51 protein-coding genes, 6 pseudogenes and 2 riboswitches (2 of these 59 cut by a window edge) are annotated in these 56,972 nt (G+C 70.6%); of the genes and pseudogenes, 29 read left to right on the forward strand and 28 right to left on the reverse strand.

From position 1 onward, the window contains the following. Together CP967_RS00235 and dpgC are read left to right on the forward strand one after the other, a co-directional pair. Nucleotides 1–17: the 3' portion of a lysine transporter LysE gene (locus CP967_RS00235; RefSeq protein ID WP_150485960.1), read on the forward strand. Its footprint begins 325 nt before the window's first position; 17 of the gene's 342 nt are visible here — the last part of the coding sequence; its start codon lies beyond the left edge, outside the window; its stop codon occupies nt 15–17. 544 nt (nt 18–561) lie between these two features. Beyond that, on the forward strand, nt 562–1,884 hold the full coding sequence (gene dpgC, locus CP967_RS00240) for a (3,5-dihydroxyphenyl)acetyl-CoA 1,2-dioxygenase DpgC (RefSeq protein WP_244338949.1): 1,323 nt from the start codon (nt 562–564) through the stop codon (nt 1,882–1,884). A gap of 29 nt (nt 1,885–1,913) precedes the next feature. Here dpgC and CP967_RS00245 read toward each other — a convergent pair whose 3' ends face one another. The 3 genes from CP967_RS00245 to CP967_RS00255 all read right to left on the reverse strand — a co-directional run bounded on the left by CP967_RS00245 (nt 1,914) and on the right by CP967_RS00255 (nt 4,817). Further along, entirely contained in the window at nt 1,914–3,167 is a 1,254-nt protein-coding gene (locus tag CP967_RS00245; protein WP_167535297.1) for a carboxylate-amine ligase, read from the reverse strand. 316 nt (nt 3,168–3,483) lie between these two features. Beyond that, on the reverse strand, nt 3,484–4,332 hold the full coding sequence (locus CP967_RS00250; RefSeq protein ID WP_150485962.1) for a cytochrome c oxidase assembly protein: 849 nt from the start codon (nt 4,330–4,332) through the stop codon (nt 3,484–3,486). After that, nucleotides 4,329–4,817, reverse strand: a complete 489-nt coding sequence (locus CP967_RS00255) for a DUF2243 domain-containing protein (protein ID WP_229888421.1) — start codon at nt 4,815–4,817, stop codon at nt 4,329–4,331. Before CP967_RS00255 ends, CP967_RS00250 begins: the two co-directional genes overlap by 4 nt. A gap of 560 nt (nt 4,818–5,377) precedes the next feature. On the opposite strand from CP967_RS00255, the gene CP967_RS00260 reads away from it, so the two are divergent. Next, nucleotides 5,378–7,027, forward strand: coding sequence for a phytoene desaturase family protein (locus CP967_RS00260; protein WP_167535298.1), 1,650 nt, complete (start codon nt 5,378–5,380; stop codon nt 7,025–7,027). 335 nt (nt 7,028–7,362) lie between these two features. Beyond that, nucleotides 7,363–7,599 carry a hypothetical protein gene (locus CP967_RS00270; RefSeq protein ID WP_150485964.1) on the forward strand — a complete coding sequence of 79 codons (237 nt, stop codon included), beginning with the start codon at nt 7,363–7,365 and terminating at the stop codon, nt 7,597–7,599. Between the two features lie 130 nt (nt 7,600–7,729). Here the strand turns inward: CP967_RS00270 and CP967_RS00275 are convergent, their stop codons facing one another. After that, nucleotides 7,730–8,710, reverse strand: a complete 981-nt coding sequence (locus tag CP967_RS00275; protein WP_150485965.1) for a ferric reductase-like transmembrane domain-containing protein — start codon at nt 8,708–8,710, stop codon at nt 7,730–7,732. A 270-nt stretch (nt 8,711–8,980) separates the two neighbouring features. Then, nucleotides 8,981–9,127: riboswitch (cobalamin riboswitch) on the forward strand. Between the two features lie 132 nt (nt 9,128–9,259). Between CP967_RS00275 and CP967_RS00280 the strand changes: the two genes are divergently transcribed. From CP967_RS00280 to CP967_RS00320, 9 genes are all read left to right on the forward strand, one after another. After that, entirely contained in the window at nt 9,260–10,249 is a 990-nt protein-coding gene (locus CP967_RS00280; protein ID WP_150485966.1) for a GHMP family kinase ATP-binding protein, read from the forward strand. After that, nucleotides 10,246–11,268, forward strand: a complete 1,023-nt coding sequence (locus CP967_RS00285) for a cysteine synthase family protein (protein ID WP_150485967.1) — start codon at nt 10,246–10,248, stop codon at nt 11,266–11,268. The genes CP967_RS00280 and CP967_RS00285 overlap by 4 nt, the downstream gene beginning before the upstream one ends. Continuing rightward, nucleotides 11,265–12,506 carry an ATP-grasp domain-containing protein gene (locus tag CP967_RS00290; protein ID WP_150485968.1) on the forward strand — a complete coding sequence of 414 codons (1,242 nt, stop codon included), beginning with the start codon at nt 11,265–11,267 and terminating at the stop codon, nt 12,504–12,506. Before CP967_RS00285 ends, CP967_RS00290 begins: the two co-directional genes overlap by 4 nt. Continuing rightward, nucleotides 12,499–13,767 carry an MFS transporter gene (locus CP967_RS00295; RefSeq protein WP_150485969.1) on the forward strand — a complete coding sequence of 423 codons (1,269 nt, stop codon included), beginning with the start codon at nt 12,499–12,501 and terminating at the stop codon, nt 13,765–13,767. Before CP967_RS00290 ends, CP967_RS00295 begins: the two co-directional genes overlap by 8 nt. After that, nucleotides 13,736–14,479, forward strand: coding sequence for a class I SAM-dependent methyltransferase (locus CP967_RS00300; protein ID WP_150485970.1), 744 nt, complete (start codon nt 13,736–13,738; stop codon nt 14,477–14,479). The genes CP967_RS00295 and CP967_RS00300 overlap by 32 nt, the downstream gene beginning before the upstream one ends. 91 nt (nt 14,480–14,570) lie before the next feature. After that, nucleotides 14,571–14,691, forward strand: a riboswitch (cobalamin riboswitch). Nucleotides 14,692–14,799: 108 nt separating this feature from the next. After that, nucleotides 14,800–15,765, forward strand: coding sequence for an ABC transporter substrate-binding protein (locus CP967_RS00305; RefSeq protein WP_150491615.1), 966 nt, complete (start codon nt 14,800–14,802; stop codon nt 15,763–15,765). Beyond that, nucleotides 15,762–16,880, forward strand: a complete 1,119-nt coding sequence (locus tag CP967_RS00310) for a FecCD family ABC transporter permease (protein WP_150485971.1) — start codon at nt 15,762–15,764, stop codon at nt 16,878–16,880. The genes CP967_RS00305 and CP967_RS00310 overlap by 4 nt, the downstream gene beginning before the upstream one ends. Further along, nucleotides 16,877–17,662 carry an ABC transporter ATP-binding protein gene (locus CP967_RS00315; protein WP_150485972.1) on the forward strand — a complete coding sequence of 262 codons (786 nt, stop codon included), beginning with the start codon at nt 16,877–16,879 and terminating at the stop codon, nt 17,660–17,662. Before CP967_RS00310 ends, CP967_RS00315 begins: the two co-directional genes overlap by 4 nt. A 98-nt stretch (nt 17,663–17,760) precedes the next feature. Beyond that, nucleotides 17,761–18,675, forward strand: coding sequence for a hypothetical protein (locus CP967_RS00320; protein WP_150485973.1), 915 nt, complete (start codon nt 17,761–17,763; stop codon nt 18,673–18,675). A 569-nt stretch (nt 18,676–19,244) separates the two neighbouring features. Here the strand turns inward: CP967_RS00320 and CP967_RS00325 are convergent. Both CP967_RS00325 and CP967_RS00330 read right to left on the reverse strand, forming a co-directional pair. Then, on the reverse strand, nt 19,245–19,736 hold the full coding sequence (locus tag CP967_RS00325) for a hypothetical protein (RefSeq protein ID WP_150485974.1): 492 nt from the start codon (nt 19,734–19,736) through the stop codon (nt 19,245–19,247). 405 nt (nt 19,737–20,141) lie between these two features. Then, nucleotides 20,142–21,695: an AMP-binding protein gene (locus CP967_RS00330; RefSeq protein ID WP_150485975.1), complete on the reverse strand. Its 1,554-nt coding sequence runs from the start codon at nt 21,693–21,695 to the stop codon at nt 20,142–20,144. A 795-nt stretch (nt 21,696–22,490) separates the two neighbouring features. On the opposite strand from CP967_RS00330, the gene CP967_RS00335 reads away from it, so the two are divergent. From CP967_RS00335 to CP967_RS34400, 5 genes and pseudogenes are all read left to right on the forward strand, one after another. After that, a complete protein-coding gene (locus tag CP967_RS00335; RefSeq protein WP_229888422.1) occupies nt 22,491–23,534 on the forward strand; it encodes a 2-oxoglutarate and iron-dependent oxygenase domain-containing protein in 1,044 nt (347 codons plus the stop codon). A 239-nt stretch (nt 23,535–23,773) separates the two neighbouring features. Beyond that, entirely contained in the window at nt 23,774–25,228 is a 1,455-nt protein-coding gene (locus CP967_RS00340; protein WP_150485976.1) for an amidohydrolase family protein, read from the forward strand. Then, entirely contained in the window at nt 25,222–26,688 is a 1,467-nt protein-coding gene (locus CP967_RS00345; protein WP_150485977.1) for a nucleobase:cation symporter-2 family protein, read from the forward strand. The genes CP967_RS00340 and CP967_RS00345 overlap by 7 nt, the downstream gene beginning before the upstream one ends. Before the next feature lie 975 nt (nt 26,689–27,663). After that, nucleotides 27,664–27,792: pseudogene (locus tag CP967_RS00355) on the forward strand (IS30 family transposase); the annotation flags it as partial. A 41-nt stretch (nt 27,793–27,833) separates the two neighbouring features. Then, nucleotides 27,834–28,085 (forward strand): annotated as a pseudogene (locus CP967_RS34400) (IS5/IS1182 family transposase); the annotation flags it as partial. Between the two features lie 18 nt (nt 28,086–28,103). Here CP967_RS34400 and CP967_RS00360 read toward each other — a convergent pair. Then, a complete protein-coding gene (locus CP967_RS00360; RefSeq protein WP_150485978.1) occupies nt 28,104–28,547 on the reverse strand; it encodes a winged helix-turn-helix transcriptional regulator in 444 nt (147 codons plus the stop codon). A 130-nt stretch (nt 28,548–28,677) separates the two neighbouring features. Between CP967_RS00360 and CP967_RS00365 the strand changes: the two genes are divergently transcribed. Continuing rightward, nucleotides 28,678–29,550, forward strand: coding sequence for an aldo/keto reductase family oxidoreductase (locus CP967_RS00365; protein WP_150485979.1), 873 nt, complete (start codon nt 28,678–28,680; stop codon nt 29,548–29,550). A 295-nt stretch (nt 29,551–29,845) separates the two neighbouring features. On the opposite strand, the gene CP967_RS00375 is transcribed toward CP967_RS00365, so the two are convergent. From CP967_RS00375 to CP967_RS00430, 12 genes and pseudogenes are all read right to left on the reverse strand, one after another. Beyond that, the gene (locus CP967_RS00375) at nt 29,846–31,066 is read right to left on the reverse strand and encodes an FAD-dependent monooxygenase (protein WP_150485981.1); all 1,221 of its coding nucleotides are present in this window, start codon (nt 31,064–31,066) and stop codon (nt 29,846–29,848) included. Further along, nucleotides 31,063–32,460 (reverse strand): MFS transporter, encoded by a 1,398-nt coding sequence (locus CP967_RS00380; protein ID WP_150485982.1) that lies wholly within the window; start codon nt 32,458–32,460, stop codon nt 31,063–31,065. The genes CP967_RS00375 and CP967_RS00380 overlap by 4 nt, the downstream gene beginning before the upstream one ends. Before the next feature lie 207 nt (nt 32,461–32,667). Further along, on the reverse strand, nt 32,668–33,258 hold the full coding sequence (locus tag CP967_RS34405) for an ATP-binding cassette domain-containing protein (protein ID WP_150485983.1): 591 nt from the start codon (nt 33,256–33,258) through the stop codon (nt 32,668–32,670). Nucleotides 33,259–33,384: 126 nt separating this feature from the next. Beyond that, a pseudogene (locus tag CP967_RS00390) lies at nt 33,385–33,826 on the reverse strand (LuxR C-terminal-related transcriptional regulator); the annotation flags it as partial. Nucleotides 33,827–33,857: 31 nt separating this feature from the next. Beyond that, a pseudogene (locus CP967_RS00395) lies at nt 33,858–34,607 on the reverse strand (transposase family protein); the annotation flags it as partial. Nucleotides 34,608–34,761: 154 nt separating this feature from the next. Then, nucleotides 34,762–36,108 (reverse strand): hypothetical protein, encoded by a 1,347-nt coding sequence (locus tag CP967_RS00400; protein WP_150485984.1) that lies wholly within the window; start codon nt 36,106–36,108, stop codon nt 34,762–34,764. A 41-nt stretch (nt 36,109–36,149) separates the two neighbouring features. Further along, nucleotides 36,150–37,130, reverse strand: a complete 981-nt coding sequence (locus CP967_RS00405) for an ornithine cyclodeaminase family protein (RefSeq protein WP_150485985.1) — start codon at nt 37,128–37,130, stop codon at nt 36,150–36,152. Continuing rightward, nucleotides 37,127–38,389 carry an MFS transporter gene (locus CP967_RS00410; protein ID WP_150485986.1) on the reverse strand — a complete coding sequence of 421 codons (1,263 nt, stop codon included), beginning with the start codon at nt 38,387–38,389 and terminating at the stop codon, nt 37,127–37,129. The genes CP967_RS00405 and CP967_RS00410 overlap by 4 nt, the downstream gene beginning before the upstream one ends. After that, nucleotides 38,386–39,396 carry an iron-containing redox enzyme family protein gene (locus tag CP967_RS00415; RefSeq protein ID WP_150485987.1) on the reverse strand — a complete coding sequence of 337 codons (1,011 nt, stop codon included), beginning with the start codon at nt 39,394–39,396 and terminating at the stop codon, nt 38,386–38,388. Before CP967_RS00415 ends, CP967_RS00410 begins: the two co-directional genes overlap by 4 nt. Before the next feature lie 301 nt (nt 39,397–39,697). Further along, the gene (locus tag CP967_RS35045) at nt 39,698–39,904 is read right to left on the reverse strand and encodes an SDR family NAD(P)-dependent oxidoreductase (protein ID WP_280116534.1); all 207 of its coding nucleotides are present in this window, start codon (nt 39,902–39,904) and stop codon (nt 39,698–39,700) included. Between the two features lie 59 nt (nt 39,905–39,963). Beyond that, the gene (locus tag CP967_RS00425; RefSeq protein ID WP_150485988.1) at nt 39,964–40,374 is read right to left on the reverse strand and encodes a (R)-mandelonitrile lyase; all 411 of its coding nucleotides are present in this window, start codon (nt 40,372–40,374) and stop codon (nt 39,964–39,966) included. 25 nt (nt 40,375–40,399) lie between these two features. Next, nucleotides 40,400–41,416: a zinc-dependent alcohol dehydrogenase family protein gene (locus CP967_RS00430; RefSeq protein WP_150485989.1), complete on the reverse strand. Its 1,017-nt coding sequence runs from the start codon at nt 41,414–41,416 to the stop codon at nt 40,400–40,402. 215 nt (nt 41,417–41,631) lie between these two features. Here CP967_RS00430 and CP967_RS00435 point away from each other — a divergent pair, with 215 nt between their 5' ends. Next, a complete protein-coding gene (locus tag CP967_RS00435) occupies nt 41,632–42,519 on the forward strand; it encodes a helix-turn-helix transcriptional regulator (protein ID WP_150485990.1) in 888 nt (295 codons plus the stop codon). A gap of 84 nt (nt 42,520–42,603) precedes the next feature. Here CP967_RS00435 and CP967_RS00440 read toward each other — a convergent pair whose 3' ends face one another. Further along, nucleotides 42,604–43,569: a pirin family protein gene (locus CP967_RS00440; RefSeq protein ID WP_150485991.1), complete on the reverse strand. Its 966-nt coding sequence runs from the start codon at nt 43,567–43,569 to the stop codon at nt 42,604–42,606. A 122-nt stretch (nt 43,570–43,691) separates the two neighbouring features. Here CP967_RS00440 and CP967_RS00445 point away from each other — a divergent pair, with 122 nt between their 5' ends. Beyond that, on the forward strand, nt 43,692–44,051 hold the full coding sequence (locus CP967_RS00445; RefSeq protein ID WP_150485992.1) for a tetratricopeptide repeat protein: 360 nt from the start codon (nt 43,692–43,694) through the stop codon (nt 44,049–44,051). Nucleotides 44,052–44,162: 111 nt separating this feature from the next. On the opposite strand, the gene CP967_RS00450 is transcribed toward CP967_RS00445, so the two are convergent. The 3 genes from CP967_RS00450 to CP967_RS34410 all read right to left on the reverse strand — a co-directional run bounded on the left by CP967_RS00450 (nt 44,163) and on the right by CP967_RS34410 (nt 46,538). Then, on the reverse strand, nt 44,163–44,825 hold the full coding sequence (locus CP967_RS00450) for a 4'-phosphopantetheinyl transferase family protein (protein ID WP_150485993.1): 663 nt from the start codon (nt 44,823–44,825) through the stop codon (nt 44,163–44,165). Beyond that, nucleotides 44,822–45,727 (reverse strand): metallophosphoesterase family protein, encoded by a 906-nt coding sequence (locus CP967_RS00455; protein WP_150485994.1) that lies wholly within the window; start codon nt 45,725–45,727, stop codon nt 44,822–44,824. The genes CP967_RS00450 and CP967_RS00455 overlap by 4 nt, the downstream gene beginning before the upstream one ends. A 127-nt stretch (nt 45,728–45,854) precedes the next feature. Further along, nucleotides 45,855–46,538, reverse strand: coding sequence for a CGNR zinc finger domain-containing protein (locus CP967_RS34410; RefSeq protein ID WP_150485995.1), 684 nt, complete (start codon nt 46,536–46,538; stop codon nt 45,855–45,857). A 63-nt stretch (nt 46,539–46,601) separates the two neighbouring features. On the opposite strand from CP967_RS34410, the gene CP967_RS00465 reads away from it, so the two are divergent. After that, complete coding sequence (locus CP967_RS00465) at nt 46,602–47,423, forward strand: AzlC family ABC transporter permease (protein ID WP_150485996.1); 822 nt, start codon at nt 46,602–46,604, stop codon at nt 47,421–47,423. Beyond that, nucleotides 47,420–47,725: an AzlD domain-containing protein gene (locus CP967_RS00470; RefSeq protein ID WP_150485997.1), complete on the forward strand. Its 306-nt coding sequence runs from the start codon at nt 47,420–47,422 to the stop codon at nt 47,723–47,725. The genes CP967_RS00465 and CP967_RS00470 overlap by 4 nt, the downstream gene beginning before the upstream one ends. Nucleotides 47,726–47,966: 241 nt before the next feature. Here the strand turns inward: CP967_RS00470 and CP967_RS00475 are convergent, their stop codons facing one another. Beyond that, complete coding sequence (locus CP967_RS00475; RefSeq protein ID WP_150485998.1) at nt 47,967–48,509, reverse strand: SMI1/KNR4 family protein; 543 nt, start codon at nt 48,507–48,509, stop codon at nt 47,967–47,969. Between the two features lie 120 nt (nt 48,510–48,629). Here CP967_RS00475 and CP967_RS00480 point away from each other — a divergent pair, with 120 nt between their 5' ends. Together CP967_RS00480 and CP967_RS00485 are read left to right on the forward strand one after the other, a co-directional pair. Then, entirely contained in the window at nt 48,630–48,974 is a 345-nt protein-coding gene (locus CP967_RS00480) for a hypothetical protein (RefSeq protein WP_150485999.1), read from the forward strand. Between the two features lie 457 nt (nt 48,975–49,431). Continuing rightward, entirely contained in the window at nt 49,432–50,673 is a 1,242-nt protein-coding gene (locus CP967_RS00485) for an IS110 family RNA-guided transposase (RefSeq protein WP_150486000.1), read from the forward strand. Between the two features lie 10 nt (nt 50,674–50,683). Here the strand turns inward: CP967_RS00485 and CP967_RS00490 are convergent, their stop codons facing one another. Next, a complete protein-coding gene (locus CP967_RS00490; protein ID WP_150486001.1) occupies nt 50,684–51,103 on the reverse strand; it encodes a hypothetical protein in 420 nt (139 codons plus the stop codon). A gap of 92 nt (nt 51,104–51,195) precedes the next feature. On the opposite strand from CP967_RS00490, the pseudogene CP967_RS00495 reads away from it, so the two are divergent. From CP967_RS00495 to CP967_RS00510, 4 genes and pseudogenes are all read left to right on the forward strand, one after another. Next, nucleotides 51,196–51,927, forward strand: a pseudogene (locus tag CP967_RS00495) (transposase). A 98-nt stretch (nt 51,928–52,025) separates the two neighbouring features. Next, complete coding sequence (locus tag CP967_RS00500) at nt 52,026–52,349, forward strand: hypothetical protein (protein WP_308436166.1); 324 nt, start codon at nt 52,026–52,028, stop codon at nt 52,347–52,349. Between the two features lie 36 nt (nt 52,350–52,385). Then, a protein-coding gene (locus CP967_RS00505; protein ID WP_373300388.1) for an IS5 family transposase occupies nt 52,386–53,230 on the forward strand; the annotation gives its coding sequence in 2 pieces (ribosomal slippage) (nt 52,386–52,728 and nt 52,728–53,230; 846 coding nt in all). Nucleotides 53,231–53,914: 684 nt separating this feature from the next. Then, a complete protein-coding gene (locus CP967_RS00510) occupies nt 53,915–54,700 on the forward strand; it encodes a maleylpyruvate isomerase family mycothiol-dependent enzyme (protein ID WP_150486002.1) in 786 nt (261 codons plus the stop codon). Between the two features lie 150 nt (nt 54,701–54,850). On the opposite strand, the pseudogene CP967_RS35335 reads toward CP967_RS00510, so the two are convergent. From CP967_RS35335 to CP967_RS00525, 3 genes and pseudogenes are all read right to left on the reverse strand, one after another. Next, nucleotides 54,851–55,117 (reverse strand): annotated as a pseudogene (locus CP967_RS35335) (helix-turn-helix domain-containing protein); the annotation flags it as partial. Nucleotides 55,118–55,239: 122 nt separating this feature from the next. Then, nucleotides 55,240–56,166, reverse strand: coding sequence for a carbohydrate ABC transporter permease (locus tag CP967_RS00520; protein WP_150486003.1), 927 nt, complete (start codon nt 56,164–56,166; stop codon nt 55,240–55,242). Between the two features lie 2 nt (nt 56,167–56,168). Then, nucleotides 56,169–56,972: the 3' portion of a carbohydrate ABC transporter permease gene (locus CP967_RS00525; RefSeq protein WP_208838854.1), read on the reverse strand. It continues 90 nt past the right edge of the window; 804 of the gene's 894 nt are visible here — the last part of the coding sequence; its start codon lies off the right edge, out of view; its stop codon occupies nt 56,169–56,171.

The raw sequence follows: 56,972 nt of genomic DNA on the forward strand, positions 1-56,972 counted from the left end.
ACTGCGGCTGCTTCTGAGGGCTGTCCCGTGATCCGTGATGAACCGGCATGCGGCACCGGACACTGCGCACTGCCCACCGGATGCCGCCCAGAGTTCCGGCCTGGGGACCGGACCGGCGCCCGTCTGTGAACGGCATACGCCGCCGTCGCCGTTCACCGCCAGGCGTACGGGGGAAAGCAAAGACGCTTCCGGCGCGCTCCGCCTTCAGTACCGGGTGAATTGTTCCGGTGACCAGCCCGCTGCCCGAGCATCCCCTTCATATGCGCATCGCGTGTCACCGCCCCGGCCCGGTCTCTCGGAATGCGCTCCGCACGGTTCCCCGGGGCTGCAACCGCCGCTCCCGCCACCACCGCGCCTCGGCTGTTTCCGGGACAGGGCGGGAAGCGGGGCCGGGCGGACGGCCGGCGCCCGCCAAGTGCCCACCATGGGAGTCCGATTCCCCGCTTCCAGCGTGTCGGATGATTCGGCGGGATCCGATGTGTGTTTTGTGTGGTCACGAATTGTCGTCCCGCGAGCACGAACGGTTGGGCACCCATGGCGGTCGAGGAATGGTGGCGTCACGTGCCCACGCTGACGGGCGACTTCCGCGGGGACGGCACGGCGGTGCGGCGGCACACCGCCGCCGTGGAGGAGATGCTCGCAGCCTGCCCGGCGCCACCGGAGCGGACGCAGAAGGACAGGGAGACGGCCCGGGCGGCTCACCGGGTGTGCGACATGCTGCGCGCCCGCTTCATGGCACTTCACGCCGACCAGGTGTACGAGGAGCTCACCCGGGGCCGAAGTCTGCAGCTGGAGCTGGAGGATCTCGCGGAGAGAGCCGCCGGCATGGTCCCCGGCCTTGTGCCGTCCCTCCCCCAGGCCCGTGAGGAACAGGCCCTGCCGTTGGCGCAGAAGGAAGGGCGCGACATCGCCCAGGGCGTCTTCTTCCAGGCCTTGCTGCGCTCGCGGCGCAGTGGGGCGCACCTGGTGGAGGCCATGCTGCGGCCCACCCGCCGGGCCAGGGAACTGCTGCCGGGATTCCGGTCGCGCGGCCGGGCGGACCTCGGCGCCGTCACCGTCGAACGACGGTGCGGAGTGGCGTACCTGACGATGTGCCAGCCGCAGTCGCTCAACGCGGAGAACGATGCGTGTGTCGCCGCCATGGAGACGGCCGTGGACCTCGCGCTGCTGGACGACGGCGTCCGGGTGGGAGTGCTGCGTGGCGGTGTGATGAGCCACCCCAGGTATGCCGGCCGCCGGGTCTTCAGTTCAGGGATCAACCTCAAGGACCTCTACCACGGGCGCATTTCCTTCCTCTCTTTCTTCCTGCGCAGAGAACTGGGGTACGTGCACAAGCTGGTGCGGGGTCTGAAGGCGGAGGAAGAAGCGGCATGGCCGGCGGAAACGGTCGCGAAGCCGTGGCTGGCGATGGTGGACACCTTCGCCATCGGCGGCGGTGCCCAGTTGCTCCTCGTCTTCGACCAGGTCATCGCCGGCACCGACAGCTTCATCAGCCTGCCCGCCGCACAGGAGGGTTTCGTGCCGGGCGCCGCCAATCTGCGCCTGGGCCGCCGGACGGACAGCCGTCTGGCACGCCAGTTGCTGCTGGGCGGCCGTCGGATCCACGCCGGTGAGGAGGCCGCTCGTATGTTCTACGACGAGGTGGTGGAGCCGGAGCATCTCGACACGGCGGCCGAGCGCGCTGTCAGGCAGCTCGACGACCTGGCCGTGTCGGCCAACCGGCATCTTCTCCACTTGGCCGAAGAGCCCCCGCACGCCTTCGGGGCGTACATGGCCGAGTACGCGCTGCAGCAGGCGGTACGGGTGCACAGCCAGGATGTGATCGCCCGGCTGGCCCGCTTCCACGACCGGAGCGGCCGCACCGCGGCCACGGCGTCCCGGTGACGATGTCCGGTGCGGCCCTGACGCGCTCGTCAGCTCTGCTCGGATCCGCTCAGGGCGGGACCGTGACCGGCAGCGGGAGCGTCCACGGGCGCCGTGTCCATGCCGGTGCCGCGGAAAGGCACCCGTGTACCGGAGACCGTCTCGTCGAGAACGAGTTCCAGCACCGCCTGCACACCGCCGGCGGCAGCGGCCCGGCGCTGACGCGCCGGCGCCGGCCCGGTGACGCGCAGCCGCTCCAGCAGCGCGCGCACGGTGCCGAGGTCCCCGAGCTCCTCCAGAGCCGGGCGCACCCGCTTCAGCAGCGCGGCGAGCATGACGTGAGCGGGGACGGGGCGGGCTTTCCACGGATCGACCGCGCCGTGCCGCAGGCCGTTACGCGCGGCGGCCCACAGGCTGTCGGCCAGCACCGACGGATCGACCGGGCCCGCGGCACGCCCGGCGGCCAGGTCGCTCAGGGCGGTGTGGACCAGCGCCCGTACCAGAGCCGCGTACAGGACCGCCTCGTCCACGGTGGTGGCGGCGTCACCGATGCGCACCTCCACGGTGGGGAAACGCGGCGACAGGCGCACCAGACGCAGTGACGTCCCGCCGGGCGGGATCAGACCGCAGTCGAGCAGGCGGGACACGTCGTCGTCGTACGCGCGGACATCCGGCCAGTACGGCGGGAGTCCGGCGCCCGGGTAGCCCAGGAAGACCACGGTGCGCCAGCTGTGGAACCCGGTGTCGACGCCCTGGCGGAAAGGCGAGCTGGCCGTCAGGGCCAGCAGGACGGGCAGCCACGGGGTGATGGAGTTGATCACCGCGACGCCGTGTTCGCGGTCGGGTACTCCGACGTGCACATGGCAGCCGCAGACCTCGTCCCCGGTCACCACCGCGGCATAGGCATGCCGCATCCGTTCGTAGTGCTCGCCGGCGTTGACACGCGGCGGACCGGAGCGGGTGACGGGGTGGCCCACCGAGGCCAGCCGGACGCCTTCGTCCCGGGCGGCCCGGGCGAGCCGGAGCCGTGCACTCAGCAGGTGGTGCCCGAGCTCGGACAGGCGCGTGCAGACCGGTGTGGCGGCTTCGACCATGTCCGCCCACATCTCCAGGTGCAGAGCCGAGCCGACGCCGCCCGCGCCCGGCTCGCCGTCCGCCGTGCGTCCGGCCCGGGCAAGGACGTCCGGGCCTGCCGGTACCGGCAGCAGGGTGACGGGGTCGACCAGCAGGAACTCCTCCTCCACCCCGAAGGTCGGGCCATCGCGGCCGTGGTCCTCCCCGGCGGCCGATGCGCGCGCTGCCACTCCCATGCCTCCCCTGCCCTCTTCCGGATACGGATCGCCCGGGCCGGTCCGGTCCACGCCCGCGCGCCATCAGCCTGCCCGCGACGTCCGGTGATCGCCACCAGGAACCGCGCGGCCCGCAGGGCTCCTCGCGTGACCGCACCGGGCGCCCGAGGACGTGGATCCGACGCACGGTCCGCGCCCCCCAGGTCCTCACCGCCCTCCGGGCGCGGGCCGGGGCCGGGCGCGGGCCGCGTCCGGACTCGCTCCCTCCGTCCGCGCGGAGGAACGCCTCGGGCCCGGCCGGCTGTCCCGGCCGGCACCCCGACGCGGTGCCTCAGCGGCCGGCCGGCGCCCCGGTCACGGGGAGCGGCACCGGGCCGGTGTCCGCCGTGCGGCGCTCTCGTGCCCAGGCACGGCCGGTGGCCGCGTACCAGGAAGCGGCCACCACGACGGCGAGCGCCGCTTCGGCCAGATCACCGCCGTAGTACATGACCTGGGCGCCGGTGTGCAGGTCGGCGGCGGTGAAGGCGGTGCCGGGCGGCCCGGCCGCGTACAGGGTCTTGGCGAGCACGGCGTGCGCGGCACCGGCGGCCAGCAGGGTCGTCCCGCGCAGGGCCAGGCTCCAACGACGGCGTACGGGGTCGAGCCGGCTGACGGCGAAGGTGAACAGCAGCCCCGCGGCCAGGACATGCGTGTGCACGGCGGCGTGCAGCCACGGCTCGTGCCGCGTGGCCGCGAACAGTCCCGTGCGGTACAGCAGCCACAGCCCTCCGACGTCGAGCAGGGCCGCCAGCGGCGGGAAGACCAGCAGGCCGGCCGCACGGCTGTGCGCGAGGGCCGGCAGCCCCCGGCGCGTGGGACCGGGCGGTAGGGCGCGCAGGGCCAGGGTGAGGGGGCGGGCCAGGACGAGCAGCAGCGGGGCCGCCATGCCGGTGATCAGGTGCTGGACCATGTGGGCGGTGAACGGCCCGCCCGGCAGCGGGCCCACCGCCGCCCAGGCCACCCCGGCACCCCCGGCGGTGAAGGACGCCCCTCGCCACCGCGGCCAGGCGTCCCCCCGCCGCCGCAGCCGGGCCGCGGCCAGCTGGTAGAGGACCGTCACCAGCAGCGCGCCCGCCACGGTGACCAGGCCGAACAGGCCGGGGGCCGCGGCCGGGCCGGGATGGACGTGCGCGGGGATCACCGCGCCGCCGCCGGGCCCCGGCGGGCCGCGCGGAACGCCAGCACCACGCCGGTCAGCAGCAGCACCAGACCCGCGATGTTCCACGCCCAGTCGTACGGGGCGATGTCCACGCCGTAGCGGATCTGGTGCAGACGCAGGAGCTTGTGGTCCACGATCCCGTCGAACAGCTGGAAGACCCCCGCTCCCAGGAAGAACCCGGCCCAGGCGTGGGCCGGGGCCAGGGCACGGCGGCGGCGGAGATCGGCGTAGGCGAAGAACCCGGCGACCAGCGCCAGCAGCTCAGCGGTGTGCAGCAGCCCGTCCGAGAGCAGGCCCACGGCGAGGGTGGAGCGGTCGTAGAAGTGGTGCCAGCCCAGGATCTGGTGGAAGACGATCTCGTCGATCGCGGCCGTCACCGCCAGCCCGATCACCCCGCACACCACCATCGACCTGCGCGGCTCCGTCCACGCGCCGGGGACCGTGCGCGGCTGCGCCGATGCGCTCATGGGTCTGCCTTCCTGCCGTGCCCGAAACGGTCTGCTGCCCGGTACGCCTACCCCCTCTCCGGGGGCGTACCTGGCCGGTCACGGCATCCGGGTGAGCGGTCCGGCAGCCGGGCGGGGCCCTGCCCGGCCGGCGGGCCGGTACAGGCCCCCTCCCCCGCGGCCGGGCATACGGCAGGTGGTCCGGTGGGCGCCGCATCCGGTGCCCCGGTTCCTGCGGCGGACCGGTTCGCGCGGCAGGGCGAGTCCTGGCCCTCCGGACCGGCCGGCGGCTCCTCCGCCGCACCGCACAGCTGCCCCGTCCGCGGCGGGAGGGGCGTGCGTCCGGTGGGCCGCCGGGCAGGACCCGGCGCGCCGGACGCGCTCGGGTGGGAGGGACGGCGCCGGGTGCCGGGCCGGTGCGTCACCCGTTCAGGTGATGGCGGGCGGGCAGCCACACCCCGGGCGCCGCCCGCGCGTTCCACCGGATGTCCCCGTCCGCCCTCCTCCGGAGCAGTGTCTGTGTGGTCTGTGCGCGTCCGTCCCGTTCCCGGGAGCGGAGAACGTGGTCGTAGGCGGTGGATGTGACACGTGGTGTGCTGGTGGGCCGGCCGGCGGCGGGCCGGGTGGCCGGCGCCTACGACGCGGTGGTGATCGGGTCCGGGGCCGGCGGGCTGACCACGGCGGTCTGTCTGGCCCGGCAGGGACGGCGGGTGGCGGTGTTCGAGCAGCACTACACCGCGGGCGGATACACCCATGCCTACCGGCGGCGCGGCTGGGAGTGGGACGTCGGCATCCACTACGTCGGCCAGTTGGGGCGGCGTGAGCCGGTCCGGGTGCTGTCCGACTACCTGACCGGCGGCGCTCTGCGGTGGGCCCCGCTCGGGGACCCGTTCGACGAGTACCGGCTGGCGGGCGAGGTGCACCGGGCGCCGGTCGGCTTCGACGCCTACCGGGCCCGTCTGATCGCGCGTTTCCCGGCCGAGCGGGCGGGGATCGAGGAGCTGTTCCGGCTGGTCGAACGGTGCCGGGCGGTGCTGCCCGTGCTCGCGCTGGGGCGTCTGTCGGGTCCGGTCGTCCGGCGGCTGGCCCGTCTGCTGCGGTCGGCGGCCGTCCCGGCCGAGGCGCTGCGGCCGGCCAGGGAGGTGGTGGCGGGGCTGGTCCGCGACGAGGGGCTGCGCCAGGCGGTGCTCACCCAGAGCGCGCTGCTGCTGGCCGACTCCACCGCCCGGCTGCCGTTCTTCCTCCTCGCGGTGCTGTTCGAGCACTTCCGCACCGGTGCCTGGTACCCGGTGGGCGGCAGCGCCGCCATCGCCCGCGCGATGCTCGGCCCGATCCGTGCCACCGGCGGGGAGGTCTTCGTACGGGCGCCGGTCGCCCGGATCGAGCTGGACGGGGGGCGTGCGGCGGGCGTGGTGCTGGCGGACGGCACCCGTGTACGCGCCCCGGTGGTGGTCAGCGCGGCGGGCGCCCACCACACCTACCGCACGCTGCTGCCCCGGCCGTCCGCCACCGGCACGGACCGGCTGGAGGAGATGCGCCGCGGGTTCCCGTTCGTGCTGCTCTTCCTCGGCCTCGACGGCAGCCCGGAGGAACTGGGCCTGCCCCGGCACAACATGATGGTCACCGACGGCGACTGCGACGCCTTCTTCGACGGCACCGGCGGCCGCACCAGCGGCTGTTTCCTCTCCTTCTCCTGCGCCAAGGACCCGACCTGGACCGCACGGCACCCCGGCCGGTCGACGGGCGAGATCCTGGCCTACGTCCGCCCGGAGCTGTTCGAGCCCTTCCGCGGCTCGCGCCGGCGGCACCGGGACCCGGCCTACCTCACCCTGAAGGCCGAACTCACCGCGCGACTCCTCGACGAACTGCACCGTCAGCTGCCGCGGACCGAAGGGCGGGTGGCCTACCACGAGCTCGGCACTCCTCTGACGGCCGAGCACTTCACCGGCTGGCCCGGCGGCAGCCTCTACGGGCTCGCCAAGGATGTCACCGCCTTCGGTGACGGCCGCTCCCCCGGCCTCGCGGACTGGCTGCGCCCCCGTACCGGGATCAGGGGCCTGTACCTCTCGGGCCAGGACTGTCTGGCCGGCGGCTTCCTCGGCGCGGTCACCGGCGGCCTGCTCGCCGCCCACGAAGCCCTCGACGGGGCCGGCCGGGCCCGCCTGTGGGCGGGACTGCTGAAGCACGGCATCCGGCCGCCCGTGCCCGAGGGGCGCACCGGGCCCGGATGAGTCACCGCGGTGCGAAGGGGGCGCCGGTTCCGGGTGGCCCGGCCCCCGTTCACCGGCCGGAGGTCCTCACAGTCCGTGGGTCCGCGCGAGGTAGCGGTCGAGGTCCTCGGCGGACGTGTAGTGGTGTGTCCGCAGGCCGAGGCGGGCCGCGGCCTCCGTGTTGACGCGCTTGTCGCATCCGCGGCGGCTTCGCCGCGGTCTTCTCTGTTCCTTCGCAACGCCACCGAACCCATGCGTGTGGGGACGGTGCCGAACCATCGGGCGGTCAGCGCACCAGCGACGGAGCCGTCCTCGTCCTGGCAGTCCGCGCCCTGCCCGACGTTCCGTCCTCCGCCGTGCTCGAACTCCTCGACCGGTACGTGAGACACCTGGCCGGCCAGGGCGGCCGGCTGATCCTGTGCGGCGTCCAGCCTCCGCTTCTACGCCTTCTGAGACGTTCCGAAATCGCCGACCGGATCGGTGAGGACAGCATCATCCCCGCTACGGAGGAACTCTTCGGCGCGCTCGACAGGGCACTCGCCGAAGCCCGGAGGAGAACCGGCGCCGTCCAGGACGGACCACCGCCCGGATGATCCCTCGTCCTTCAGCCGCCCCCGGCCTGCCAGGGAACGAGGACGAGCCCACGCGGCCGGCGGCCGGGCGGGAGGTCCGTCCCGGGGCCCTGCGGAGTGGACAGGCGCCCGGCCCGCCCGGTGCCGGCGGTCAGTCCGTCTCCTGGGCGTGCGGCGCCGTCGCCGGCTGGTGGGCCGGACGGTCCCGCCCGCCGTCGCGGTCCGACACCACCACGGCGATCAGCCCGACGACGACGGCCGCGGCGACGGCCCGTCCGGCCGCACGCGCCCACCAGGCCGGACGGGCCGTGCCCCCGCCGGGGGGACCCAGCTTTTCGGCCCGCCGGGCCGGCTTCAGCAGCCGCAGCAACAGCAGTACCGCGACCGGCAGTTGCAGCAGCCACAGAGCAGTGCGCGGCCACTCCCCGTACCAGACGTTGGTTCCGTACAGCAGTGTGTGCCACACGCTCAGCACGTACACGACGATCACGAAACGGTGCAGCCGTCGCCAGGTGTTCGCTCCGATGCGGTGCCGGACGTAGAACAGCAGCCCCAGCGGAATCGCCAGGTACAGGGCGCCCTGGCCGAGCGGGATGGCGATCCTCCCGGTCCCGGAGTCGTACCAGCCCGGCACGAAGCTGTCCGCGAAGGCCACCCACAGCCGTTCCGCCCACGCCACCTTCGTCTCGTACCGCACGAGTTCCGCCGCGAACATCAGCGCGTGGGCGGACATCAGCGCCATCGTCGTCAGGCTCGTGGTGCGGTGCCAGCGCTCCAGCACCTGCCGGGAGACCGGCAACCGGGCGGGGCGCGGCCCCGACAGCAGCAGGCCGAGCATGACCGTGCCCCACGCCCACAGCAGCCCCGACCAGCCGAACGCCTGGCTGAGCAGGTACATCCAGTACGTGCCGGGATCGTCCATGAACGGCATGACCGCGACCGTGTCCGAAGCACCCGAGCCCATGCGCGCGTACAGGAACGCGAACACGAGCGCCGTGACCACCACCGCCGCGGTGGCGTCGGGCAGGGCGGCCCGCAGGTCACCGCGCAGCGCGACGCGGCCGCCGGGAGCCCGCCGCTGCGCGGCCGGGGTCACCGCCCCGTCCTCGTCGGGCCTCGTGTCTGACGTCATCAGGGGCCTCCCCGGGCACGGGCCACCGCAACAGCGGTACGCGTGTGGCGTGAGGCAACAAGTCTGGCCCAGGTGAGAGCGATTCTTGAGGCGGTATCCGGCCAGAGCCGCCACAGGAACCGCACAGGACACCCCTGTTTTCTGCCGCGCCCTCACATTCAGGACAACCGCCGGAGCCCCCCTGTCACAGGGACGGGGGCGCCTCTACGCTGATGCACGCAGTCGGTTCGCGCCGCCCGTCCGCCCGGACGCCCGGTGGCGCGACGCAAGAGGGAACCCGGTGCGAATCCGGGACTGTCCCGCAGCGGTGAGTGGGAACGAAAGCCGTCGATGTCACTGGGCCCGCGTCAGGGCCGGGGAAGAGACGGCCGGTAGGTGTCCGCCTTTCGGCGGGCGTGCCCGCGAGTCCGAAGACCTGCCACTGCGCCCGCGCGTCGCGCGGGCTGTGTACGTGACCTCGTGGACTGGGTCGGCGGTATGGGCGGTCGTACATCGTGTACGGCCGTGCCTCCTTCCCTGTCGGTGTCCAAGGACCGGGACGGAGGAGGAATGCGCGCGTCATCCAGCCTGCCCTCTTCGGGTACGCCGCCCCGGGCCGGGGTGTCCGCCGGCCGGCCGGGGCCGACGGCGCCGAGGCCCGGCATACGCGCCCGCCAGGGCCGCCCTCCGTCGGGCCGCACCGTGTCGGGTGTCTGCCACGGCACGCTGGGCGAGCTGTACCAGGGCCCTCTGCGGCCGGACGCCGAGCCCGAGATCGCGGTGGTGTCCTTCCCCGTGGACCGCCACTCCTGGGTGTACTTCACCCCGAGGGCGGCGGCCGGACCTCCGCCGCATGCTCCGCCGCTCGGGGAGAAGTCCGCGGCGGCGGCCCGGCTCTTCCTGGACCGCTACGGCCTCGCCCTGCCGCCGGGAGACTGGCACGCCCACTCCGAACTGCCGGTGGGTGTGGGGATGGCCAGTTCCACGGCGGACATCGTGGCGACGCTGCGCTGCCTGTTCCGGGTCTTCTCCCTGCCGTACGACGCGGACGTGGTCGTCGGCATCCTGGCGGACATCGAGCGCGCCGACAGTGTCTTCCTCGACGAGTTCGCCCTGTATCTCAGCGGCCGGCACCGGGTGGTGCGGCGACTGGGCCCGGGCCTCGGCTTCCACACCGTCTACGTCACCGAACCCGGCACGGTGGACACCGCCGCCGTCACTCCCCTGCTGCTGGACCACTACCGGCGCCGCGGCGAGGAGTACCGGCGGTGCCTGACCGATCTGGTGAAGGGCTTCGGCTCGGGGGACCCGGCCGCCGTCGCCCGTGCCGCGACGGTCAGCGCCGCGTTGTCCCAGGAGGTGCTGCCCAAGGCGACCTTCGGCAGCCTGCAGGCCCATCGTGAACGGTTCGGCGCCGACGGCGTCTTCGTCGCCCACACCGGCTGCCTGGCCGGCTATCTCTTCGCCTCGCGCCCACGCGCCGGGGTCAAGTCCGAACTCTCCGCGTTCTTCCGCTCGCTCGGCCACCAGTGCACCTTCGCCCGAGGAGGCTACGGGTGATCCACCCCCACATCACCGACGCCCTGAAAGTACCGGACCTCGTCCGGCTCACCGACGGCCTGGTCCTGCTCCGGTTCGAGTCGATGAAGATCTATTCGGCCCTGGCCGCCGTCCGCCACCTGCTGGAACGGGGTACGGTCCGTCCCGGCCAGACCCTGGTCGACAGCTCCAGCGGCATCTACGCCCACGCCATCGCGCTGGCCTGCCACCGGTACGGCATGCGGTGCCACATCGTCGCGTCCACCACCGTCGACTCCACCACCCTCACCCAGCTGGAGATCCTCGGTGCCACGGTGGAGCGGGTCGAGCCGTCGCGGAACCTCGCACTCGACCAGGAGCTCCGGGTACGGCGGGTGCGCGAGATCCTCGCCGAGCGCCCCGGCCACCACTGGATGCGCCAGTACCACGACGGCATCCACTACCTCGGCTACCACGAGGTCGCCGACCGGATCGCGGCGGAGTTCCCCGCCACACCGCTGACCGTCGTCGGCGGAGTGGGCTCCGGAGCCTCGACCGGCGGCATCGTGGAACGCCTGCGCACCAGGGACCCTTCCGTGCGCCTGGCCGGCGTCCAGCCCTTCGGCAGCGTCACCTTCGGCAGCCAGGACCACCACGATCCCGAAGCGATCATCGCCGGCATCGGCTCGTCGATCGTCTTCGACAACGTCCGCCACCACCTCTACGACACCGTCCACTGGCTGGACTTCACTCACGCCATGTCCGGCGCCGTCGCCCTGCTGCGCGAGCACGCGGTGTTCGCCGGACTGTCCACCGGTGCCGGCTACCTGGCGGCGGCGTACGAGGCCCGCCGCCACCCCGACCGGCTGCACCTGGTGATAGGGGCCGACACCGGACACCGTTACACAGAACGCGTGTTCGCTCGGCATGCCGAGGCCCTGGAACCGGCCGCGCTGAAGCCCGTCGAGGTCCGCAGCCCGCAGGAGATGGCCATGCCCTGGTCGAGGATGACGTGGCAGCGCGCTCCCTGGCCGGCGGACCGGAAGGAACGAGCGACATGACCGTGGCCTGCCTGGAATCACTGACCTTCGGTCTCGGCCGCCTGGTCCGCGCCGCCGACCTGCTCGGCGAGCGCCTGCTGCTGCTGACCGGCGACCCCGCCCACTACGCCTACGAACTGGACCGGCTGCCCGCCGGCGCCCTCGACGTCGTCGTGACCGACACCTTCGACATGGAGCGGACCGCCGGTCTGCTCCGGCGCACCCCGGGGCTGCGCGGCCTGATCAGTTCCACCGACACCTGGACCCCGGCCGGTGCCGGCCTCACCGAACGCCTCGGCCTGCCCGGTCTCGATCCGGCCGTCCTGCGGCTGACCCGGGACAAGGCCGCCGTGCGCAACCGGCTGCACGATGCCGGTCTCACACGGGGCAGGGCCGCCACGGGCACCGGCCCCGGCCCCGGGACACCCGGGCTGCTCATCGAGGAGGCGGGACTGCCGCTCGTGCTCAAGGACACGGCGGGCACCGGAAGCCAGAACGTGTGGCTGGTGCGGAACGAGGGCGAACTCGGCGCGGCACTCGCCGAGGCATCCGGCCGGACCCTGAAGGGGCGGTTGTTCGCCGAACCCTATTTCCCCGGCCCGGTGTACAGCGCCGAGACGCTCACCTGGGACGGCCGCACCCGGCTGCTGGGTGTCTCCAGCCGCCTCATGTCGCCGGAGCCGCACTTCCGGGAGGAGATCACCGCCTTCCCCGTCGCCTTCCCGGCCCCGCGGCAAACGTCCCTGGAGCACTGGCTCAGCCGGGTGCTCGCCGCCATCGGCTACACCGACCGGTTCGCTCACGTGGAGTTCGTGCTGACCGCCGACGGCCCGGAGGTGGTGGAGGTCAACCCCCGGATCGGTGGCGCGCTGGTCGGGGAAAGCATGTGCCGGGCGCTCGGCGTCAACGTGTACGAGGCGATGGTCGAGGCCGCTCTCGGCCGCCGCCCCCGTCTGATGGACACGGACCTGCCCGGCGGCCCGGCCGCCGCCTTCGTCCTGGGCTATCCGGCCGCGCCCGGCGTGTTCGCCGGGGTCACCGGGCTCGACCGGCTCACCGGCATGCCGGGAACACCTGCCTGGTACCCGGTCAGGCGGACCGGCGACCTCATCGAGCACCTGGACGACAGCCGTGGATACGCGGGCATCGTGTACGCGGAGGCGGAGACCGCCGAACTCGCCACCCATCGCGCGGTGGCGGCCGCCAACGTCCTGCGCGTACGCACCGTCCCGGCCGGCCGGGAGGCGCCCGGTGGGTGAGCGCACCGCCCGGGGGCCGGGGCTGCGGGCCTCGCTGTTCCCGCTCACCGGCCCGCTGCGGTTCCTCCTGCTCAGCTCGTTCCTCATCCCGCTCGGCAGCTTCATGGTCCTGCCGTTCATGTCGGTGTTCCTGCACGAACGGCTCGGGATGGGGCTCGGCGCGGTGGGGGCCGTCCTGGCCGTGGCATCGCTCGTGCAGTTCTCCGGCGGCATCGTCGGCGGAGCTCTGGCGGACCGGATCGGGCTGCGCCGCACGATGCTGTGGGCGCTGGCCGTACGCACCGCCGGTTTCGCCGGACTCCTGCTGGCCCTGCGCTGGCCGCCCCTCGCGATCTGGGCGCTGGTCCTGACGTGCTGCGGTGCCGCGCTCTACCTGCCCGCGAACAAGGCGTACCTGGTGCACGGCGTCGACGACGAGCGCCGCCCGGCGTTCCTGTCCGCGGGCAACGCGGCGCTCAACGCCGGGATGGCCGTCGGCCCGCTGGTCGCCGGGCCGTTCGTCCTGTCGTCGCCCGGTTGGCTGTTCGCGGCCGTCACGGCGCTGTTCCTCGCGGTCACCGCGGGACACGCCCGGCTGCCCGGAAGAGAGGGGGAACACCCCGCCGGATCGGGGGGCACGGCCCGGCCGGGTCTTCTGGCCGGGGTGGCGGTCCTGCCGTTCGCCGCCAACGCGCTCGCCTTCCACCTCTACTTCCACTTCCAGCACTTCCTGGCGGTGTACGCCGTCGAGCGCACCTCCAGCGCGTTCTACAGCGTGGTGCTGCTGCTCTGCTTCACGCTGGTCATCGTCGTACAGCCGCTCGCCTCCGGCCTGATCCGGCGTATGCCGTACGCCCTCGCCCTCGCGGCAGGCTTCACGGGCCTGGCGGCGGGCATGGCCGTGCTGGCGGTCGGCACCCGGGCGGCGCTGCTGGCGGGCGGGGCGCTGATCACCCTGGGCGACATCGTGCTGTTCCTGAAGAACGACCTGGAGGCACTGCGCCGCAGCCCCCGCTCCGATGCCGTGGTCTTCGGTCAGCAGCGGCTGGCCGCGGGCCTGGGCGCCTGCGCGAGCGGTGTGCTGGGCGGACAGCTGTACGGCCTCGGCGAACGGGCCGGACACACCGGCTGGTTCTGGATGCTGGCAGCCGCCCAGTGCCTGCTGCTCCCCCCTCTGCTGCTCACACTGCGCCGACGCACCGCGCGGCGCCCTGTCCCCGACGGCGACCATGAAGGAGCACTGACGCGCGATGACACGGACGGGCGGGTTCCAGGACGATGACTTCTGGACCGAGTTCCATGACTTCCTCTTCTCCGAGCAGCGCCACGAGCAGGCCGAGGAGCTGCTGGACACCTCTCCCCTGCTGGACTTCCCGCAGGGGGCGCGCGTGCTGGACCTGTGCTGCGGGCCCGGGGTGTTCACCGTGCCGCTCGCCCGCCGCGGCCACCGCGTGACCGGGGTGGACCTGAGCCCGGCCATGCTGGACCGGGCACGCAAGCGGTCGGCCGGTGACAGGGTGACGTACGTGCGGGCGGACGCACGCGAGTACGAGGCACCGGGCCGCTTCGACGTCGTCCTCAACATGTTCACCTCCTTCGGGTACTTCGAGGATCCCGCCGACAACGCGCGCGTGCTGCGCACCATGTACACCTGCCTGGCACCCGGCGGCACGCTCGTCCTGGACCTCGCCGGGAAGGAACTCCTGGCCCGCAGGGTCACCCCGCCCAAGGTGGTGCGGCGGGGCGACGACGTGATGGTGCAGACCGACACCGTGCTGGACGAGTGGGCGCGGCTGCGCAGCGACTGGGTGCTGGTCCGGGGCGAGCGGGTGACCCGGGCCACCTTGACCTGGTTCGTGTACAGCGCGGTGGAGCTGCGGCGGATGGCCGAGGAGGCGGGCTTCGGGCGCGTGGAGGTCTTCGGCGGATTCGACGGACGTCCTTACGACGAGAACGCCGAGCGTCTCGTCCTCCGGGCTGTCCGCGAGGCGTGAGCCGGGCACCGGGCGTGCGGACGGGACCGCACGCGCTTTTGCCGTCGGCCGGGGCGACGTAGGATCACCTGGTCATCGCCGCGACGGGAGACAGGAAGCCGGTGCGAATCCGGCACGGTCCCGCCACTGTGACCGGGGAGCGCCCCTCCGACACGCCACTGCGCACCGCGCGGGAAGGCGGGGGGAACGTCGATCCGGGAGTCAGGACACTGGTCCGTCGCGGGCCCGATCCGAGGAGCGCGGACTCCAGGAGGCTTCACGTGTCCCAGCTGTTCACCCCTGCCCGCACGCGCGGGTTCCTCCGTGCCATAGCCGCCGCCATGGCTCTTTCGTCCGTGCTGCTGACCACCGGCTGCGGTCCGTCCGGCGGGAGCGCCGGGGACGCGAAGGCCGCCGCGGGCGAGCCCGCGGGCTTCCCGGTCACCATCGACAACTGCGGTGTGAGGACGACGTACGACGAGCCGCCGTCGCGGGCGGTCACCATCCACCAGCACCCGGCGGAGCTCATGCTCGCCCTCGGTCTGGAGGACCGTATGATCGGCACGGCCTTCCCCGACTCCGCCGTCCTGCCCGAGCTGAAGAAAAACTACGAGGCGATCCCCGAACTGGCGGAGAGGGAACCGTCGTTCGAGAAGGTCCTGGACGCCGGACCCGACTTCGTCTACGGCGGCTACGGCAGCGCATTCGCCGAGAACGAGGGCCGCTCCCGCGAGGCGTTCGCCGCCGTCGGCATCGACACCCACCTCAACCGTGAGTACTGCGGCAGGAAGCGGGTGACGATGAAGGACACCTACGACGAGATCCGCACCATCGGCGAGATCTTCGGCGTCCCCGGCCGGGCCGGCGAACTGGTCGCGGACCTGGAGGACCGCGTCGGCAAGGCCGCCGCCAAGGCCGGGGGCGGGCCCAGGATTCCCGTCTTCGTCTACGACAGCGGCGACAAGAGCGCCTTCACCGCAGGCGGCAGGAGCCTGGGTACCGAGCTGATCCGGCTGGCCGGGGGCGAGAACGTCTTCGCCGGCCTCGACGACGTCTTCGGCGATGTCTCCTGGGAGCAGGTCGTCGAACGCAAGCCGGAGGCCATCGTCATCTACGACTACGCGGGCGCCGGAAGCGTGGAGGAGAAGAAGGAGTTCCTGCTCTCCCGGCCCGCGCTCGCCGACGTACCCGCCGTCAGGAACAAGCGGTTCGTCGTTCTGCCGTTGACCGCTACCCTGGTCGGCGTCCGTTCGGCCTACGCGGTCGAGGACCTGGCTCGCGGACTGCACCCCGCGAGCTTCCGGTGACCCGGGCGGCCGCCACCGGTACGTCCGTCGAGCGGACGGTCCAGCGGCAGAAGGCCGGCGCGTCAGGGCCGGGCCGTGCGAGGCCGGCCGTCACGCTGCTCGTACTCGCCGTCCTGCTCGTCGTCTCCGCCACGGCGGGCCTCGCCATCGGCTCCGTCCGGGTGCCGCCCGGCCAGGTGTGGGACATCGTGACGCACGCGCTGGGCGCCGGCTGGCGGCAGCCGGACTGGCCGCGGGCCCGGGAGACCATCGTGATGGACGTGCGGGCGCCGCGGGTGCTGCTCGGTGCGGTCACCGGCGCAGGCCTCGCGGTGATCGGCACCGCGCTGCAGGCCCTGGTGCGCAACCCGCTCGCCGAGCCGTACCTGCTGGGCGTCTCCTCCGGGGCGTCCCTCGGCGCGGTCTCCGTGATCGTGTTCGGGGTCACCCTCTTCGGGCCGGTCTCCCTGTCGGTGGCCGCCTTCGTGGGCGCCCTGGGCGCGCTCCTGCTCGTGTACGCCACCGCCCGCACCGGCGGACGTATCACCTCGGCACGGCTGGTGCTGTCCGGGGTGGCGGTCGCGGCGGTGCTCACCGCGGTCCTCGATCTGCTGCTGCTCACCACCGGCCGGGGCAACGAGGCCCGCGCGGTCCTCGCCTGGACCCTGGGCGGCCTCGGCGGGGTCGACTGGGGCACCCTGTGGCTGCCGAGCACGGCTCTGCTGTTCGGTATCGGCGTCCTCATGGTGCAGGCGCGCAACCTGAATCTGCTGCTGGCCGGCGAGGAGGCGGCCACCACGATGGGGCTGGACGTGGGCCGGTTCCGTGCCCGCCTGTTCGTCGTGCTCTCCCTCGTCACGGGAGTGCTGGTCGCGGCGGCCGGGCCGATCGGCTTCGTCGGGCTGATGATGCCGCACATCGTGCGCCTGTTCGTCGGCGGGGACCACCGCCGGGTACTGCCGACGGCGGCGCTCGGCGGTGCGGTCTTCCTCATCTGGGCCGACATCGCCGCGCGGACGATCGCCGCGCCGATGGAAATACCCGTCGGCGTGCTCACGGCCCTGTGCGGCGGGCCGTTCTTCCTGTGGCTGATGCGCCGGGACGCCCGGCGCGGCACCGACCGAGGAGTGGCATGACCGCGACCGAACTGAGCATCGACGGCGTCACGCTCACCGCCGGAGCCCGTCACCTGGTGCGCGACGTCTCCCTGACCGCCCGTCCGGGCGAGACCATCGGGCTCGTGGGCCCCAACGGCAGCGGCAAGTCCAGTCTCCTGCGCACCGTCTACCGCGTCCTGCGCCCGGACACCGGTCGGGTACGCGTCGACGGAGGCGACGCCTGGTCACTGCCGGTACGGCAACTGGCCCGCACCGTGGCGGCGGTGGTCCAGGACTCGGCGGCCGACTTCGACCTCGCCGTCCGCGAGGTCGTCGCCATGGGCCGCACCCCGCACAAACGGCTTCTGTCCGGTGACACCCCCGAGGACACCGGGTTCATCGACTCCGCGCTCCTGGCGGTCGACGCCGTCCACCTGGCCGACCGCCCCTTCGACCGGCTCTCCGGCGGCGAACGCCAGCGCGTCCTCATCGCGCGTGCTCTCGCCCAGCGGCCCACCCTCCTCGTCCTCGACGAACCCACCAACCATCTCGACATCCGGCACCAGCTGTCCGTGCTCGGCACCCTGCGCCGCCTGCCCACGACCGTGCTGCTCGCCCTGCACGACCTCAACCTGGCCGCCTACTACTGCGACCGCCTCTACGTCCTGCACGACGGCGCGGTCACCGCCTCCGGTCCTCCCGCCGAGGTCCTCACCCCGCACCTCCTGGCCGAGGTCTACGGAGTGGCGGCGGAAGTCGCCACCCATCCGTGCACGGGAGCGCCACAGGTGACGTTCCTCCCCGAAGGGCCACGCGTCTGAAGCGCTCCGGCGGCGGCCCCGGCGCCGATGCCACCGTCCTCTGTAGAGTCGGCGCGGTCCTCAGGGCCCTCTGACCGTCCTCACCCGTGGAGACCCCCGTGCCCGACCAGCCACCGCTCCCGTCGGAACCCGGCGGCGATCCCGGTCCGGAAGAGATCCTGCGCGTGCACGCGGCACCCCGCGACCGGACGGTGGACGACCACATGTTCGACGCCGGAAGCGACGCCTGGGGGTCCCCCTGCAGCTTCCGGCTCCAGCTCTTCACCGCTCCGGGCCACCGGCCGGTCGCGGTGGCGACGCAGACCTACGACGAGGGCACCAGCCTGACGAACGCGGCCGAGCGCTACGCCTCCCGCGTATGGGAGCTGTATTTCCCGGACGCCCCGCAACCGCCACTCTGGATCCAGCGCCAGGTGGACCCTGCGGCCCCCGGGCCGGACGGCGGATACGAGATGGTGGTCTTCCACATGGACAGCCGTTCCGAGCTCCGCGCGGCCGGGTGGGTGCCGCTTCGCGCACAGCAGCTCACCGCGCTGGTCGGCGCACCGGTGGACGGCACCCGCGGCGAGGGCTACGCCCCTCGCCCCGAGCCGCCCGAGGAGCAGTTGCGATACGAGATCGTGGCGGTCACCGACCTGCCCGAACCGGACCCGTTCCGGGAGGCCTGCATGGTGTCCGGTTCGCGTGATCAGCCCCACGGGCGCACTTCCTGCTGCTGGTACCACCAGCAGGACTGGGCCGGCGTCAGCGAGCTGGCGATCGGACTGATCGAGCGGGCGAGGCGTGAGGGGAGGCCGGACCGTGAGATCGCCGAGCAGCACATGACGCTCGCCAGGGAACTCGGTACCGGCGACCAGGACCTCATGGCCCTCAACTCCATGCTCGAACCGGGCCTGGGGATCGCCCCCGCGGGCGACTCCTACACCAACGGCAACCACCGGTCACGGGCGATGAAGGACGCGAAGGTCGCGCGTACCGTCGTGGTCACCTGGCTGACGCCCGAGCCCGAGTAGTACAGCCTTCAAAGAGCGACTGGAGTCTGCCGTCACCGCGAGCAGGGGCCGATGGCCGCGCGGACACGACACCACCGCGGAGCGCGAGGCCGCCCTCGACGCCGGGCAGAGGCCGGCCCTCACACGGCGTGCTCCCACGCGCCGGGGTGGATTCCGTTGCGGAGCCGCGCCGATCGGCCGCGGGACACCTTTCCGGGGTGCTCCTTGGACGTGGTCACGATGCGCCGGCGGATGGTGGCGGTCTCCGCAGGGGCCGTTGCGTGGCCGGGAGGGGTGAGGCCGCCGATCTGAGAGACGGCCCGGTGGGGGACGTCCGCATCGCTCTGCCGGGGGTGGGTGAACGAGACTTCGCGGTGGCGGCGTGGGAAGGCGGCTTCGGGTACCCCGACCGTTTCCGCAGCAGCCGGCGGGCCCGGAAACGGCTCGGCCGCCCCGGCCCCGTCGAGTTCGAGGAGAAGTGCTACGCCGGCCTGGCGACGGCCGGACAAACGAACCTGATCACCCGTCAAACCGCCCCGGCCGACTGGTCAGCACCTCCCGCACACCGGGGGCCTCGGTCAGCCGGAGAGTCACACAGCTCGGACGATACATGCCACGGCCACCACGCATGCCATGCCCGCCGCCAGAAACACCGGGACCGCCACTGTCATATAGACGGCGTTGGGAATGAGCGCGCGAACCGGCCAGACGTCAGCCACCTTTGGATCCTGCGGCAGGTAGACGATCTCCACCTCGCTCCCCTTTTCCGGCAGTACGCCCTTCCACGCACGGGCGACCATGTGATTCGTCACGCCAGACGGGTCCGCGAATGCCACGACGACCCCGTTGCCGTAGCGGCTGCTTGTGTATCCGACACACCTGCCCCGAGTACGCGCTCCCCTGGTGCCGAGTCGTACTTTGGCGACGAAAATCTCCAGCAGCGCCCGAAGGGCTACGTACATGAGGAAGGAGAGCCCGGAGAGTGCCACTACGGCCACAAACGCCAGCGCATGCGCCATATCGAACTCTCCCGAGATGTGGATGACCTCGTGCAGGAGACGGGAAGTATCCCTGGCCCGCACCGGTGGAACATACCGAGGGGCTTGTCGGCAGCGAAGAAGGCAGCACTTCTCCGGGGGACGAAGTGTATCGAGTCCTGTCCACGTCTCCGCGTGGAGGGCGACGGGGAGGGAGCGGTGAGGTCGCGCGGACTGGCGGACTGCTTCCGGCCGAGACCGTCCGCGAGCCCGGGCTGGACCGGACTGTCGGGGGTGCTTGCACCGTGGTGTCGGCTGCCGGCAGTGCACGATCCGGGGAAGACCGCCGCCGGGCCCGGGATCAGCGGGTCCGCCGCCCGTGCCCGTACCGACGCGCTCCTCGATCCGCTCGCCGCCCGTGCGCCGGGGCCGCTGAGGGTGCCGCGCGACCACGAACCGGGCTTCGTCCTGCCCGCGCTCTCGGAGAAGCACCGCGTGTCCGGTTCCCGGTCAGGCCGCCCAGCGGCGGAGTTCCTTCTTGTCGGGCTTGCCCGCGTCCGTCAGCGGCAGCGCCTCCACGAACTCGATGAGGTCGGGTACGTAGAGTTCCCCACGCCTGTCACGGACCAGGGCGCGCAGGTCCTCCGCGGTGGTGGTGCTGCCGGGCGCGAGGACGACGGTGGCGTGGACGCGTTCGATGCGGCCCTGGTCGCGGACCCCGTAGACGGCGCTGTGGCGCACGTCGGGATGGGTATGGAGGAATTCCTCCAGTTCGGTGGTGTACACATGGCCGCCGACCACGGCGATCATGTCCTTGATGCGGTCGACGACGGTGAGGTATCCCTCGGCGTCAAGGCGGCCGAGGTCGCCGGTGTGCAGCCACCCGTCCGGTTCGAGAACCTCGGCGGTCAGCTCGGGGTCCTTCCAGTAGCCATCCATCACCTGGGGGCCCCGGACACAGATCTCGCCGACCTCTCCGTGGGGGAGCACTGTGCCGCTCTCGGTCCGGATCTCGACCTCGACGCCCGGTATGACGCGGCCCGCGGTACGCAGGACGTCGAGCCGGTCGGGGTCGTGTTCTCCTGCGGGCAGCACGCTGACGGCGCCGGCCTCGAACTGCCCGTAACTCTGCTGCAGGACACGTCCGAAGCGGCGGACGGCCTCGGCGATGCGGACCGGGGAGGACTGGCAGCTGCCGTACGTGATCCGCCGCATGCTGGAGGTGTCGGTGGTCTCGATGTCCGGGTGGTCGAGGACCTGGTAGAGGTGCGGGGGCAGCAGGAGTACGTGGGTGATCTCCTCGCGTGCGATCGTCGCGAGGACCTCACCCGCGTCGAAACCGTCGTGCAGGACGACCGTGCCGCCGCTCGCGAGGGTGGTGTCGGCGAGGAACCCTCCGGCGTGGGAGAGCGGGGTGCACACCAGGTCGCGGCGGACCTCATCGGACAACTCCCGCATCAGGCCCGTGTTCCGCATTCGGGCGAACGTGCTCCGCACCCCCTTGGGATGCCCGGTGGTGCCACCGGAGTGCCTGATCATGCACAGGTCCTCGGGACGGGCCTGGCTCTCCACCGGGGTCTCCGGCTGCGGCGCGGCGAGCGCGAGCAAGTCCTCGCCGCCGGTGGGCGCATCAGCAGGAACCGGCCCGAGCACCAACACCCGTTCAACCGGTACGAGTTCGGTGATCTGCGTGGCGCGGGCGGCCAGTCGGGGGTCGACGACGAGCGCGTACGTCTCCACATCGGCGACGATCTTCGCCTGCACGTCCGCGCCGAGCCTGTTGTAGAGGTGATTGCAGTGCGCGCCCAGCAGGTTCACCGCGTACCGGACCGCAATGGTCTCCGGCAGGTTCCCGCACAACAGGGTCACCCCTCTGCCCGGACCCACACCACGCTCTTTCAGCGCCCGCGCCAGCCGGTACACCAGGGAGCGGAACTCGGTCGCTCCGATGCGCCGTTCACCACGCTCACCTGCGACGAGGATTTCGCGGCCGGGTGTGTTGCGGAGGCCGTCGAGAATGTCTTCCACGTAGTTGCGGAACGCGGGGGTTACCGGGGTGGGCATATGGCCTTCTCTCCTGCGGGTGCGGGCGTGCTCTCCAGGGGGCTGCTCGGGACCTGCGCGCCCCTGCGGTCCGGGGCGCTGTCGAGTACAGCCGGGAATGCGCGGTCGATCAAGACCAGGCAGGTGGAGGCGTTCGCGCGACAAGCGGCTTCTGTCCGATCACGCCGCTATGTCAGCCCCGGATCGTTGGTCCGCCTCTGACGCACGCGTTCCGATGAAGCGCGACGGATCGTAGCGGCCGGTCCCGGTTCGCGAAGCCGGGGACCCGGCTCCGCCCTTGTGTTGCCCCCGCCCCGACAACATCACCGGATACCTCGTTCACAACGCATCACTTCACCGGCTTCGGCGCCTTCCGCCCGAAGCCCGGATTCCGGCGTCCGCGCGGGAACCAGTGCTCACCCGACCCGGGGTGCCCCGTGCCCGTCGGGCGGGAGGGCCCACCGGCCGGCGGTGAGTGCCTGGGCCGGTGGCGCGAGCCGGAAGGCCGTGAGCCCCGTCGCCGCTGAACCCGGCTCGCGGTTACAGCACCGTCATCTCGTGTCGCGGTGCCCGAAACACGTGCGCGCCAGACTCTCCGCATCGCGCATCCGGTTCCCCGGTCGAGGTGCCTCCCGGTCCGGGGACCGGCTGCCAGCTCACGACGTCTGCGGCAGCAAGGCCGTGGCGACCGTGCCCGACCGGGGCCGTGGCCCAGGCCGGTGGAAGCGCCGGGGGCGGTGACCGCGCTTCGTTCACCCGCTCGCGCGGTCGGCGTCGTAGGGGTCGGCCGTGTGGCTTTCCACAGGGAGAACCACGTTGAACACGCACACCGAGAGCACGCCCGCGTCCCCCGCTCCCAGCGGCACCGCCGCCGTGACCGCCGAGGCCGAACTGGCCAGGGAGCGGGAGATGGGCGCCGGTAACGGCGGGACGGCCGAGCGCGAGATCCGGGTCATCGACCTCGGCGACTTCGACGACCGGCGTTCCGAGATCGCCGGCCAACTGTGGGATGCGGCCACGGAGATCGGCTTCTTCCAGCTGAGCGGTCACGGCATCGACCGGCACGAGACCGACGCCGCCTTCGCAGCCGCCCGCGCCTACTTCGCGCTCCCGGCCGAGGTGAAGGCGGGGCAGGCCCTGCGGCCGGGGAGCAACGCGGGCTGGGAGTACCGCAGCCAGGTCCGGCCGTCGACCGGCACCCCGGACGAGAAAGAGTCCTTCCAGCTCACCCGCCCGCGCATGGCCGGCATGTGGCCCCGGGAGTCCGAACTCGCCGGTTTCCGGGCCACCCTGCTCTCCTTCGAGGCCCGCTGTCACGACCTGGCCATGCGCGTCCTGGGCTGCTTCGCCGACCGGCTCGGCCTGCCCGAGGGGTTCTTCGCCGCACGGCACGACCCGTCGGCCCCGGACCACCAGTCCACCCTGCGCCTGCTGCACTACTACGCGACGAGCCGTGAGGCAGCGGTCCGCGCCATGGCCGAAAACTCCTGGCGTGCCGGGGCCCACACCGACTTCGACTGCCTCACCCTGCTCTTCCAGCGCGAAGGCCAGGAAGGGCTGCAGGTCTGCCCGGGTCGCGAGGCCGGGGAGCGCCGCTGGACCCCGGTCCCGGCCCGTTCGTCCCTGATCACCTGCAACATCGGGGACATGCTGGCGCGCTGGAGCGGCGACCGGCTGCCGTCCAACTTCCACCGGGTCGCCCCGCCGCACCCGGACGGCGATCTCGGCCCGCGCTACTCGATCGCCTATTTCGCGCAGGCCGACGGAAGCGCCCTCATCGCGGACCCGGACGGCGTCCACGCGCCCGTCACCGCAGCGGACTACCTGCGGCAGCGCATCGCAGCGAACTTCGCGGGCTGACGGCTCCTCCTGCCGCGGGTCGCCACCCGCGGCAGGAGGCCCGGGGCGGTCCGCCCCGAACCGCCCCGGGCGGGCCCACGACCGCGCGGGACTCCGCGCCCGGCTCCGGCCGGCTCCCGCGCACCGCTCCGCCGGTGGCGGCCCCCGTCTCCCGGCCTCCCCGCCTCCGGGCCCTCCCCAGCCTGCGCTCCCCGCTCCGCTCTCCCTCCCACCGCCCTCCCGTCACGAGGAGCTCCGCCATGCCGTACCCGCCCCTTGGCGCGTCCACCGCACCCCGCGACTGCGACCTGCTGCTCACCGGCGGCCACGTCCTGACGCCCGATCCCGAGGACACCGGCCGCACGGTCACCTACGAGGACGGCGCGGTCGCCGTCGATGCCGGGCGGATCGTGGCCGTCGGCTCCGCGGCAACACTGCGGCGCGCGTTCCGCGCCCGCCGTGACATCGACTGCACCGGCAGGGCCGTACTGCCGGGCTTCACCGACGCGCACACCCACCTGTTCCAGTCACTCGCCCGCGGTCTGGGCGACGGCATGGCGATCTGGCCGTGGCTGCGCACGTTCATGTGGCCGTACGCCATCGCCGTCACCCCGCAGGACGCCCGGGTCGCCGTCCGGCTCGGAGCGGCGGAGGCCGCTCGGGCGGGCATCACGACCGTCGTCGACCACCATTACGCGCCGACGGACACGGAGACGGTCCTCGCGGTGGCCGACGCCATCGAGGAGACCGGACTGCGCGGCGCGGTGGCCCGGGGCATGCTCGGCGACCGTACGGCCGTCGCGGAGTCCCGCGGCCTGCCGACCGCCCTGTACCGGTACTCCACCGCCGAGGAGCTGAGGATCACCGCCGAGTGTCTGGCTTCCCGCCCGGCCGGCTCCCGTGTCCAGGTCTGGCCCGCCCCCCTCAACCTGTCCTACGGCGACCCGGACCTGGTTCACGGCGCCGTCGAACAGGCCCGCGGGGCCGGCGTCCGCTGGCACACGCACTGCAGCGAAGGGGCGAAGGACCCCGAGAGCTACCTCGACGCCTACGGCATCCGTCCGGTCGCCTGGCTGGAGAAGGAGGGCTTGCTCGACACGCGCGCGACCCTCGCCCACGCCGTCTGGCTCGACGAGGAGGAGATCGCCGCGGTCGGCGCACGCCGTGCGAGCGTGGCCCACAACCCGGTCTCCAACGCCTCTCTGGCCTCGGGATCGATGCCGCTGGCCGCGTTGCGCGCCGCAGGGGCGACCGTCGCCCTCGGCACGGACGGCCCGTGCGCGGGCGGCAGGCAGGACATGTTCGAGGTGATGAAGCAGATGCTGTTCACACAGCGCCTGGCCACCCTCGACCCGGCGTCGGTGCGCTGCGAGGACGCGCTGACCGCCGCGACGCTCGGCGGCGCACGCTCCACCGGGGCGGCGCCGGGCGCCGGCCTCGTCGCACGGGGTGCGCCGGCCGACCTGGCCATCGTCGACGTGTCGGGCACGGCCCGCCACGCCCCCCTGAACCGCCTCGGCGCGCATCTCGTCCACACCGCGCAGTCCTCCGACGTCGTGATGACGATCGTCGCGGGCGAGGTGGTCTTCGAGGACGGCCGGTGCACCCGGATCGACGAGGAAGAGCTGTACGCCCACGCGCGGGAGCACGCGGCCGCGCTCACGCGTCGCGCCGACATCACGGACCACACCTTCCAGGGAGTTTCCCCATGCTGACGACGGACACCGGCAGGACGACATGCCCGAGGCCCTCCGACCCGGTCGAGGAGGTCCCGCCCCTCTGGCGCCTCGGGCTGCTCGGCCTGCAGCACGTCCTCGCGTTCTACGCGGGCGCGGTGGTGATGCCCCTGCTCGTGGCCCAGGGCATCGGCCTGCCGCCCGACGAGGTGGCTCGCCTGGTCAACTCCTCGCTCCTCGCGTGCGGTGTCGCGACACTGCTCCAGGCCGTGGGCCTGCCCGGCATCGGCATCCGGCTGCCGGTCGTCCAGGGCATGTCGACCGCCGCCGTGCCCTCCCTGGTCTCCGTCGGGCTCGCGGCGGGCGGCGCGACGGCCGGCCTGCCGACGGTCTTCGGCGCGGTGATCGCCGCCGGCCTGGCGCTGTTCCTCGTCGCACCGGTGTTCTCGCGCCTCGTACGGTTCTTCCCGCCGCTGGTCACCGGAACGATCGTGACGGTCGTCGGGATCTCCCTGATGACGGTGGCGGCCCGCCAGGTGGGTGGAGGCGACCCCTCGTCCCCCACCTTCGGCACCCCGGGCCACCTCGGGCTGGCGGGCGTCACCCTGGCGGTGATCCTGCTGTTGACGAAGGTGGCGCGCGGCTTCGTCGCGACCCTGGCCGTCCTGCTCGGCCTGGCCGCAGGGACGACGGTGGCGGCGACCGCCGGGAGGACGGACTTCTCCGGTATCGGCGAGGCCGGCTGGTTCGGGATGACGGCACCGTTCCACTACGGCGTGCCCCGCTTCGACCTGCTCGCCGTCCTGGCCGTGGTGCTGGTCATGGTGATCATCGCGGTGGAGTCGATCGGACAGTTCTTCGCGATCGGCGAGATCACCGGCCGCGAGGTCGAGGGCCCGGACATCACCCGCGCCCTGCGCGCCGACGGGATCGCGACCGTGCTCGGGGGGCTTCTGAACTCCTTCCCGACCACGGTGTACTCGCAGAACATCGGCCTGCTCCAGCTCACCCGGGTGAAGTCTCGCTGGATCGTCGCCGGGTCCGGTGTGATCATGCTGGTGCTCGGTCTGGTGCCCAAGGTGGGGGCGGTCGTCTCGGCCATGCCGGCGCCGGTCCTCGGCGGGGCGACGATCGTGCTCTTCTCGACCATCGCGGTGGTCGGGGTGCGCATCCTCGGTCAGGCCGACCTCACCGACTCCCGCAACACGATCCTGGTCGCCACCAGTCTGGGCGTCGGTTTCCTGCCCACCGCGTTCCCGCAGTTCGCCGAGCACATGCCGACCCGCCAGCTACGGGCGCTCTTCGAGAGCGGGATCATGCTCGGCACCCTCACCGCCGTCGTGCTCAACCTGTTCTTTCACCACCTCGGTCGGCGCCGCCCCGGCCCGGCGGCGCCGACGCCTCCTGCGGACGCCGGGCCGGTCCGCGCGCCCGCCTCGCCGGCCGCCGAGGACCCGGCCGGCAGCGAGGAGGCGACCGTCGGCACCGCTCGCCGGTAACGCTCGGCGGGCACGGGCGGGTCCCTGGCCGGGGACGCGGTTCCGGGACGGGGCGGAACCGGCCGCCGGGCACCGCGCCGGCGGGCTTCAGCCTCCTGCCAGGGCCTTGTTACCTCGCGAGCAGAGTCCGCAGAGGGTTCTGCTCATGATCAGGCGACAGGTCCAGCAGCCAGGAGTGCCCACCGAAGCCGGCCCCCTTGCACGACGGAGCGCTGGCACCGCGCTTCGACGACGGTCCCGCCGCCGGCACGGTGGGCCTGGAGGAGGCGCTGCGCGGGCGGCGGCACGAGGTCGCGACCGGCGTGTCCATGGGGGCGAGAACGCGTACTTCGGTTCCCTGCGGCCGTACGCGGCCACCACCCTGTCGGGCTTCCCCCTGCTGGCCGCCCGCTTGGGGCCCGCTGAGGAAGTGACCGGCATAGCGAAGGACCGCGACGCCCCCGCGGTCATCGGCGAGGCGTCATCGGCCTGTCCGATCCATGTCCGGACCAAGGACGGCGACAGCCCGCAGGGCAAGGAGTGGGCCGTGCGCGCCTTCGGCGAGCAGGGGCCCGAGCTCGCCGAAGGGCTGGTGGCCACAGTCCGGGCCTGGGACCGTCACATCCGCGCCGACGACAACGACGAGCACGCCGATCCCCTTCTGACGGTCTTCCCGGCCCGTACGCCCGACGATGCGCTGCCCGTCGGCGATGTCCTGGACAAGCCGCACTGCCGTCTGGTGTTCCGGTGGCCAGGGCGTGACGTGGTGCTGCCCGGGGCCGTTGGGTTTTCTGCCGCCGATGTCGTGGTGAGGGGGTGTGACGGTGGAACGGGCCGTGCGGCAAGCGGTGTTCGTCGCCCCGGCGGAGCACGACGAGCTCGACCGGATGCGTCGCGCGCACACGACCGCCGCGAAGCGGTTCCGGGTGTCCGCGTCGGGACCGGAGGTGTGGGGGTGGCGGGGCCGCGCCCTGGGGCGGCGGGCCGGGGACCGCGGGCACCGACCTGTCCGTCCACACCCACGAGCACCTGGCCGCCGTCGCCACCGAACTCAACGGACGCCCACGCAAAACACTCGGCTGGGAAACCCCAGCCGAGCGTCTGCATGAACTACTCGCCGCCTGACACAGGCGACCACGTGTTGCGACGATCCCTAGAATCCGCCGTTCGCCGGCCGGGGCTACGACTCCGACACGTACCGCCGTCTCATCCGGGCTCGCGACATCACACCCAAGACCGCCCGACGTGGTGCCCCGCACGGCTCCGGCCCGGGCAGGACCCGATGGGTTGTCGAGCGGACCCTTGCCCGGCTCCACCAGTTCAAACGGCTCCGCATCCGCTACGGGACACGCGCCGGCCTTCACCTGGGACTCCTCCAACCCGCCTGCGGCATCAGCTGCTTGAGACGGCTCAGAACCTCATTCCGAAACGATCAGTCAGGCGACGCGGGTGTCGTAGGTCTCGCGGTTGGCAAGCACATCGTCCATGTGCGTCTCGGCCCAGGCCTTGAGGCCCCGCATCATCTCGTACAGCGACAGGCCGAGATCGGTCAGCTCGTAGGAGACCGTGACCGGCACGGTCGGCACCACAGTGCGGGACACCAGGCCGTCGCGCTCCAGGGAGCGCAGCGTCTGGGTGAGCATCTTCTGGCTGACGCCGGCCAGCAGGCGCTGCAGTTCCGAGTAGCGCATCGCCCGGGGCGCGCCGGCGCAGTCGGCGCCGGGTTGGTGCGCGCTGTCGCTGCCGAGCGCGGCCAGGATCAGCGTGACCCATTTGTTGGAGATCCGGTCGAGCAGCTTGCGGCTGGGGCAGGCCGCCACGAAGGCGTCGTACTCCACCTTGGCCTGTGCTCTCTGCTGGGCTGCCGTCATCGTCGCCATGGACCGTTCCTCTCACCTGTGGGCGCCTTACGCACTTCGAGGTGCCTACTTCCCGACTAGAAGCTACGCACCAATAGTGGTGCAAGGCGCCGTCAGGCACCACTCCCCGGCTTAACACGAAAGGCACACCATGGGCACCCCCTCCGTCTCGCTTCCCGGCGGCACCTGGACCCTGGGCGACCTGACCGTCACCCGGTTCGGCTACGGCGCCATGCAGCTCGCCGGCCCCTGGGTCATGGGTCCGCCTGCCGACCGCGAGGGCGCACTCGCCGTTCTCCGCGAGGCCGTCGGCCTCGGCATCACGCACATCGACACCGCCGACGCCTACGGGCCGCGCATCACCAACCAGCTGATCCGTGAGGCGCTGCACCCATACTCCGACTCGCTGCACATCGTGACCAAGGTCGGGGCGACCCGCGACGAGGAGGGAGGCTGGCCCCCGGCACGCAAGCCTGAAGAGTTGCGCCGGGCCGTCACCGAGAACCTGGAGAACCTCGGCCTCGACACGCTGGACGTGGTCAACCTCCGGCTCGGCGACGCCCAGGGCCCTGTGCCCGGTTCGCTCGCTGAGGCGTTCGGGGCGCTCGTCGGCCTCCAGCGGCAGGGCCTCATCCGGCACCTCGGCGTGAGCAACGCGACGGCGGAACAGGTCTCCGAGGCATGCTCGATCGCGCCGATCGTGTGCGTGCAGAACATGTACAACCTCGCCCACCGCCACGACGACGACCTGATCGACGAGCTCGCAGAGCAGGGCATCGCCTACGTGCCCTTCTTCCCCCTCGGCGGCTTCAGCCCGCTGCAGTCCTCGGCGCTCACGGCCGTAGCCACCCGGTTGGACGCGACGCCCATGTCGGTCGCCCTGGCCTGGCTCCTGCAGCGGTCGCCGAACATCCTGCTGATCCCCGGCACCTCATCGGTGGCACACCTGCGCGAGAACGCCGCCGGCGCGGGACTCCCGCTGTCCGACGACGATCTCGCCGAGCTCGACAAGATCGGCCGCTGACCCTACGGCGCTCACCAGCGGCTGTCCGAGACCACGGCCCGTCTCCGAAGGCCGGTCCTGGAACCGGCAGCCCGTGAGCGAGCGGTGGGGTGCTGAGGTGACCGCGACGGGTGCCGGCCGGGCCGGCACCCACCGCGGTCGTGTCCCACCGAGTGGTGTAGCGGCGGTCGCCTCTCGTGACTCGTCTGCACCAACCTGCAGATCAGCGAGGGCCTCGACCGATGCCTTGATCGCATTACTACACCACTCCGCAGGACGTGACCTCAGCTCGGCAGGGCCCGAGCCGGCTCGGTGGTCATGCCGGGCGCAGGGGCTCGGGCAGAGTGAGCGCCGAATGAGCCGGTTCTCCCTCTGCCGGGGGCATGCCGCTGAGGCTGCGCAGCCTGTCGTTTCGCTGTTCCAGGGCCTGGGCCGTGGTGGGGAAGAGAGTGGCGCCGCCCTGGCCGACCAGCCCCTGGTTCAGGGCCACGAACTCCCGGGTGCCGCGTTCGTAGGCGGTGAAGCCCGCGCCGTACCCCTGATGCGCGAGGCAGCCGGCGAGCATGTACGCGCCGACGAGGGCAAGGCTGGTGCCCTGTCCGGTGAGGAACGAGGGCGCGTACGCGGCGTCGCCGACCAGTGCCACCCTGCCGCTGGACCAGCGGGGCATGCGGATCTGGCTGACCCCGTCGAAGAACAGGTCCTCCGCCTCGCGCAGGGCGGCCAGCATGCCCGGAACCTCCCATCCCGCGTCGGCGAAGGCCTCCGCGACCAGGTCACGTCGGCCCTGCGGGTCCCGGAACACGTCCCTGGGCGGCTCCGCCCGGGCGAAGTTCAAAAAGGCGTGCACCTCGGCGTCGTCCCCCGTGGCGTAGAGTGCCGCGGCCCTCCCCGGGGCGTTCCACATCACGGCCTCGTGGGAGAGCCCGAGGGTGTTGCGCATGGTGAACACGGCGAAGCAGTAGCCGAGGTAGCGGTGGAACTGCTCTTCGGGGCCGAACAGCATCTCCCGTGTGCGCGAGTGCATGCCGTCCGCGCCGAACACCATGTCGAACGTCCGGCTGCCGCCCCCGCGGAAGGTGACGGCGACACCGTGGCCGCTCTGGTCGAGGGTGTCGATGGAGTCGTTGAACAGGAACTCCACGTCGTCACGGACCGCCGTGTACAGCGCTTCCGTCAGGTCCCCGCGCCGTACCTCCAGGTCCTGTCCAGCGACGCCGCCGGTGACGGCATGCGGGTGCAGGGAGCTCACCTCGCTGCCGTCCGAGTCGAGGAAGGTCAGCCGCCGCAGGTCGATGTGCGCGTCTCGCAGCCGCGGCAGGATTCCCATCCTCCGGACGACTTCCAGTGCGGTGCCGCGCACGTCGACGGGATAGCCGCCCCCGCGTATGGTGGGCGCCTTCTCCACGACCGTGACCGCGTACCCGTATCGGTTCAGCCAGAACGCGAGGGCGGGCCCCGCGATGCTGGCCCCGGAGATCAGGACCTTGCGCCTCGACGTGCTACGGACATCCGTCAGCTGTTCGGTGAGGATCATTCCTTGACTCCCTTGGGCATGGTGCGAGTGACGAACAGAGCCAGCGACGTGACGACGCCGGCTATGACGAAGCCGGTGACGTAAGCCGATTCGGCCGCGACCTCCGACCCGGAAGGGGTCGCGGCGGTGAGGAGCGCACCACCGAGCTGCCCGCCCACGGCGTAGCCCAGTACGCGGCTCACCAGGATCAGGCTGGTGGCGATGCCGGTGTCCTTGGCATCGACGTCCGTAGCGGTGCTGGTCATCATCGCCGTCACGCACAGGCCGTTGGCCAGCGCGATCAGCGCCTTGCCGATGACGAGGTGCCAGACCTCGGTGTGCACGGACGCCAGAAACACCAGGGAGACGGCCATCATGACGACCCCGGTGCTGACCACGGCACGCGAGCCGAAACGCCGGTCCCCGATTCCGCCGAGCGGCCCGGCCAGCGTCGCGGTGACGGCGCCGGGCAGCAGGAAGAAGCCGATCTCGGTGGCGCCGGCGCTGAATCCGTACCCGTCGCCGCGTTCGTCGAGCAGCTGCGGAACGAGATAGACCGCCATCGAGGTCCCGAGGCAGATCACGAACGTCAGCACACACGCCTTCCAGATCGCGGGCCGTACCAGCATGCGCAGATCGATCACCGGAGAGGCCGCACGCCGTTCGACGGACACCCAAGCGGTGACGAAGACGGCCAGAAGCACGACAAGGGTGCCGAGCACGAGTGGTTGCGAGGCTGCTTCGGGCGCCAGCGCGAGTACGAGCATGAGCGTGACCAGCGTCCCGCTCAGGAGCAGCAGGCCGGGCCAGTCGATGCCCGCGTCGTCCGGCCCGCCCGGCGGGTCGTCCGGCATGAGCCTGTTGACGAGCAGGGTGGCCCCGATGACCGCGATCGTGGGCAACGCGAACATCCAGTGCCGGGAGAGCTCCTCCGCCACCGGCCCGGCCGACAGCATGCCGACCATCCCTCCCCCGACGAAGAGTCCGCTGACCACCCCGATGGCGACCTTCGACTCTCCCGGGAGCAGGTGTTTGCGCACGACGATGAACGAGAGGGGAAGCGCGCCCACCATCGCCCCTTGCAGAACCTGCCCGAGCAGCAGCACGGGCAGGTTCGGGGCCAGGGCGGACACCGTGCCGCCGACCGCGACGACCGCCATCAGCCGGATCAGGACCCGTTTCCCGCCGTAGCGGTCGCCGAACTTGCCTGCCAGCGGCGTGATGAGCGCCCCGGTGATGAGGAGCACGATGCTGAGCAGCGCCCCTTCGGACTGGCTCATGTCCAGTTCGCGTTCCAGGAGGGGGATCGTTGGTGAGACCACCGACTCCAGAGCGCCGGTGGACAGTGCCAGTAACCCAAGGGCTCCGACAGCGGCCTTCCTGATGGGGGCCGGGGGAGCCAGGGTTGTGGTCATGAGTGTCCTTTCCGTCGTTGCCGGGTGAGGAAGGGGGCAGCGGGCGGCGCGCACGGCATGCGGCACAGCCGCACTGCGGCGCGTGCCGAACGGGCGCAAGGGCCACCGCTGCACGGTGCGTGCTGCTCCGCGACCCGAGAGACGGGAGCCGCGGGATGGGAGCCGGGCACGGGCGCGTATGCGATGCCGGCTGCCGCCCCGGAGGGGCTAGGACCAGCGGCGCAGCGCGGCCCGGGCCGGCAGCGTGACCGCGAGCAGGGTCAGCCCGCCGACGGCGGCCGCGAAGGATCCGTGCACCAGCGGGGGCACGTACGGCATGTCACCGGTCACGCCGCCCATCATCGGGATCAGCGTGGCCGCGGCGATCGCGGAGCCGAGGACCGCGGCCATGGTGTTGTTCATCCAGGTGCCCAGCTTCGCGTCGCGGTTCTGCTCGGTGGCGTAGCCGGAGGCGTCGGTGATCTCGCCCAGGGCGGTGAGCTCGTTCCCGCTCATGCCGGTGATCTCCGTGCCGCCGAGGTACACGGATCCCGCCGTCGGCCGGTCGAGCCCGGCCGCGCACTGCAGGAAGGTGGACCTGCCGGACCCGGACGGCCCCATGACCGCGGTGAACGTGCCGCGCGGGAGGGCGAGGTCGATGCCCGCCAGGGCGTGCACCGTGCCCGCCCCGCGGCCGTACTGCCGCCGGACGTCGCGCGGTTCGACGGCGGGACCGGGCGTGGCGACCGGGATCTCGGGCCGGTCACCCGCCTCCGGCCGGCCGTCCGCCCTCTGCCGCTTGCCTCTGCGTGGCCTCATGTCCCGTCTCCCTCTCACATGCGCTTCCCGTGACGGGTGAAGAGTGCGGGACCGGCTGCGCGCCAGGCGTCATACCGGGGAGCCGATGTGGGGGTGATACCGCGGTAGGGGGAGGGGCGTGCGGTCCTACTCGCCCGGAGCGACCAGCCCCGACTCGTAGGCGAAGACCATCGCCTGGGCACGGTCGCACAGGTCAAACTTGGTCAGGACGCGGCTGACGTACGCCTTCACCGTCTGCTCGGCCAGCACCAGCGTCTGCGCGATCTCCCGTTCGACTGCCCGCGGGCCACCAGCGTGAGGATCTCGGTCTCGCGTTCCATGAGGCCCTTGAGCCGCAGCGCGGGCTTGCCCTGGGCTGTGCGGGACGCTGCTCGGCGAAGTCCGCGATGAGGCGGCGCGTCACGGAAGGAGCGAGCAGCGCGTCGCCCGAGGCCACGGCGCGGACCTCCGCGATGAGGTCGGCCGGCGGCGCGTCCTTGAGCAGAAAGCCGCTCGCGCCCGCCCGGAGCGCCTCGTGGACGTAGTCGTCGACGTCGAAGGTCGTGAGCGTCAATACGCGCGGCCGGTACTCCCCCACTGAGCCTTTTCCGATCTCGTATTGAGGCGTGGTGGAGGACGAGGACTGCTTTCACGATGTCGGTGATCCGGCTGGTGCTGCAGCGGAGCTTTCGCAGGAGGCGCCAGCCCTTCAGCACGGCCAGGACCTGCTCGCCGACGCAGCGGATCTTGGCGTGACCGCTGTGGTGCCGTCGCTTCCAACGCTTGAGCCGACGGCCCCGGAAGGGGACTCGGATGTGCCGGCCGGCGCCTTGGTATGCCTTGTACGCCCAGCACTTCAGGCCCGCGGTGGCGAGCGCGTCGACGATGCCACGGCTTCGGGCCGCGGTCAGGTCGCAAGTGGCTCCGGGCAGGGCTGGTGACGCCCAGAGCCGTCGGCCGAACGGGTCGGTGAGGACCTGGACGTTCATGCCGTGCCGCTTGTGTTTTCCCGAGTAGCAGGGGGCGTCGGCGGCGATCCGGCCGATCGGCAACAGCGTGCCGTCCAGGATCACGAACGCTTTCGTCCGGGCCGTCTCCATCGCCGTGGCCAGAGTCGGTGCGCGAGCGGCAAGGACTTCGATGGCCTCGCGTATGTACCGGTAGACGGCCGCGATGCCGATTCCGAACCCAGCGGCGAGCCGGGCGCAGGTGCCGCCGCACCGAAGGCGGGCCAAGGCGAGCAGGGCCTGACGGCCGGCGGGCAGACGTCGCCACCGCGTACCGATCTCCCGTTGCCGAACTGCCAGCCGCTCGGTCAGGCGCCGCAGGGTTCTGCTGGACAGATCGATCGAGGACGGGCAGACAAGCACGCGAAGCTCCTGGCGACACGGGTGATCTTGGTCGAGAACCCGTCTACCAGGAGCTTCGTCGTTTCGTACAGCCCACACCGACCAACACCACAGCCTCACCGTCAGGTTGAAAAGGGCTCGGTACGGATCGCCTGCTGCCGCGCGGTCATGCCGTTCACGAGCTGTCTTCTTCGTCTCCGAAAGAGGAAGGGGGCGTCGGAGAGAAGGGGCGGTATTCGGTATATGAGCGCAGGCTGAGCTGTTCCACCCACCTGTCTCCGGCAATGGCGTAGGCGAGCACCGGATACTGCCATGTCCGCAGGTCCGCCAGGGTTTCACGGAGGGCCCAACGCGTCCACAGTTGGATGGGGTCCTGCTGGTGGTCTTCTTCATCGACTTCGTCGTGGCGGAGCAGTTCGACCACAAGGTCGCTAAGTGGCATCACCTGTCGGCCTCCGACCAGCGACTGGAAGATGCTGTCCACATGGACTTCCGTCCTGCACGAGCCGAGGGATTCCAGCCAGTCGGTTTCGAAGAATACCTGGCTGGAGCCGCTGGCCAGCCCTCGGTAGGCGTGCTCGCGGGCCAGGATCGTGCTCCGGAGCGCTGTCGCCCTCGGCAGGGCCATTCCGGCGACTCCTTCCAGAGCGAGGATCTTGGGGGCGATGATCTGGTCCGGGGCTGGTCGTATCGCTTGGGTCAGGTCGATGCGCGCACCGTCAAAGAGACCGACGGCGTAGTAGGGGAGCGGGTGGCCGGCATCGATGAGCCTGCTGCCTTGGATCGCCGCCGCGGTGTTGTAGACGTCGATGGTCTTGGGGTCGCCTTGGAGGAAACGGGGCAGCAGGTGGCCTCCGTCGGGCGGGATCAAGTCGCGTGCCGCGGAAAGGACAGGGGCGTCGCTGCCCACAAGTTCCAGGCCTCGGCGCAGGCATTGCCGGAAGTAGTCCAGCAGGCTTCCCTCTGATCCGGGTTCCGGCATGAGGTGGCGGAGCCGACGCAGCGCCGGCTCATGGTCCTGGGAGCGGGCCAGGGTGCGCAGGACAGCTGCCTCGTGTTTGGCGATGATGTCACGCAGCCCGGTGGCCGCGGTCCGCATGGGGATGGCGGCGATCGCCTGGTCGGGCCCGGCCAGACTCCACATACCATGCTTTTGAGAGGTCTCGCGGATGAGTCGCTCGACGGTCGTGGAGCGGTGCTTGGCCAGCACGGCAAGCGGCACTCGTTGGTCCAGTGCCGTGTAGTTGGCGCGCGACAGATTCGCGAAGAGCAGCCCGTCGGGACAGAAGGCGGCCAGCGGGCGGCAGTTGGTCCATCCCTTCTTGCTCAGTATTTCCTTGCGGATGGAGCGGAAGTCCTGCCTTTCCTCCTTCCCGCGGGCGACTCCTGCGTTGTCGATGTCGTCGATGACGTAGGTCCCGGCACCGCGGAACGCGAAAGCGATTGCCAGCGCAATCGTCCATGGGCTCTGGTACAGGGCGAGTGGAGGGACCGTTGAAGGTGCCACGTCGACTAACTGCATGCCTGGAAGAGTCCCTGACCCAGAAGGCGTGGTGGTCACACTCATATGCTGCCCTCGTTCTTCGAATACGGGTGGAATTGGAAGTCGACGCCGACTCCGTGCTGGAGCGCTGCCTGGTATGCAGCCCAGGAAAGCGCGAGGTCCTGCCAGGGCAGTCCGACCGGGGTGTAGACGGTTACCTGCTCGGCACTGGTTCTCGCCGGGGCGGTTCCTTCGATGATCTGGCCCAGGGTCGCCGCGGCATCCTCACGCCGCAGGCCTGCGGTGCCCAGCGCGCCGGACGTCATGGCCAGGTCGAGGTCGTCCACGATGACTCGGGCATGCTGCAGTAATTGGGCGTCGAGTTCTGCCTTACCGGGTTCGTCCGCTCCCAACGAGGTGATGTGCGAGCCCGGACGGAGGTCAGGAAGGTGCAGCAGCGGGCGGCGGGACCAGGTCGCGGTGACGATACTGTCGCAGTCACGGGCGACTTCGCGTGCGCTGTCGACAAGTCGGCATTCGAGACCGGCCTGTTGCCACAATCCTGCCATCCGGTGAGCCCGTCCGCCGTCGACGTCGTGAACGACGACTCGCTTCACCGTGCGCAGCTGGGTCAGCCCGCGCAAAGTCATGTCGGCCTGGGCCCCGGCACCGATAATTCCCACAGTACGTGTTCCGTCCGAGCTGAGCAGGTCAGTGGCCAAAGCCGCCGAAAGCCCAGTCCGCCATGCGGTCACAAAAGTGGAATCCAATAGCGCGAGCAGCTTTCCGTTTGTCACGTCGTGGAGACAGATGACGCCTGAGATCGCAGGGGATGTATCGGGGAACTTCGCGTTCACCTTGACTGTGTAGGCGGGAATGTCCGTCAGCAGTCCCGGCAGCAGTACGGCGATACTCCCGGGAGACGACGGCAGGCTCTGGCGTACGCGTTGCGGGGACACCTGTGTGCCGAGGGCTGAGACAAAGCCTTGGCGCAGCGCCCGGAGAGCGGCCTGCGGTGTGAGCAGCTGCCGCAGTTCAGTGATGCCGAGGAGGACTGTCATGGTGCGCTCTTCCCGGTGACCTTTCTTGTCCAGAAGACGTGGCCGGCGACCGTGGCACCCAAGGCCGTGGAGACAAGACCGGCCAGCAGCAGTGCGGTGTTGACACCGACGAACCTGTTGAGTGTCACGGCCGAGACGGCGCTGCCGAGGAACGCTCCTCCGTAGGCGATGGACCGGCATGTCCCGGCAACACGTCCCAACAGCTCGACGGGGACCACGGTCTGGCGCATGGCACGCCAGTAAACGGTGTAGAGCACAGTGCCAGTGGCGAGGGCGACCTGCGCGCCTATGACGGCGCCCAGCGAGGTGAAGGCTCCCAGGCCGGCCACAGCCAGACCTTGCAAAGCCACGGACAGCCCCATGACCATGAGGTAGCCACGGGAGGGTGCCTTCCAGGAGAGCAGGAGGGCGACCGCCACCGACGTCACCCCGGATACCGCGAAAATGATCCCCACCGTGTCAGCTCCCAGGCTGAGATCATGCCGCATGCGGTAGATCACCATGGGTTCATACGCGCCGAACAGGAAGTTGACCACAGTGCTGGTGAGGACGCCTACGCGAACAGCGGCATTTCCGGTGGCAAGGTACCGCAGCCCGGTGGTCAAGTCCCGCCACTGGCTCACCAGGCCCCCGTGGGCGCGCTTCACGGGGGCTGCCGGAGAGGTGATGCGGTAGAGCAGCAGGTAGGCCACGACGAAGGAAACGCTGTTGAACAGCACAGCCTGTTCAGGGGCCAGCTGACTGACAGCGAATCCTGCCACCGCAGGACCCATTACCACGCAGGTCGTTCGAGACGCCTCGGTGGCGGCATTCGCGCGGGGCAGTGCGTGATGAGGAACGAAGTGGGGCAGAGAGCTGTCAAAGCTCGCCGCCGCCACTGGGGCTGTAACACCCAGCAGAGTGGCGGTTACGGCCAGTCCCCCGACGCTGACATGGGCGGCAGAGAACACCGCGTAGGCCAGCAGCAGCACCAGTGCCGAGCACAGATAACACAGCCGAAGCAGCTTGATACGGTCCTGGCGGTCTGCCAGCACGCCACCCCAGACACCCATGAAAACCTGCGGGAGCAGGGCACAGGCGTAGACGAGGCTCATGGCGGCGGCTGTCCCGCCCACCTGGTACACGATCAGCGGTACGGCGAGAACGTAGAACTCGTCCCCGGCGACGTTGACCGTGTAAGCAGTCCACAGGCGGGCGAAGCGGCGGCCTTCCGGAGTGGCGGCCGGTGGACGGGGCTTCGGAATCGGCTGGACCGTCACAGGCTGAAGTAGTCAACCTTCAAACGGGGGATGTAGTTCGACACGTCCGAGTAGTACAGGATGATGCCGTCGTTGTACTGGTCGAACGAGTGCTTGAGGTCGTGCAGGTTGTTGACCGCGCGGTGCGCCTGCTCCGCGGGTATGTACTTGCGCCCCTCCAGAGCTTCCTCGAGCAGGCCGGTGTGGTTCGCCTCGACGTCCGTCCTGACGTGGGAGACCAGGGGTTCGAGGCAGTCCTTCGGGTAGCCATAGGCCTCGGCCAGCCGCTGCAGGGTCTCGGCGCCTTCGATGGTCTCCGTACCGCGGGCCTCGAAAAGCTTCGTGCACGCCAGGTACCCGAGAGTGTCCTCGCGTGCGATCTCGCAGAGGTTGTTGGTCCACGACCAGGTGCCGATGATGGGGTGGGCATTCTCGACCTCTTCCTGGGACAGGCCCATGCGGATGAGGCTGTCCCGGGCCATCCAGGCATGATCGTATTCCTCGGCGAGGTACTCCGAGAGCAGCCTCTTCCACTGCGGGTCCGAGCAGTGGGAAATAGCCGTGGAGATGTGCCGGCTCGCCGAGTTTATGTAGTGATATGTTTCCAGGATGAACCCCAGGAACACCTCCTTACGGTATTCCTGGTTCTCCAGTCCTGACCACAGGCGATGATAGCCGATCTGCTCGGTCCACATGGCCGTGGATTTGTCGATCTGTTTCAGGAATGCGTCGACCGGGATGTTCTCGAGACCGGGATTCTCCTCGCGGAGCAGGCCCTGCTCTGCGAATGCGTTGACTATCCCGAGTACATCTTCTGGGGTGACATTCGTGATCTCCGAGATCTGCTGGACCGTGTGCCGCCCGTCCAGGTACCGCTTGAGATTCAGGAAGTCCTTGAGCTGTGCACCGTGCTGCTCCAGCTGGAAGTGCTGGTCGCCGACGATCATGAGCACATCATCCCCGCGACTGGGGACGAAGAAGGTGCAGTGCCTGAGACGCGGAAGGGATTCGAGGTCACGCTTGAGCATGCAGCAATCCTTTCGTTACGAAACGGAGGGGAGGCGCGTGATGCACCCCCCCTCCATTAATGATGGGCGTCAGCCACAGAGAACAGCGCCGGCAACCTTGCTCATCGCGGGCTTCTCGACCGGCTTGATGGTGATGGACATGAGGACCACCTCATTCTCTCTGCGATAGAGGACCGGGATTCCGGCCCTCTGGGAAGCTATTTGCAGCTGCGCGTTAAATCAATACCACAAAATGGAATTAGAGATTCCTGTGACTTGATATATCCGACCGAAGTAGCCGTTACGGCATGCTTGCGATGATTTATCCGCTCTCTGGCGAAAGATCACTCTCCTCGCCTTGGCGTAAAAACGGTGACGGCCTGCCCGCGGGGCGAGCTACTTGGCCCAGCCCGTCGCCGGCCAGGGCGACCCGTGCGCCCGCGCGGGCGAAGGCGAGGGCAGTGGCCCGGCCGATGCCGGAGGCGGCGCCGGTGACGAAGGCTGTCTTGCCGTGGAAGTCGTAGGTCACGCTCACTTCGCTTCTTCTTTCCGGCTGGTGTGCTGGTGTCAGGGTGCGGGCCGCACAGTTCAGTCGGTGGCCGGGGTGGTGGTGTATTCCTCGTCGGTGACGGGGTGCAGCCAGTGCGCGACGGCGTGGTCGTCGTCGCCTTCGTTGATGGCGAGGTGGACCATCAGCCGGTTCGGGGCGGCGCCGTGCCAGTGCTCCTCGCCGGCCTCGAACAGCACACGGTCGCCGGGGCGGATGGCCTCCACCGGTCCGCCGCGGCGCCGGCACAGGCCGACGCCTTCGGTGACGAAGACGGTCCGCCCGAGCGGGTGGCGGTGCCAGTGGGTACGGGCGCCGGGCATGAAGTGCACCAGCGAGGCCGTGGCCCGGGACGGAGCGGGCGCCGCGGCAACGGCGTCGGTGTACACATCGCCGGTGAACCAGTCGGCCGGGCCCTTGACGGTGTCGATCGGACTACGGGTGGTCTGCACGGTTGCTCCTTGTCCGGGAGAGGGGTCAGGGCTTGAGGAGGGCCTTGATGGCGCGGCGCTCGTCCATCGCCTTGTAGCCCTCGGCGACCTGCTCCAGGGGCAGGATGAGGTCGAAGACCTTGCCGGGGCTGATCCGGCCGGTCAGGACGCGGTCGATCAGGTCGGGCAGGTAGCGGCGGACGGGGGCGGGTCCGCCGCGCAGGCCGGCGTGGGAGAAGAACAGCTCCTGCCCGTCGATCGCGACCTCGTGCGGAACGCCGACGAAGCCGACGTTCCCGCCGGGCCGGGCGGAGTGCAGGGCCTGCCGCATCGCCTCGCCCGTACCGACGCACTCCAGCACGCTGTCCGCCCCGATCCCGCCGGTCAGCTCCTTGATCCGGGCCACGCCCTCCTCGCCGCGCTCGGTGACGATGTCGGTGGCGCCGAACTCCTGGGCGAGCCGCTGCCGGGAGGCGTGCCGGGACATGGCGATGATGCGCTCCGCGCCCCTCTCCTTCGCCGCGATGACCGCGCACAGGCCCACCGCGCCGTCGCCGACGACCACTGCGGTGGAACCGGGCCCCACCTCGGCGGCGTCGGCAGCCCACCAGCCGGTGCCCATCACGTCCGACACTGCCAGCAGGCCGGGCCACGTCTCCTCGTCAGGCACCTCGTCGGTGGCGACCAGGGTGCCCTGTGCGTCGGGGATGCGGACGTACTCGGCTTGGCAGGCCGACATGAACTCGCGGTGCAGGCAATTCGACGGGAACCCGTTGCGGCAGTTCGCGCAGGTGTTGTCCGAGGTCGCGAAGGAGCCGACGACGAACTGGCCCGGCTTCACCGAGGTGACCTCGGAGCCGACCTCCTCCACGAAGCCGACGTACTCGTGGCCCATCGGGTGCGGGTCTCCGATCGGCTCCGCGCCGCGGTACGGCCACAGGTCCGAGCCGCACACACAGGTCACGGCCGTGCGGATGACGGCGTCGGTGGACTTGAGGATCTTGGGGTCGTCCAGCGTCTCGAAACGGACGTCGCCGGGGGCGTGGATCACTGCGCCGCGCATCAGCGGGGTTCCTTCACGTGCCGAGGCGTGCAGCCACCAGATGTCCGGGACCGCCGCCGTGTACAGGGCCTGGGTGCGCGCGCCCTTCGTGCTGCGGGGGCGGGGAGCACCACGTCATCCAGGTAACCCGCTCCCGGAGCCCGTAGCGAGGCACCGTCAAGGGGTGTACTGGCAGTACATCCCTGTGGTCGTGCGCGGGACGTACCGTCGAAGGCGTGGACAACCAGGCAGAGGTCCGCGAGTTCCTCACCTCGCGGCGCGCGAAGATCACTCCCGAGCAGGCGGGCCTGCCCGCCGGCAGCCGCCGGCGCGTGCCGGGCCTGCGCCGCAGCGAGGTCGCGGCGCTGGCCGATGTGAGCGTGGAGTACTACGCCAAACTGGAGCGCGGCAGCCTCGCCGGCGTCTCGCCGGCCGTGCTGGAGGCCGTCGCCCGGGCCTTGCAGCTCGACGACGCCGAACGCGCCCACCTGCTCCACCTGGCCCAGGCCGCCGACGGTTCCGACGTCCTCACCCGGCCCCGCCGCCGCGCCGCCCGGCGGTGGAAACCGCATCCGAGCCTGCAGTGGACCCTGGACGCCGTCACCGAGGGCCCGGCGTTCGTCCGCAACGGCCGCATGGACCTCCTGGCCGTCAACCGGCTCGCCCGCGCCTTCTACGCCGACGTGTACGCCGACCTCCACAACCAGGAGAACCTCGCCCGCTTCACCTTCCTCAGCCCCGACGCGCGCCGCTTCTATCCCGACTGGGACCAGGCCGCCGACATCACCGTCGCCATCCTGCGCACCGAAGCAGGCCGCAACCCCCACGACAAGGACCTCCACGACCTTGTCGGCGAACTCTCCACTCGCAGCGACGCCTTCCGCACCCGCTGGGGCGCCCACGACGTCCGTCACCACGGCACCGGCTTCAAGCGCTACCACCACGCGGCGGTCGGCGAACTCACCCTCGCCTACGAAGGCCTGGAAATGGCCGCCGAACCCGGCCTCACCCTCACCATCTACACCGCCGAACCCGCCTCCTCCTCCGAAGAGGGTCTGCGCCTGCTCGCTTCCTGGGCCGCCACGCCCCGTGCCCCCACACCCGAACCACACGCCGGTGACTGAGAATCCCCCACCGCAGGAAGCCGGATTCATCACCGCCTTCCTGCCGTCAGACGACGGCACCCCTGCAGATGGAGAACGCGCAGATCAGCGCACCCGTCCACGGGGCTTCAGCGCCACGTCGGGCAGCGCCGGCGCCGGGATCGGCGGGCCGTCGTAGCCTCGTACGGTGCCGAACCGATCACTGTTCATCCAGTCCTCGCGGGCCTGCGCGATGTCGTCCTGGGTCCTGCCCACGAAGTTCCACCACATGACGATCTCCTCCTCGAACGGCTCGCCGCCCAGGAGCATCAGTTCCGCGTCCGACTCGGCCCGCAGGGGAAGTCCGGTTCGCCCGCAGCCGAGGTAGAGCATCGAACCGGGCAGCACCGGTACTCCGTCGACCTCGGCCTCCCCCGACATCGACAGCACCGCGTACTCGAAGTCGGGGTCGAGGGGCAGCCGGGTCACGGTCCCGCGGGTGAGGGCCAGATCGGCGCCGACGATCGGGGTGTAGGCGGTACCGGGTGACCTGGCTCCGTCGAGTTCCCCCAGGATGACGGTGGCGGTGAGGCCGGGGGCCGTGACAGTGGGCAGATCGGCGTGGTGCTGGAAGTGCGGTTCCACGTTCCGGTGCGCGTCGGGGAGGGCGACCCAGAGCTGGGCCCCGTGCAGGAACCTGGCGTGCGGCTTCGGGCTCTCCTCGGAGTGGCTGATGGCCCGGCCCGACGTCATCAGCCCCAGTTCACGGGGCCGGATCGTCTTCAGGCTGCCGAGGCTGTCGCGGTGCAGGACCTCGCCGTCGTGCAGCCAGCTGACCGTCTGGAGCCCCATGTGAGGGTGCGGTGGGACCTGCATCCCGGGCTCGTCGGCGATGTCGTCGGGGCCGTAGTGATCGACGAAGGCCCAGGCTCCGACCATCCGCCGCCCCAGGTTGGGCAGCAGCCGGCGGACCTCGGTGGACTCACCCAGCTGGACATGGCGCGGGGAGAGGAGTTCCCGCACCGGCTCGGCTACGACGAAGCCACGCCCTCCGCAGACGGTGGGCGTGGCCTGGCGATCGAGATTGCTCATGGTGCCCAACCTATTCCCGTACGGGCGTGGAGGACCGGCCCCCCACGCCGAACACTTAGTGGAATATTAAACTACCCCATGCTGTTGGCACGCTCGTCAGGCACTTCGGCCGAGGAGGACAAGTGGAAGAGAGCTACTACGAGTTCGGTACGCCCGCCGAGCGCTGGGACCGGGCGCGGATGTTCTTCGAGGCGAAGGAGTACATGACGGCCGCGCGGATCCTGCGCGGACTGGTCGAGGAGGCGCCCGGCCAGGTCGCGCCGCGGCTGCTGCTGGCGAGGGCCTACTACCACTCGGCGCGTCTGGCCAAGGCCGAACAGGAACTGCGTGAGGTGCTGGAGCGCGACCCGGTCGAGGACTACGCGCGGCTGATGCTCGGGCGCACCCTGGAGCGCCAGGGCCGGCACGCCGAGGCGGCGACCCACCTGCGCCTGGCGGCGGCCCTCACCGGGGACCTCGGCCCCGGACAGCCCGCTCCGTGAACCGGCGGACGCCTGCGTGGTGAACCGGTGGGAACCGGCGTGGTGAACCGGTGGACGCCGGCCCGTGCACGACAGGCGGGCCGGCGTCCGGTCTTTCCGGCCGGTCCGCCCTCACACGGGCGGCAGTACGACCGCGGTCAGGACGAAGCCCTTCTCCGCCAGCCACTCTCCCTCGAACACCTGCGGCATTCCCGGGGCCGTGCGCAGCAGCCGCGCCGTGAAGGTGCCCCGGCACTCCGCCGTGGCGCGGCGGTGGAAGCTGATGTCGGCCTCCAGGAAGTCGAGTTCGATACGGGTGAGCGGGAACCACGCCTTGAAGACGCTCTCCTTGGCGCTGAAGAGCAGTCTGTCCCAGTGCGGTGACGGGCCGTTCGCGCCGGGGGCGGGCCGCCTCCGCTCGGAGGGCAGCGAGACGGATTCCCAGATATCGGGCGGCAACGCTTCGTCGGGTTCCGCGTCGATCCCGACGGACCGTACGTCGGTGGCCCTGGCCAGGACCGCCGCGCGGTAGCCGTCGCAGTGGGTCATGCTGCCGACTGTCCCCTCGGGCCACAGAGGCATGCCCCGGTGCCCGCGCAGGACCGGCGCCGGGGGCAGTCCGAGCGTGGCCATGGCCTGTCTGGCGCACCCGCGTACGGCGGCGAACTCGTGCCGTCGCCGGTCCACGGCGCGCTCGACGAGCGCCTCCTCCTCCGGGTACAGCAGTCCCTCCGCGTCGCCCGTGTCATGGGTCTCCGCCCACGCCACGCAGGCGGGCAGCAGCTGTTCGATCACGGGGCGCCGTCCGTCCCGCCGGGCGCCTCGGCGCCGTCGTACGGAAGGATCTGCCGCACCAGCCCGCGGGGATGGCCCCGCTTCCGCCACTCCTTGGGGTAGCCGATCGAGACCTCCTCGAAGCGCACGCCGTCGTACCAGGTGGTACGGGGGATGTGGAGGTGGCCGTAGACGACGGCGGCGACGGGGAACCGGCGGTGCCAGTCGGCGGTGAGCTCGGTACCGCACCACTGGGCGAACTCCGGGTACCACATGACCGAGGTGGGCTCGCGTACCAGAGGCCAGTGACCGGCGATCACGAGCGGGACGCCGGGATCGTGGGCGGCCAGCCGCCGTTCGGTCAGCGCGACCCGTGCCCGGCACCAGTCGTCCCGGGACGGGTAGGGGTCGGGGTGGAGCAGGTACTCATCGGTGCAGACGACACCGGCCTCGTGCGCGCGGGCCAGCGACTCCTCCTTGGTGGAGGTGCCGGGCGCCCTGAAGGTGTAGTCGTACAGCAGGAACACCGGCGCGACGGCGACCGGGCCGCCCTCTCCCCGCCACGTGGGGTACGGGTCCTCGGGGGTCGACACCCCGAGTTCCCGGCAGACCTCCACGAGGTGTTCGTAGCGGGCCTGTCCCCGCAGTTGCACGGGGTCCTTGTCCACGGTCCACAGTTCGTGGTTCCCGGGCGTCCACACCACGTGGGCGAAGCGCCCGGCCAGCGCCTCCAGGGCCCGCTCCACCTCTTCGGCCTGCTCCGCGACGTCACCGGCGACGATGAGCCAGTCCTCGTCGGAGGTCGGGTGGATCCGGTCGGCGACCGGGCGGTTGTCGGCGATTCCGACGTGCAGGTCGCTGACGGCGAGCAGACGGCCCTTTCCCGCGGTGGTGTGCGGGGCGGGCGGGTTCGACGGGCGCATTCCATGAATCTACGGCAATTGGCCGTGCCGGGCACGGTGTTGATGTTTCTGCGGCCGTGGTGCCGTGCCCCTGCTGCGGGTCTTCGCGCGGACCGCGGGAGGGCGACGGCCCGGTCCTCGCCCGCGCCTACGGGTGAGGCCCGGCGGCGGACGCGCGGGATGCTCCGCGCTGCCGGGTGCGGGAGTAGTGGCGCCTGGCGCGGTCCCGGTTGCCGCAGTCCTGCGAGCTGCACCAGCGCCGGGTTCCGCTCCGGGAGCGGTCGAGGAAGAACCAGCCGCATCCGGGGCCCTCGCAGCGCCGGACCCGGCACAGGCCGTCCCCGCTCAGCAGGTCCTCCGTCCGCAGCACCAGCGCGTGGCGCAGATCGTCGAGACGGTCCGTGCCGGGCTGCCACCGCAGAGGGAAAGCGGGGGGCAGTACGGCGTCCTCGCGGGCCAGCACCATGTTCCGGCGCAGTGCCTCCCACTCTGCGGCAGGGGGCTCCTGGTCGTCGACCAGGGCATCCAGGACCGGCCAGAGGACGGCGCGCAGGTCGATGAGCGCCGCGGTCGCCGTATCCGAGGGCGTGGAGTCCGCCGTCTCCGCCCGGAGCAGCGCCTCGGCGCGGCCGGCGGTGAGCAGTCCGGCGGCCACGGCCCAGCGCGCCCACGCCCCGGCGCCTCGGACACGGTCGACGGTACGGACGGGGTCCAGGCGCCAGGCGACGGTGTTGGCGAAGTCGAGCACCGGATGTCCGCCCACCAACGACACACCGGAGTCATGGGGGCTCGCCTCCACGCCTGGAGCGCGGGGAACAGCTTGCTTGCTCATCACACCTCCATCGTACTTACTTTTCTAACACCCATAATCGCCTATGGCCGTTATGATGAGGCGATGGACAGTTCCCGGTCAGCGAAGGCAGTCGCCTCACCGCGTGCGAGCTTCCTCTCCGGACTCAGAACCGGTTCCGGGCTCGCGGCGGCCTCCTTCCTCCTCGCCGTCAGCTTCGGTGCGATCAGCGCCTCCCAGGGCTGGGGGTGCCTCGCGCCCGTGATCTGCTCGATGGCCGTGTTCTCGGGGTCCGCCCAGTTCGCCCTGGTGGCCACGCTGGGCTCCGGCGGCGGTCCGGCCGGGGCCGTGATGTCCGCAGCACTGGTCAACAGCCGCTTCGTCCCCATGGGCATCGCCGTCGCCGGCGATCTGCGCGGCGGCCGGTTCCGCCGCGCGCTCGAAGGCCAGGCGGTGGTGGACGGCTCCTGGGCCGCCGCCCACCTCGGGGGCGGACGGTTCGACCGGTACCTGCTCTTCGGCGCCACCGCGATCCAGTGGCCCGCCTGGGTAGCGGGCACCGCCCTCGGCGTGGTGGTGTCCCCCGACCCCGGTCTCCTGCACCGGCTCGGACTGGACGTCCTCACACCCGCGCTCTTCCTCGCGCTCCTCTTCGACGAAGTCCGCCGGGAGCGGATCAACCGCCTGCCTGCCCTGCTCGGCGCGGCGATCGCCGCCGGACTCATCATCTTCCTGCCCGCGGGACCCGCCCTGGTGGGCGCGGCACTCGCGGCTCTCGTCGCCCTGCTCAGGACGCCCGCCCGGCACCGGCAAGCCGGCGAAACGGGCGAGACGGCGGTGGCCGGAACCACGGAAACCGCAGGGCCGGCCGAAAAGCCTGAAAGGGTCCTGCGCTCCGCCCACTCCGACGAAGAGGCCGCATCATGACGCTCTGGCTCACCATCGCCGCCGTCGCCGCCCTCAGCTTCGCCTGCAAGGCCTTCGGCCCCGCCCTCTTCGGCGGGCGAACCCTGCCCCCGCGAGCACAGTCGGTGATCGCCCTCTCCACCCCCGCCCTGCTCGCCGGATTCATCGTCGTAGCCGTGCTGGGCCCCGGCTGGACCGCCTTGGACCCCACGATGATCGCCGGACTCGTGGTGGTTCCGCTGCTCCTCTGGCGCCGGGCCCCGCTCCCCGTGGCCCTGGTGGCCGCGGTCGCCGTGACGGCGGCTCTGCGCATATGGGTGTAGGGACGTGTGCGGTCGCCGACCGGCCGGCCCGTTCCCCTCACCGGTGAGCCGGGGAGCATCAGGTACCAGAAGTCCTGGATGACGCGCACCGAGCAGTCCCACGTGGAGGGCGCGGTGGAGGCGGGCAAGGGCCGTGCGGGCATCCGGGGTTCTCGGTGAGGGCTGGGAAAGGGGAGCCCGGCTGGGCTGAAACCATCGGCCCGCACAACCGTTGCCTGCCGTGAAGCAGGAAAACGTCCGCTTATGCGTCCAGGATGTCGTCGTTGGCCTCGAAGGTGTGTACTTCGGCGGGGAGTTCGGGGAAGTACTCGGTTTCCGCCCGCCCGGTGAGAACGGCCAGGAGGAAGGGGGCGCACTGGGTGTCGTGGTGCTCCCACAGCGGTCCACGGCCTTCGTTGAACATCACCGTCCATTCGTCGGGCTTCTGTCCGGGCTCGGCGAGCCAGTACAGGTAGGCGCCGCTGTCCTCGTCGTAGGCCCAGGGGATCACCCGGGCACCGGTGTCCCGGATCTGTTGCGGGACGGGTTCGGTCTCCCAGAGGTCGGCGAGGACCCCGGCACGCTCCGTGGTGGCGCTGAGGAGGTTGTAGTCCTCGTCGGGGCATGCGGGGTCGAGGATCCAGACGGTCTCGTCGAAGAGGCCGCCTCCGTACGCTTCGATGAGCTGCTGGTAGTCGGTGGGTACGGGTGTGCCGAGTTCCTGCTCGACTGCTTGCCAGTCGCGTGGGTGGCGGGGCCGGGGCGAGGGGACCAGTTCGACGAGGCGCTCTACCGCTGGGTGCATGTCCGGACTTCTTCCGCTGTTGGCCTAAGGGCTGTCCCGCAAATGCTGGCTGGGTTGCGCTCTGGTGAGGGTCGGGATACCCGCGAGCCTCTGACACGGCCGATGTGGCAGCCTGCTGACATGCCATGGGAGCTGCGAGAACATGCAGGCCGCCACTACGCCGTCCTGTTCCACTACGCGTTGCCTGACGATGCCTGGGCCGTGGAGCTGAGCGAGGCTGTGCCTGCGCCGGCCACGGGTGCCGAGAACCCCAACGCCGCGGTGACCCACTTGCCCGGCGCTGCCTTCTTGGTAGCGCTTGTCCCAGACGAGGACCCGAATCTGCACCCGACCGTTCGCGTCTACAGCCCTGACGAGCGTGTTGTCCCCTACGAGGTCATGCGCTGGTTCATGGAGCAGGTGGCCGACCAGGTAGAACGCTGCCGCATCGCGTTCGAGCAGGGGGAACCTGAAGCAGCGGAATGATCACGCAGTGACTGGTGTGATCACGGCGTCGGAGCCGTCCTAATCCGGTGGTAGCGATAGCCCTCTGGGACGTACGGCAGGGCCGATCGAGCCGTAGAAGTTGGCCGCGATGGCGGTCACGTGAGCGTCGGGCTGGCGCCTTGAGTCGTCAGGGGACTTGATCCCTATATCCAGAGCGGCGTTGCCCGACGCTTTCGTGACCACCACCGTCGTCAACACGGTTCCCTTGATCACTCGTTGGTGTTTGTGGTGCGAGCCCGCCGCAAGGTGACCCCTCGTGATGCCCGAGCCGGTTCAGCTCCAACGCAGACCGGGGCCCGTGCGGTGAGCTGGTGCCACGAACAGCTGCTGAGGTGGCGGACCGGCCCTGTGTCGAGTCCTTGGATTAGGTCGCTGCGTGGTACCGCATGAGCTCGTGACCAGTACAGACACCTGAATCGCGGGGAAGGGAAAGATCTTGATCTATTGCGGCATCGACTGGGCGGAACGTACGCACGACGTTGCCCTGGTTGACGACAGCGGCCAGTTACTGGCCAAGCGACACATCACCGATGACGCTGCTGGTTACAAGGTTCTCCTGGATCTGCTTGCTGATCACGGCGACACAGAGGAATCCCCGATCCCGGTTGCACTCGAGACATCCCGAGGCTTGCTGGTCGCGGTGCTGCGGACCGGCAAGCGGCAAGTCTTCGCGATCAACCCGATGGCCGCTGCTCGATACCGCGACCGTCATTCGGTCTCGCGCAAGAAGTCCGACCCGGGCGATGCCCTGGTCCTGGCCAACGTGCTGCGGACCGACATGCACGCCCACCGCCCTCTTCCCCAGGACAGCGACCTGGCCCGTGCTGTCGCCGTCCTCGCGCGTGCTCAGCAGGACGCTACGTGGAACCGGCAGCAGATCGCCAACCAGCTTCGATCCCTGTTGCGCGAGTACTACCCGGCGGCTCTCGCAGCCGTCGAATCCTGGAAAAATGGACTCTGCCGGCCCGAGGCGCACGAGTTGTTGAAGGCGGCCCCGACACCGGCCAAGGCGGCTCTGCTTACCCGCACACAATTGCAGGCCGCACTCAAGCGGGCCGGTCGCCAGCGCGGCATCGCAGCCGACGCCGAACGGCTACGCGAGGTCTTCCGGGCCGACTGGGCCCGACAGTCGGACCTGGTAAAGGAGGCACTTGGCAAGCAGATGCTTGCTCTCCTGATTCAGCTGGAGGCCGCCTGCACCGCCGCCGACAGCCTCGCCGAGGCGGTTGAAGAGGCATTTCCTCAGCATCCAGACGCTGAAATCATTCTCAGCTTCCCCGGCCTGGGCACCCAGCTCGGCGCCCGCGTGCTCGCCGAGATCGGCGACGACCGACAACGATTCGCCGACGCCCGCAGCTTGAAAGCATACGCCGGCGCCTCACCCATCACACGAGCCTCCGGCAAGAAGTCCAGCATCACCCGACGCTGGGTGAAGAACAACCGCCTCAACCACGCTGGCTACCTCTGGGCCTTCTCCGCGATTACCGCCTCACCCGGCGCCAAAGCCCACTACCGGCGCCGACGCGACCAACACGCGGATTGGCACGCCGCCGCCCAGCGCAACCTCTTCAACCGCATGATCGGCCAGCTCTACCATTGTTTCCAGCAGCGTCATCCATATGACGAGGCACTGGCCTTCCCAGCACCGGCCACCGAGGTCACCGCAGCGGCCGCATAGCGCAGTGCGTCTACTGGCCTGGGGGCGTCACCCAGGGAGCGAAACGCTGATCGGGGCCTGCATCCTCGCGCCAGTAGCGCAGGACCAATTCCTGGACGATGTCGAGGCGCTCTGCGGCGATGAGACACGAGACCGGCTCCTGCCCGCCGGCGTCGGCTTCGAAGGCGACCACGACGGGCGGCTTCTCTCCGAGCTGACGAGTGACTTTCAGGAGCTCGGCGGGCGACGGGGATCGGAAGACCGGATCGTGGAAGCCGGTCGGACAGCTGACGAAGACCGGATCGCCGAAGACCAGTTCCAGGCCGTGGTGGTAGGTCAGGTCGTGGTCGGCGGCGAGCCTGAGCTGTCCGCCGTCCCAAGCGACGACGTCCCAGTCCCACCAGGACCCTTCGGGAAGCTGGATCGCAGTGTGCGTTCCTTCGGCATCCACCGTCGGCCTCCTCATCCCGTTCGAACAGATCGACAGGCTACACAGCCGCTGCAGGCGTGCGGCTTGACGAGCTAGGACCCTGAGGTGTCTGGATAGCCCCGTTCACCGGGCTCAGCCCGCGGCAGTTCGGGAAGCTGGTGACGGTGCTGCGGCGCGAGGGGGCGGACGCGGTCCGCAGGGGCCGGCCGTGGAGTCTTCCGCTGGAGGACCGGGCCCTGCTGGTCGCGGCCTACTGGCGAACGAACCTCACGATGCGGCAGCTCGCCCCACTGTTCGGGGTGTCCAAGTCGGCGGCCGACCGGATCATCGACCACCTCGGGCCGATGCTCGCCCTCCAGCCCCGCAAACGATTCGCGAAGGACACCGTGCTCATCGTCGACGGAACCATGGTGCCCACTCGCGACCACACGATCACCGAGCAATCGAAGAACTACCGTTACTCCACGGCTCATCAGGTGGTCATCGACGCCGACACCCGCCTGGTCGTCGTGGTCGGCCGGCCCGTGCCGGGCAACTTTCATGACTCCCGTGGGTGAAAGGAATCCGGCGTCAAGGCCGCTGTCGGCAAGACGATGACCATCGCCGACGGCGGCTACCAGGGCACCGGGCTGGTCATCCCGTACCGCCGCCGCAAAGGCGAAGAACTCCCAGCCTGGAAGGAAGAACACAACCGATCGCACAAGCAGGTCAGGACTCGCGTCGAGCACATCTTCGCCCGCATGAAGGGCTGGAAGATCCTGCGCGACTGCCGCCTCAAAGGTGACGGCGTCCACCACGCCATCCTCGGCATCGCCCGACTGCACAACCTCGCCCTCGCCGGATAGGCAAGTGGGCCGCACGGCGGCCCACCGTGCCCGAGGCAACCAGAAGATCATTTGCGGGACAGCCCTTAGGCCGTTTCGGTTGGATCAAGGTGGCATGAGTGATCGCTGGCGTCCTTGGATGGCACTCTGAGGAGATGCGCTCTTGGAACACCTCCGCCCAGAAGGACCTGCGGCGGTTGCTCAATGAGTGGGACCCGATCGGTGTCGCTGACGACGTGCAGGACGAGTACGACTGCCTGATCGGCCCCTTGTTCCGCAAGCTCCATGGTGGCGCCGACCGGGCGGAGATCGGTGAGTTCCTGCGGCATGAGCTGGAGGATCATTTCGGACTCCCTTCGAGTCGGCCACCCGAAGCGTTCGCCACTCGCGTGATCGCCTGGTGGACAGCTCCTGATGCAATCGACGGAGTGGACCGTCGGTAGCCGCTCCCTTCGGGGTGCCTGTGCGTTGGTCTGTGAGTGCCGTTGACTGATGCGCAGTGGGCGCGGATTGAGCCGTTGCTCCCGGACCGGACGCCGAAACGGGGTGGCCGGTGGCAGGACCACCGTGAGGTGATCGACGCGATCGCCTTCAAGTTCCAGACCGGAACCCAGTGGGTCCACCTGCCGATGAAGTACGGAAATTGGCGGGGCGTCTACAACCGGCTGCGGATGTGGGCCGTTGACGGCACTTGGGAGCGGGTGTTCACCGAGTTGATGGCCCAGGCCGATGCCGACGAGGATCTCAACTGGGCGGTCTCGGTCGACTCCACGATCGTGCGGGCTCACCAGCATGCGGCGGGGGCCCGCAAAAGGGGGCTCCCGAAGGTGAACCCGATGATCACGCCATAGGCCGGTCCCGCGGTGGCCTGACCACGAAGATCCACCTTGCGGCCGACGACCGCTGCCGGCCGCTGGCCTTCTATCTCACCGCCGGGCAGGCCGGGGATGCTCCCGCCTTCACACACGTGATGAGCCGCCTGCGTATTCCGCGACCGCGAGGACGCCCTCGCACCAGGCCGGACGTGGTCTTGGCTGACAGGGCCTATTCCTCTCGCGCGATTCGCGAACACCTGCGCAAGCGCGGCATCCGAGCCGTAATCCCCGTCCCCGCGGACCAGCGCGGTCATCGACTACGTCGCGGGAGCCGGGGCGGCAGGCCACCGTCTTTCGACCGCGAGACCTACAAGCAGCGGAACACCGTCGAGCGGTGCATCAACCGCCTCAAGCAGTGGCGAGGAATCGCCACCCGCTACGAGAAGACCGCCACCATTTACCTGGCCGGACTGCACATCGCAGGGATCTTCCTCTGGTCAGCCAGATGATCCAAACGAAGCGGCCTAGACCCGTTTGCGGACGTTCAGGATAGTGACGAGGTTGGTGGTGCTGCCGCCTTCGTAGGGGGTGAAGCTGAAGCCCTTGTTGCCTGATTTGCGCGCGTATCCGAGTCCGGCGCTCGGTCTTGTGGCCGTAGACCGTCTTCTTCAGCTGGTGCCGGACGGAGGCGGCCAGGATGACCAGGCAGGCGGTGGCGGCGGGCGAGGAGGGCAACGGCCGATCTCAGGAGGGGCGTTCAGGAGGTCACTGAGGTTTTCGTGTTGCCGTCGGGTGGTGACGGCTCGTGATCCTCGCGGTATGCCGGTGGGGCGAGGTATCCGGAGGGTGGGAGCCTGACCGCTGAGCGTCAGGCGTTTCGTGAGGAGATCCGGCTTCAGGCCGGACAGAACTCGCCGGCCAGAGAGAAATCAGGCGTTCTTTCATACAAGGCACACTCAGCTCCGTGCGTTGCACAGGTGACCTGCGACAGCGAATCCTGGGCGGCGGTTGCCGTTCCGATCCTGCGGGGTCTCGGTCGAACGGAAATCCCCGATCGGGCGGCTTGGACCGATGCTGTGCATGAGAGCAGGGCACCGCGCCATCCGAAGGTGCGCGGACCGTGCCGCGCGCCCGCCGCGTCGGCTGTGAAAATCCGCGTGCGGTCGCACGGGGCGCAGTGGTAGACATCCGGCGTGCAAAACGCTCTGGAATTCCCTGACTTGCTGCGGCTCATCGACGAACGGGCGACGGCCTTCCGGGCCGCGATCGCCGCCGCTCCCAGCCTGGACGCGCAGGTGCCGAGCTGTCCGGAATGGACGCTGTTCGACCTGGCGCGGCATTTGGGCTCGGGCCGCCCGTTCTGGGCCGCTGTCGTCGAGGCGGGTCCGGGCGACGCCCCGCCGGCCGAGGCCGTGGCGGCGCGCGCCGGGGCGCAGGCGCCCCGGGAGCGGGGGGCGTTGGTGGCCTGGCTCGCCGCGTCGACGCAGGAGCTGCTGGACAGCCTGCGGGAGGCCGGCCCGGACGCCGAGTGCTGGACGTGGTGGGGCGCCTCGCAGTCGCCGCGGACCAGCGGTGCCGTCGCCCGGCACCAGCTCCAGGAGATCGCGATGCACACCTATGACGCCCAGCTCACCGTGGGCGCCGCGCAGCCGCTGCCGGCGGAGGTGGCGCTGGACGGCGTCGAGGAATTCCTGTTCACCTGCTGCGCGTGGTCGGGCGTCTGGCCGCACGAGCCGGCCGTCGTCGACTACCACGCCACCGAGGGCCGCTCTTGGCGCTTCACGGTCGAGGCGGACGGCGCCCGCGCCGTCCGCCTCCCGGCTGCCGGCGGGAGTGGGGCCCCGGCCGACGCCTCCGCCCAGGGCACGGCCGGTGAACTGGTCCTGTGGTTCTACGGACGCACCCCGCTGGACTCGGTGAAGACCGACGGCGACCGGGTCATCTTCGAGCGGCTCTTCGCCTGGGACCCGAACGCGTAAGGCGTGGTCGACCGCGTAAGGCGTGGTCGACGACGCGGCGCCCGGTCGCGTCGTCGGCTCATCTCCACCACTCCCGCAGCTGCCGGCGGCAGCCTTCGCCTCGGCCGGGCTCGATGGCCTGCTCGTCGGTGGTGCAGCAGGCGCCCGGGGCGCCTCCGCGCTCTTGCCGAGGGTGCCGGCGTCGGCCTTGACGACGTACACCTCCCAGGTGGTCGGTGAGTTCGCCGGCCCCGTGGAACGCAGGCCCTCCATGCAGCCCTCGCGCCAGGCACGACGCCAGCGTTCCACCGACCGCACGCTCACTGGCAGCTTCTTCGCGATCACCGTGGTCTTCTCACCCGCCGCGAACCGCTGCCCGGCCTGAAGCCGGATCTCCTCACGAAGCGCCCGGCGCTCTGCGAAGCGGACGGGCCACAAGTATCCGCAGCGGGGCGCATTCGCTGCGGAGGATGCCCGGGGCAAGACATGCGCGTACCCCGGATCCGGCGGCGGGGCGGTGCGTGCCGGATCCGGGGCGGACCTTGGGTGTCGCGAGTGGGTTACTTGACGGCTCCGGCGGTCATGCCGCGGGTGAGGGAGCGCTGGAAGATGAGGAAGAAGACGACCATGGGGACGATGCCGAGGAGGGCTGCGGCGCTCATGGCGGTGGGGTCGCTGGTGTACTGGCCCTGCATGACGGACAGGCCGAGGGGCACGGTCTGGTTGTCGTTGGAGATGAGGAGGACGAGGGGGTAGAGGAACTCGTTCCAGCTCCAGACGAAGAAGAAGACGCACATGACCGAGAGGGTGGGCCAGCTCATGGGCAGGACGATGCGCCACAGGATGGTCCAGCGGCCGGCTCCGTCCATGGCGGCGGCTTCGATGAGTTCGCGGGGGAAGCCGGCGAAGACGGAGGAGAGCAGGTAGGTGCCGAAGGCGCTGTAGGTGATGCCGACGAGGATGGTGTAGCCGAGTTTCCCGTCGTAGAGGCCCATCTCCTTGAAGAGGTAGTAGATGGGGTAGACGAGGCCCTCTTGCGGCAGGACGTTGACGCCGAGGAAGAAGATGAGGAAGGGGGTGCGCCAGCGGACGCGGCCGATGCCGATGGCGTAGGCGTTGAAGAGGGCGAGCAGGACGGCGATGAGGACGACGCCGAGGCTGATCTGGATGCTGTTGAAGAGTTTCTGGGAGAAGCCGACGCGGTCCCAGACTTCGGCGATGATGCTCCAGTTCCACTCGGCGGGCAGGGAGAGCGACCCGTTGGTGCGGAAGTCCGCGCTCGTCTTGAACGAGTTGAGCAGGATGACGATGAAGGGTGCGAGGAACGCGAGGACGAATACGGCGACGGCGGCCAGGACGGCGTAGGAGCCGGGGGTGCGGCGGCTGCCGGCGGCTTTGGCCTTGCCCGCTCCGGCCTTGCCCGCTGTGGTCTTGACCGGCTTGCGCCGGTGGCCGGGGGGTGCCGTGGAAGTGGTGTGCGTGGTCATGGTCATCCGTCCTCGCGGGCCTGGCGGGTGAGCATCGTTCCGGCGATGATCAGCACGAGCAGGGTGATCGTGCTGGAGATCGCGGAGCCGTATCCGACGTCGGCGCGCTCGAAGAAGTTCTGGTAGGCGAAGTACGCGGGGACGAGGGTCGAGTTGCCGGGACCGCCGCCGGTGAGGACGAAGATCTGGGCGAAGACCTTCAGGCCGGCGATGGTGGTGGTGACGAGTACGACGTAGACCTCGGGCCGCAGGATGGGCACGGTGATGCGGGTGAAGCGCTGCCACCAGGTGGCGCCGTCGAGGGAGGCGGCTTCGTACAGTTCGGGGTCGATGCGCTGGAGCCCGGAGAGGAACAGCACCAGGGGGTAGCCGAGCTGCATCCAGACGAGGACGGCGAGGACCATCCACAGGGCGAGGCCGGGGTCCCCGAGCCAGTTCTGGGCCAGGGAGTCCAGGCCGATGGTTTCGAGGACGCTGTTGACGGCGCCTTCGGGGGCGAGGATCCAGCCCCACATCAGGCCGGTGACGGCGACGGGGATGACCTGGGGCAGGTAGAGGCCGGAGCGGAAGAGGCTGACGAATCCGTCTCCGTGCTTCTTGCCGATGTAGTCGAACAGCAGGGCGGCGAGGAACAGCCCGAGCAGGGTGGGGACGACGGCGATGCCGACGATGACGAAGGCGATGTTGCGGAACGAGGCCCAGAAGTCGGCGTCGCTGAAGAGGCGGGTGTAGTTGTCGAAGCCGATCCAGGTGGGCTCTCCGACGCCCTGCCACTGGGTGAGGCTGTAGTAGAAGGTCATCACCAG

It is taken from the genome of Streptomyces nitrosporeus (genome assembly GCF_008704555.1).
GTDB lineage: Bacteria > Actinomycetota > Actinomycetes > Streptomycetales > Streptomycetaceae > Streptomyces > Streptomyces nitrosporeus.

Excerpts from the sequence above, each read along its gene's own strand:
- CP967_RS00470 (WP_150485997.1), top strand. The coding sequence starts at position 47,420 with ATGACGCTCTGGCTCACCATCGCCGCCGTCGCCGCCCTCAGCTTCGCC.
- CP967_RS00365 (WP_150485979.1), top strand. The coding sequence starts at position 28,678 with ATGGGCACCCCCTCCGTCTCGCTTCCCGGCGGCACCTGGACCCTGGGC.
- CP967_RS00375 (WP_150485981.1), bottom strand. The coding sequence starts at position 31,066 with ATGATCCTCACCGAACAGCTGACGGATGTCCGTAGCACGTCGAGGCGC.
- CP967_RS00345 (WP_150485977.1), top strand. The coding sequence starts at position 25,222 with ATGCTGACGACGGACACCGGCAGGACGACATGCCCGAGGCCCTCCGAC.
- CP967_RS34410 (WP_150485995.1), bottom strand. The coding sequence starts at position 46,538 with ATGAGCAAGCAAGCTGTTCCCCGCGCTCCAGGCGTGGAGGCGAGCCCC.
- CP967_RS00290 (WP_150485968.1), top strand. The coding sequence starts at position 11,265 with ATGACCGTGGCCTGCCTGGAATCACTGACCTTCGGTCTCGGCCGCCTG.
- CP967_RS00520 (WP_150486003.1), bottom strand. The coding sequence starts at position 56,166 with ATGACCACGCACACCACTTCCACGGCACCCCCCGGCCACCGGCGCAAG.
- CP967_RS00340 (WP_150485976.1), top strand. The coding sequence starts at position 23,774 with ATGCCGTACCCGCCCCTTGGCGCGTCCACCGCACCCCGCGACTGCGAC.
- CP967_RS00415 (WP_150485987.1), bottom strand. The coding sequence starts at position 39,396 with ATGCTCAAGCGTGACCTCGAATCCCTTCCGCGTCTCAGGCACTGCACC.
- CP967_RS00255 (WP_229888421.1), bottom strand. The coding sequence starts at position 4,817 with ATGAGCGCATCGGCGCAGCCGCGCACGGTCCCCGGCGCGTGGACGGAG.
- CP967_RS00480 (WP_150485999.1), top strand. The coding sequence starts at position 48,630 with ATGCCATGGGAGCTGCGAGAACATGCAGGCCGCCACTACGCCGTCCTG.
- CP967_RS00430 (WP_150485989.1), bottom strand. The coding sequence starts at position 41,416 with ATGCGCGGCGCAGTGATCCACGCCCCCGGCGACGTCCGTTTCGAGACG.
- CP967_RS00475 (WP_150485998.1), bottom strand. The coding sequence starts at position 48,509 with ATGCACCCAGCGGTAGAGCGCCTCGTCGAACTGGTCCCCTCGCCCCGG.
- CP967_RS00280 (WP_150485966.1), top strand. The coding sequence starts at position 9,260 with ATGCGCGCGTCATCCAGCCTGCCCTCTTCGGGTACGCCGCCCCGGGCC.
- CP967_RS00275 (WP_150485965.1), bottom strand. The coding sequence starts at position 8,710 with ATGACGTCAGACACGAGGCCCGACGAGGACGGGGCGGTGACCCCGGCC.
- CP967_RS00400 (WP_150485984.1), bottom strand. The coding sequence starts at position 36,108 with ATGCAGTTAGTCGACGTGGCACCTTCAACGGTCCCTCCACTCGCCCTG.
- CP967_RS00330 (WP_150485975.1), bottom strand. The coding sequence starts at position 21,695 with ATGCCCACCCCGGTAACCCCCGCGTTCCGCAACTACGTGGAAGACATT.
- CP967_RS34405 (WP_150485983.1), bottom strand. The coding sequence starts at position 33,258 with ATGAGGCCACGCAGAGGCAAGCGGCAGAGGGCGGACGGCCGGCCGGAG.
- CP967_RS00440 (WP_150485991.1), bottom strand. The coding sequence starts at position 43,569 with ATGAGCAATCTCGATCGCCAGGCCACGCCCACCGTCTGCGGAGGGCGT.
- CP967_RS00300 (WP_150485970.1), top strand. The coding sequence starts at position 13,736 with ATGACACGGACGGGCGGGTTCCAGGACGATGACTTCTGGACCGAGTTC.
- CP967_RS00305 (WP_150491615.1), top strand. The coding sequence starts at position 14,800 with ATGGCTCTTTCGTCCGTGCTGCTGACCACCGGCTGCGGTCCGTCCGGC.
- CP967_RS00380 (WP_150485982.1), bottom strand. The coding sequence starts at position 32,460 with ATGACCACAACCCTGGCTCCCCCGGCCCCCATCAGGAAGGCCGCTGTC.
- CP967_RS00455 (WP_150485994.1), bottom strand. The coding sequence starts at position 45,727 with ATGCGCCCGTCGAACCCGCCCGCCCCGCACACCACCGCGGGAAAGGGC.
- CP967_RS00360 (WP_150485978.1), bottom strand. The coding sequence starts at position 28,547 with ATGGCGACGATGACGGCAGCCCAGCAGAGAGCACAGGCCAAGGTGGAG.
- CP967_RS00315 (WP_150485972.1), top strand. The coding sequence starts at position 16,877 with ATGACCGCGACCGAACTGAGCATCGACGGCGTCACGCTCACCGCCGGA.
- CP967_RS00465 (WP_150485996.1), top strand. The coding sequence starts at position 46,602 with ATGGACAGTTCCCGGTCAGCGAAGGCAGTCGCCTCACCGCGTGCGAGC.
- CP967_RS00405 (WP_150485985.1), bottom strand. The coding sequence starts at position 37,130 with ATGACAGTCCTCCTCGGCATCACTGAACTGCGGCAGCTGCTCACACCG.